This window comes from Thioclava sp. DLFJ5-1, assembly GCF_002020115.1.
Lineage (GTDB): Bacteria > Pseudomonadota > Alphaproteobacteria > Rhodobacterales > Rhodobacteraceae > Thioclava > Thioclava sediminum.
The window spans coordinates 1-55246 of sequence record NZ_MPZU01000006.1; the positions used below are offsets into that span (position 1 = coordinate 1).

Sequence of the window (55246 nt, forward strand, 5' to 3'; positions counted from 1 at the left end):
GGATGGAGCAGCCCGGTAGCTCGTCAGGCTCATAACCTGAAGGTCGTAGGTTCAAATCCTACTCCCGCAACCAAATCTTCTAAAGCATATCAAACGCCTAGCCTCGCTACACGCGAGGCTCTTTGCGTTTAAGATGGCCTTGCTGCAAACGCCGTGGAGGCAATGCGGAAGCTGATCTTGATCTTGTCCCGTTCCTTCAAGCGGAACACGACGAAGCCCCCTGAGAAAGGGTCGAGATCAAAATTCCCCGAAATGGAATTAACAAGCCCATCGATCCCTGTTCGGATGTCGACCGGTTGCGTTGCTAGGTAGATCTTGAACCTGCGAGCCTATTGGAAGGCTTGTGCGCCGCGGACCATTCCGGCACGCCGGTGATGTAGCGGAACGATGCACGATAGCCCCAACGGGCGTAGTCCGCCCGGATCTCGGGGCTGTCGAAACCGTCACAGCGGGGTGATGGTTTTGAAATGACGTCCGTGCCAGACCAGAGGCTTGCGGGACGCGGAGAGGTCGATATGCCGTGGACGCCCGACGAACAGCACGTGATCGGTCGTCTCGATCTCTCCGACGAGGGCGCAGTCCATTGCCGCCAAGGCACCGCGCAGGCGCGGGTGGCCGGAGGGCCAGGTATCCCATGCGCCGTGCTCGAACCGCTCCTCCGGCGCGACCTTGCCGGCAAAAGCCTCGGCCACCGCCTGCTGGTCCGCTTGCAGCATCGCGAAGGAAAACCCGCCCTGCGCGCGGATCAGCGATGCCAGGCGGGCGCCGGAGTCGATGGAGACCAGCAGCGACGGCGGATCGACCGCCAGCGAGAGCGCTGCGGTTACGGTGCGCCCTACGCGGTCGCTGTCCCGCGCGGCGCTCACAACGCAAACGGTTGCGGCCAGCGCAGACATCGCCTCGCGGAACGCAGCTTGCGTGTCCAGCCCGGCGTCGATCATCGCATAGGAAGCCTGTGAGAGTTCAGTGCTCATGACTATCCTTTTTGCCCCGGCTCGGGCGAGAAATGCGTTTGCAGCTTGTTCGGCGCGCCATCCATCTCGTCGGCATTCGCGGGCGGGGTGCCCATCGCGACAATGACAGGCCAGACCTCTGCATATTTGCGGTTGAAGTCGACCCAGCCTTCGCCGTCAGGATCGGTGTCGGGACGGATCGCGTCGGCGGGGCACTCGGGTTCGCAGACGCCGCAGTCAATGCATTCATCGGGGTGGATCACGAGAGCATTTTCGCCCTCATAGAAGCAATCGACCGGGCAGACCTCGACGCAATCCATGTATTTGCAGGCGATGCAGTTTTCGGTGACGACGTATGTCATGGGGAGCGGCTCATGAGCTTGGAAGAGGCCGTGCGCAGGTGGTGCGCACGGCGCTCGGTGCATCAGGCGAGGTTCGACGCCACGAACTCGTAATTTGCGAGATTGTCGAGGAAGTTCGTCACGTAGTCCGGCCGGCGGTTGCGGAAGTCGACGTAGTAGCTGTGTTCCCAGACATCGAGGCCCAGCAGTGCCGTGCCCTCGCCGGTGGCGAGCGGGTTCACCCCGTTCGGCGTCTTGGTCACGCTAAGGCTTCCGTCCGGCTTCTGGATCAACCAGGCCCAGCCCGAACCGAACTGCCCGGTTGCTGCGGCCTTGAACGCCGCTTTGAAGTCGTCGACAGAGCCGAAATCGGCGATCAGTCGCGACTCGAGTGCGCCAGGGATGCCACCACCCTGCGGCGAAAGGGCGTTCCAGAAATGAATGTGGTTCCAGTGCTGTCCCGCCTGGTTGAAGATGCCTTCGCGTGCGGGATCGCCGTAAGTGGCGACGACGATCTCCTCCAGAGTCTTGCCCTGAAGGTCGGCGGTCTCCTCGACGAAGCCGTTGAGCGCCGTCACATAGGCCTGATGGTGCTTGTCGTGGTGTAGTTCGAGCGTTTCCTGGCTCATGCCGCGGTCAGCCAGCGCGGAATGGGAAAAGTTCAGTGCGGGAAGTTCGAAAGCCATGTCAGGTCTCCTGCGGGGGTGGTTGCGCCGCAGCCTGCGGCGGGTTAATAAATCAAGTAAGTGCTTTGAAAAATATTGAGGCGAATATGTCAAGCGATAGCTTGGAAAAATACGCGATGGAAGATTCAGGCTGGTCGCTGCGCTCCGCCTCTGAGCGCATCCTGATGGCGTTGAAGATGCACGGGGCGCTGACCTCGGCGCAGGTCGGGGCCCGCCTCGGCACCACCGGAGAGGCCGCGCGGCAGCAGCTGCTGAAACTCGCCGAAGAGGGGCTGGTCGCCGATGAACGTCGCGCCTCCGGGCGGGGGCGACCTGCGGTCTTCTGGCATCTGAGCGAAAAGGGGCAGGCCCAGTTTCCGGACACGCATGCTGCGCTGACCGTTGAGATTCTGCGCAGCATTTCCGGCGTTCTGGGGGAGGAGGCGCTCGAGCGCATCATCGAGGCCCGAGAGGCGACGACGCAGGCGCTCTACGAGGCGGAAATGGAGGGGTGTGGCGATCTGGCCGCACGGGTCGAGAAGCTGGCCGAACTGCGCAATGCCGAAGGCTACATGGCCTCTGCCGAGCGTGATGGGGACGGCACCCTTCTCCTTGTCGAGAACCATTGTCCGATCTGCGCCGCGGCGACTTTCTGTCAGGGCTTCTGTCGGGCCGAACAGGCGGTGTTCAAGGCTGTTCTGGGCGAGGATGTCTCGGTCGAGCGGGTTGAACATATAGTCGAGGGCGGTCGCCGCTGCACCTATGTCATCCGCGACGCGGTGACATGAACGCAGGTCAGCTGACCGGTGCTCCGCGCGCTGACCGGGCCCCTGCGTGGACGCCCCCCGTCGCGCAGTCGCCGACACCGCTGAAGGCCGCCTTCGACTTGGGCCGCCGAAACACGCTGGGCTTGCGGTCGAAGGCCCGGTTCGGCGGGTTGCTGCGCACAGAAGCCGAGATCATCGCCGCCGCGCAATATGCCGGGCACCTTGGTCTGCCGTTTCACCTGCTGGGCGGCGGGAGCAACTGCGTGCTAACCGAGCAGATCGACGGCGTGGTCGGGATCAACGGATTGCTTGGTCGTAGCGTGACGCGCGCTTGCGATGGTGTGCGCGTCACGGCAAAGGCGGGTGAGAACTGGGATGCCCTGGTGCGCTGGACGGTGGAGCAGGGTATCGGCGGCCTCGAGAACCTTGCCGGGATACCGGGCACCGTTGGCGCGGCCCCAGTCCAGAACATCGGCGCCTATGGAGTGGAGCTGAAGGATCTGGTCGAGAGCGTCGACATTATCGACACGGAGACATGGACCGCGCGACACCTTTCGGCGCGCGACTGCGGCTTCGCCTATCGGCACAGCCGTTTCAAGGAGAGGCCGGGCGTTGAGCTCGTCACCGGGGTCACGCTTCGGCTGCCCACGGATTGGAAGCCGAATCTCGGCTATGCTGGTCTGACCGACCTGCCCGGCCCGCTCAGCCCGGACAGGATCATGAAAGCCGTTCTGGCCCAACGCGCGGCGAAGATCCCGGACTGGAGGGACATCGGCAATGTCGGGTCATTCTTTCACAACCCGATCGTCTCGGTCGCGACCGCGCGGCGCTTGGCGGACGTCCCGGGGCATCCGGTCCCGGGCGGCGTGAAGCTCTCGGCGGCGAGGCTTCTCGATCTCTGCGGCCTTAAGGGGGGCCGCAGGGGCGGTGCAGGTTTCTCTGAAGCGCACGCGCTGATCCTCGTGAACCTCGGCGGTGCGACGGTTGAGGACGTCATCGCGCTTGCCGATCACGCCCGAGAGACGGTCCGCGCACGCTTCGGTGTCTCTCTCGTGCAGGAACCGGCATTGATCGGACGCTGAGCTGGCATGCGTGCGTCACACGGCGAATGATCAGCCCTCTATCCCCGTCGACCGATGCGCTTGCCCTCCGGTGTCAGGCGCTTGCGCGGGGGACGAGCTTGCCCTTGAACGCGCGGTCGAAGTCGCGGTCTTCGCTGCTTTCGAGCACTTCGACCAGATATTCGGCCATCTCCGTCAGCGGCTGGCGATAGGTGGTCAATGCGTAATTCGGGCTCTGGCATTGCGGCACGTCGTCGAAGCCCGTCACCGCGATATCCTCGGGAATGCGCAGGCCGAGCTTGTGGCGGATCACGTCGATCGCGCCGATGGCGAGCGCGTCGTTCTCGCAGACGAGGATGTCGGGCATTTCGTCGCGCGGGCGATCGGTGAGAATCCGGGTCACGACCTGCTCGGCGAGGATCGGGTCATAGGCGGGCACTTCGGCGAATTCGGGGACGGTCCCGAAACGCCGCTCCCAGCAGCCCAGGAAGGTTTCCTTGCGCAGCAGATGCGCGGAGTAGGTGCGCGGACCCGCGAGGAAGAGCGGGCGGCGATAGCCCTGTTCCGCAACATAGGCGGCGATCTCCTGCATCGCGGCGGCGTCGTCCACCGCGATCGAAATCGTGTCGGGATGGCGCGAGGTGCGCGCGAAGATAATCAGCTTGTGGAAGCGTCGGGCGTGCAGAGCGGTCTCGAGAACCTCGTCGTCGAACTGGATCCCGATCAGGATCGCGGCATCGACGCGGCGCTGGCTGGCGTTGAGGATCGCATGGCCCGCATCGTCGCGGTCGAGCGTGTTCACCAGAAGCGTATCCCAGCCATGCTTGCGCAGGATGCGCGTCAGCCGCTCCATCATCACCAGCTTATGCGGGTTGGCGAAGTCATCGACCAGCAGCGCGACGAGGTTCGAGCGATCCGAGGCCAATGCGGCTGCGCGCAGATCGGGCACGTAGCCGAGCTTGCTCGCCGCCTCCATCACCTTGGTCCGGGTCTTGGGCGAAATCGACGCGTCCTTCTTGAAGGCCCGGTTGACCGTCCAGCGCGAGACACCGGCAGCTTCGGCGACATCATCGGCGGTGATGTTGTTTTCGAAATTCGGTCTGCGCACGTCGCTCATCGGGTTCTCCTCAAAAGCTGACCTATCAGCTTTCTTGCCAGCATACACACAGAAAAGAGCGGCAGCGGAGTCCCATTTGCACGCGCGTGCAAAAAATTCTTGCACGCGCGTGCAAAACGGATGATGTTAGCGCCAGTCATCGGTCGAATCGGATCGGTTCTGGGAGGAATGCATGTTGAAAGTCGGGTTGCTGGGCGCCGGCCGTATCGGTCAGGTGCATGCGGTAAATATTGCCGGACATCCGGGCAGCACGCTCGTCGCGGTCTCGGATGTGAACGCGGAGGCGGCGCAGGCGCTCGCCGCGAAATACGACGCGAAAGCGGCAAGTTCCGAGGAGATCATCGCCAATCCCGACATCGACGCTGTGCTGATCGCCAGCTCGACCGACACCCATTCGGATCTGATCGAGAAGGCGACGGCGGCAGGCAAGGCCGTGCTGTGCGAAAAGCCGGTCGATCTATCGCTTGAACGGGCGAAAGCCTGCCTCGCGGCGGTTTCAAAAACCGGCCAGCCCGTGATGATCGGTTTCAACCGTCGGTTTGACCCGAATTTCGGCGCGCTGCGCTCTGCCGCCCACGCCGGAGAGATCGGCAAAGCCGAGCTGCTCTCGGTCACGTCCTTCGATCCTGCGCCGCCGCCGGTCTCCTACATCAAGGTCTCGGGCGGTCTGTTCCGCGATATGATGATCCATGATTTCGACATGGCGAATTTCATCATGGACAGTGCGCCGGTCAGCGTTCGCGCGGTTGGCTCCTCCATCGTCGATCCGGCGATCGGGGAGGCGGGCGACGTGGATACGGCCGTGGTCACGCTGACCTATGCAGACGGGCGCATTGCCGTGATCAAGAACTCGCGCCGGGCTGTCTACGGCTACGATCAGCGCGTCGAATTGCTGGGCTCGGAGGGGCTGCTGACCGCGGCCAACATGCTGGAGAACACGGTCTCGAAATCGACCGTGGCCGGCGTCTCTTCGGCCAAGCCCACCTATTTCTTCCTCGAGCGTTACATGCCCGCCTACGCGGCGGAATGGGACGCCTTCGTCACCGCTCTGGCCGAGGGTCGCCCGATGCCGGTGACTCTCGAGGATGGCGTGGCCGCGCTCGCGATGGCCGAGGCCGCAACGAAATCCGCCAAGATGGGGGAAGCCGTCGATCTGGCGACGCTCTGAGGCGCTGCCTCGGAGTGGACGGAAATCGCAGGCGCGAGGAGGTGCCTGTGGTTCAAAGGCCGAAGGGATCGGCCGGGCCGCATCGGACGCGACATGGAGGAGCGCGGTGCGGTGACAAACAGAAAGTGAATCTGGGAGGATCACATGAAACAGTTTCTGCGTGCTGCAGTTGCGGCCACCGCCGTGGCTTTCGCTGCACCGGCATTCGCGACGGATATCGTCGTGGTCTCGCACGGTCAGGCCAACGACCCGTTCTGGTCGGTCGTGAAGAACGGCGTCGAACAGGCGGCGAAGGATACTGGCGTGAATGTCGAATACCGCTCGCCCGAGACCTTCGACATGGTCGCGATGAGCCAGCTGATCGACGCCGCCGTGAACCAGGAGCCCGACGGCTTGGTCGTCTCGGTTCCCGATGCGGACGCGCTTGGCCCGTCGATCAAGCGGGCCGTTGCCGCAGGCATCCCGGTGATCACGATGAATGCCGGATCGGATGTGTCGAAATCGCTCGGTGCGCTGCTGCATGTCGGTCAGGACGAATTCACCGCGGGTGAACGCGCGGGTGAGAAGCTCAAGGAGATGGGTGGCAAGAACGGGCTCTGCGTCAACCAGGAGGTCGGGAATGTCTCGCTCGACCAGCGTTGCGCCGGTTTCGCCAAGGGCTTCGGCGGTCAGGTGAAAGTGCTGCCGACCACGAATGATCCGGCGGATATCGAGGCCAAGGTGCGCGCAGCCCTGCAATCCGATACGTCGATCGACACCGTGTTGGCGCTGGGTGCGGCGACGGCGGGTGAACCTTCGGTCAAGGCGGTCAAGGCGCTGGGTGAAGGTGGCGGCAAAATCAACGTCGCGAGCTTCGATCTGTCTCCGGGTTTCCTGAAGGATGTCGAGAATGGTGACGCGGCCTTCGCGATCGACCAGCAGCAGTATCTCCAAGGCTATCTGCCGGTGTCGTTCCTCGCTCTCAACGCGAAATACGGCCTGATCCCGGCGTCGAACGTGGCTTCGGGGCCGAACCTGATCACCAAGGACAAGGCGGCTCAGGTGGTCGATCTGTCGGCCAAGGGCATTCGCTGATCCACATCGGATGAGTTGATACGGGGATGCGCGCGAGCCCTTCGACGCGCGCGCATCCCACCGGCGCCACCGCGGGCGGTCGCGGAAGAGAAAGCGCCACGAACCAGCATTCTCAGGGAGGGTATAATGCCTGCCGACTCCACGGTTACCGACGAGCGCGTCCGCGAGGAAACAGTTCTCGCGCGCTTGATGAAGCGACCCGAACTGGGCGCGATCGCCGGGCTCATTCTCGTGACGATCTTCTTTCTCTTCACCGCGAATGGCTCGATGTTCACCCTGTCCGGGATCATGAACTTCCTGACGCCCGCCGCGCAGCTCGGCATTCTCGCCATCGGCGCGTCGCTTCTGATGATCGGGGGAGAGTTCGACCTTTCGATCGGCTCGATGGTGGCCTTCGCGGGGATGATCTTCGGCGCGCTCGTGGTCAATCTGGGACTGCCGCTGATCGTGGCCATTCCCGGCACGCTGATCTTCGCTGGCATGATGGGCGTGGTGAACGGGCAGCTGGTGATCCGCACGGGCCTGCCCTCCTTCATCGTGACGCTGGCTTTCCTGTTCATCCTGCGTGGCCTGTCGCTCGTCGGGCTGAAATATCTCACCGGCGGCTCGACCCAGCTGCGCGGCGTGCGAGATGCGGTGGGCGATGACTGGCTGGCGCCGTTCTTCTCGGGCGACGCGTTCACGGGTCTCTTCGCGAAGCTCGCCGAGTGGGGCTGGATCGACACGTTCAAGTCGGGCGCGCCGAAAGTGCCGGGCGTGCCGGTCGAGATCCTGTGGTTCATCGGTATCGCGCTGTTTGCCACCTGGATCCTGCTGCGCACCCCTGCCGGCAACTGGATCTTCGCTGCGGGCGGCGACAAGAACGCGGCCTCCAATTCGGGCGTGCCGGTCAACCGGGTGAAGACGACGCTCTTCATCGTGACGGCCTGTTGCGCAGCGCTCGTCGCCATCATGACCGTAATCGACGCGGGCTCCACCGATGCGCGTCGCGGCTTCCAGAAAGAATTCGAGGCGATCATCGCCGCGGTGATCGGGGGCTCGCTGCTGACCGGCGGTTACGGCTCGGCGATCGGCGCCTTCTTCGGTTCGATCATCTTCGGCATGGTCGTGATCGGCCTGACCTACACCTCGATCGATCAGGACTGGTTCCAGGTCTTCCTGGGCGGGATGCTGCTGCTCGCCGTGATCTTCAACAACGTGATCCGCAAGCGCGTGACGGGGGAACGCTGATATGGAAATTGAGACCGCATTCCACCACGGCGCCGTCGCCGCCGACACAAAACCCATCCTCGAGATGCGCGGCATCAAGAAGCACTTCGGGAACGTGATCGCGCTGGCCGGTGTCAGCTTCGATATCCGCCCCGGCGAGTGTCACTGCCTTCTCGGCGATAACGGCGCGGGCAAATCGACCTTCATCAAGACGATGTCGGGCGTGCACAAGCCGACCGAGGGCGAGATCCTGTTCGAGGACAAGCCGATGAACTTCTCGAGCCCACGCGATGCGATGGAGGCCGGGATCGCCACGGTGTTTCAGGACCTCGCGATGATCCCCCTGATGAGCGTGACGCGCAATTTCTTCATGGGGCGCGAGCCCACGAAAGGGGCGGGCCCGTTCAAGCGCTTCGACGTGGCGCGGGCTAACGAAGTCTGCGTCGAGGAGATGCGCAACATGGGCATCAACCTCCGCGGTCCCGATCAGGCAGTGGGCACCCTCTCGGGGGGCGAGCGCCAGACCGTTGCCATCGCCCGCGCGGTCTATTTCGGCGCGAAAGTTCTGATCCTCGACGAGCCGACCTCGGCGCTTGGCGTGCGCCAGACCTCGAACGTGCTCGCCACCATCGACAAGGTGCGCAAGCAGGGCGTGGGTGTCGTGTTCATCAGCCACAACGTGCGCCATGCGATGGCGGTGGGCGACCGCTTCACCGTGCTCAATCGCGGCAAGACGCTGGGCACCGCAACCCGGGGCGAGATCACGCCGAACGAGTTGCAGGACCTGATGGCCGGTGGCCAGGAGATGGCGCAGCTTGAAGGCTCGCTCGGCGGCACGATCTGACAAGCGGCAGGGGCGCGACGTGCCCCTGCCACGGACTGCAATGACGACAGGAACTGAGGGTGACATGGCGCTTCCGATGCCCGCAACTCCGCTTGGCGTGGCCCTGATCGGGACCGGCTTCATGGGCAAATGTCACGCCATGGCGTGGCGCAACCTCGCGACCGTCTTCGGCGGCGCGCATCCCCGGTTGGAGATCCTCTGCGATACACCGGCCGACAAGGCCCGCGCCTTTGCCACGCAGTTCGGCTTCGCGCGTGGCAGCGATGACTGGCAGGCGACCTGTGCCGATCCGGCGGTCGATGTGGTCTCGATCACCGCGCCCAACGGGTTGCACCGCCCGATGGCCGACGCCGCCCTGCGTGCGGGCAAGCATGTCTGGCTGGAAAAGCCGATGGCGCTGACGCTGGAAGATGCGCGGGCGATGGCCGGGCTCGCAGCGGAGCATCCCGGGCAGGTCACGATCCTTGGTTACAACTACCTTCGGTCGCCCGCTTTCCAGATGGCGCGCAAGCTGATCTCGGACGGCACGATCGGCACGCCCCGCGCGTTCCGGGGCGTCTATGACGAAGACTATTCCGCCGACCCGCGCCTCCCGTGGTCATGGCGGACGACGCGCGAGGCTGGTGGTCTGGGCGCCTTGGGCGATCTGGGCTGCCACCTCGTGTCGCAGATGGTGGCGCTGATGGGCCCGGTGGAGGAACTGACCGCGATGACCCAGATCGCGATCCCCGAGCGCACCTCCCCCGAAGGGCCAAAGCCGGTCGAGAACGAGGACAGCGCGCTGGCCCTGATCCGGTTCGCGAGCGGCGCGCAGGGCTCCTTCGCCACGTCGCGGGTGGCGCGGGGGCGAAAGTGTCGTTTGCAATGGGAGATCCATGGATCGGACGGCACCTTGGTCTTCGATCAGGAGAACATGAACGAGCTGTGGCTGCATCGCGCCGGAGAAGCGGGGTTCACCCGGCATCTGACCGGCCCCGATCAGCCCGATTTCGCCGCCTTCTGCCCCGCGCCGGGGCATAATTTCGGCTTCAACGAACAGAAAGTGATCGAGGCGCGTGACCTCTGCGCAGCCATCGCGGGCGGGCCGAATGCCGGCCCCGATTTCGCCGCCGGTCTGGAGATCGAGACGGTGATCCACGCGATGGCACGCTCCAACGGCGCCCCGATCCGGATCGGAGACATGGCATGAAAAACCTCGACGTGATCACAATTGGGCGGGCAGGCGTTGATTTGTATGGCGCGCAGATTGGTGGGCGTCTGGAGGATATGGGCTCGTTCGAGAAGTATATCGGCGGGTCTCCGACGAACATCGCCTGCGGGACGGCGCGGCTGGGGCTGAAGTCGGGCCTCATTACGCGGGTCGGCGACGAGCATATGGGCCGCTTCATCCGCGAGCAGTTGCTGCGCGAGGGCGTCGATGTGACCGGCGTTGCGACCGATCCGGAGCGGCTGACCGCGCTGGTGATCCTTGGCATTCGTGATGAAGAGCAATTCCCGCTGATCTTCTACCGCGAGAACTGCGCGGATATGGCGCTGAGCGAGGAGAATATCGACGAGGCGCTGATCGCGCGGACGCGCTCGGTGCTCGCGACCGGCACGCACCTGTCGCATCCGCGCACGCGGGCCGCTGTCCTCAAGGCGCTGGAACTCGCGCGTAAGCATGGGGCGAAGACGGCGCTCGACATCGACTACCGCCCGAACCTCTGGGGCGTCGCGGGCCATGGCGAGGGTGAGAGCCGTTTCGTCGAAAGCGCCGAGGTCACCGAAAAGCTGATGGCCACGCTGCACCATTTCGACCTGATCGTAGGCACGGAAGAGGAGTTCCACATCGCGGGCGGATCGACCGATACGATCGAAGCGTTGCGCGCGGTGCGCAAAGTCTCCGATGCCACGCTCGTGTGCAAACGCGGGGCCGCCGGCGCGGTGGCCTTCGAGGGCGATATTCCGGACAGTCTCGATGACGGCCAGACCGGCCCGGGCTTCCCGATCGAAGTGTTCAACGTGCTGGGCGCGGGGGACGGGTTCTTCTCGGGTCTGATGAAGGGCTGGCTCGACGGCGAGAGCTGGCCGAAGGCGCTCGAATACGCCAATGCCTGCGGAGCCTTTGCGGTCTCGCGCCATGGCTGCACGCCGGCTTATCCCTCGCTGACCGAGCTGGAGTTCTTCCTCAAGCGCGGCGTGAAGCAGCCCGATCTGCGCAACGATGCGGAGCTGGAGCAGGTCCACTGGTCGACCAACCGCCATACGCGCTCTCTGCCCGATTGGCCCGATTATCGGGTGTTCGCTTTCGATCACCGGATGCAGCTCGAAGAGATGCCGGGCTACACGCTCAAGAAGGGTGGGGCCTTCAAGGAACTGTGCCTGTCGGCGGCGACCCAGGTGCAGGACGGGCGGCCGGGCTATGGCATCCTCTGCGATGACCGGATCGGGCGCGCGGCGCTGCATGCGGCCTCCGGGTCGGGCCTCTGGATCGGGCGACCCTGCGAATGGCCGGGTTCGCGCCCGCTGGACCTGGAGCCGGAACTGGGGCCCGATTGCGGCGGTCTGACCCAATGGGCGCGCGAGGAGGTGGTGAAGGTCCTTTGCTTCTGCCACCCCGATGACGATGCCGAGACGCGGGCCAATCAGGAGGCGACGGTGAAGCGCCTCTTTACCGCGGCGCGCAGGAACGGGCTGGAATTCCTGCTCGAGATCATTCCGTCCAAGGTGGGACCGGTCGATGCCGACACCACCGCGACCCTGATCCGGCAATTCTACAAGATCGGGGTCTATCCGGATTGGTGGAAGCTGGAACCGATGGCGGACGCGGCCGGATGGGCCAAGGCCGTGGCCGCCATCGAGGAATACGACCGCCACACCCGCGGGATCGTGGTGCTGGGTCTGGATGCGCCCGAGGCCGAGCTGGCGGCAAGCTTCGAGGTCGCGGCCAGCTTCGATCTGGTCAAGGGCTTCGCGGTCGGTCGGACGATCTTCGGTGACGTGGCGCGGGCCTGGATGCAGGCGGAGCTGACCGATGCCGAGGCCGTGGCCGAGATGGCGCGCCGCTACACGCGGCTGTGCGGGATCTGGGACGGAGCGCGGGCGAAGGCGGCGAAGGCTGCGTGAGGTTTGAAACGGGGAGGGGGCTCTGCCCCCGCTCCCTGACGGGAGCCCCCCGGGATATTTGGGCCAAGAGGAAGTGGCCCCAGAGAGGAAGAGAGAGATGAGCGAGACGATCCGGCTGACCGCCGCGCAGGCGATGGTAAAGTGGCTCTCGGTGCAGATGACCGAGGATGGCGAGCGGTTCATCGAAGGGATGTGGGCGATCTTCGGGCATGGCAACGTGGCCGGGATCGGCGAGGCGTTGCATGCCTACAAGGACGTCTTCCCGACCTGGCGCGGGCAGAACGAACAGACGATGGGTCATGCGGCGATCGCCTATGCCAAGGGCAAGAAGCGCACGCGGGCGCATGCGGTGTCGAGCTCGATCGGGCCGGGCTCGACCAACCTCGTGACGGCGGCCGCGCTGGCGCATGTGAACCGGCTGCCGGTGCTGATCGTGGCGGGCGACGTGTTTGCTACGCGCCGTCCCGATCCGGTGCTCCAGCAGGTCGAGGATTTCGACGATGGCACCGTCAGCGCGAATGACTGCTTCCGTCCGGTCTCGCGCTATTATGACCGGATCTCGCGCCCCGAGCATATCCTGTCCGCGCTGCCGCGGGCGCTGCGGGTGATGACCGACCCGGCCAATTGCGGTCCCGCCGTGCTGGCCTTCTGTCAGGACACGCAGGCCGAGGCTTATGATTACCCGGTCGAGTTCTTCGCGCCCCGCGTGTGGCGCATTCGCCGTCCCGCTCCCGATGCGGGGGAACTGGCGCGGGTCGCGGAGATGGTGAAGGCGGCCGAGAACCCGGTGATCATCGCCGGTGGCGGTGTGGTCTATAGCCAAGCCGAAGACACGCTGGCCGAGTTCGCGTCGAAGCATCAGATCCCGGTGGCGGAGACGCAGGCAGGCAAGTCGAGCCTCGCGCAGAGCCATCCGATGAGTTTTGGCGCGTCCGGCGTGGACGGTTCGGCTGCAGCCAACACCGCCTCGCAAAACGCCGATCTAGTGATCGGGGTCGGCACGCGGTTCCAGGACTTCACCACCGGCTCGCGGACGCTGTTCGGGGCAGGGGCGAAGCTCGTCTCGATCAATATCCACGGCTATGACGCGGCCAAGCACGGGGCTGAGAGCCTCGTGGCCGATGCCAAGGTCGCGCTCGAGCAGCTCAGCGCCGCACTTGGCGATTATCAGGCCGCGGCCCCCGATGCCGATGCCCGCGAGGACTGGCTGCGCGCGGTCGACGCCTATTGCGCGCGCCCCGAGGATCAGGCGGCACTGCCGACCGACGGACAGGTGATCGGCGCGGTGCAACGCGCCACCGGTGAGGACGCGGTCGCGATGTGTGCGGCGGGCACGATGCCCGGTGCGCTGAAGCTGCTGTGGAAGCCCTCTCAGGGGGGCTATCACATGGAATACGGCTATTCCTGCATGGGCTACGAGGTGGCGGGCGCGATGGGCCTCAAGCTCGCGCGGCCCGAGCGTGACGTGCTCTGCTTCATGGGTGACGGCTCTTACATGATGGCGAATTCGGAGCTTGCGACGGCGGTGTTGCGGCGGGTGCCCTTCACGGTGATCCTGACCGATAACCGCGGCTATGGCTGCATCAACCGGCTGCAGACGATGGGCTGTGGCGGCGAGCCTTTCAACAACATGTATGTCGATTGCAATGTCGAGGTGCAGCCGGAGATCGACTACGTCGCGCACGCAGCGGCGATGGGCGCGCATGCGGTGAAGGCGGCCAATACCGACCAGCTGGAAGCGGAAGTGAAAGCCGCGCGGGAGCGCGACATCCCGACGGTGATCGTGATCGACACCGTGGCCAAGGACTTCCCCGGAACCGGGCTGGAGACCACGGCGGGCGAACACGGCTTCTTCTGGGACGTGGCGGTGCCCGAGGTCTCGGACCGCCAGAAGCAGCGCGATCGCTTCGAAGAATACCTGACCCAGATCGCAAACGCGCGGCTGGTGAATTGAGGAGGAAAGAGATGATCCGTTTCGGCACGAACCCGATCGCCTGGGCGAATGATGACGACCAGAGCCTCGGCGCGCATATCCCGACCGAGCAGATCTTGCACGAAGCCGCCGAGATCGGTTTCGAGGGGATCGAGAACGGCCATCGCTGGCCGCAGGACGACGCGGAAGCGCTCAAGCAATTGTTGAGCGGCTATGGGCTGGATTTCGTTTCGGGATGGTATTCGCTGAACCTTCTGACGCAATCGGTGGAGGCGGAGAAGGCCGCGATCCAACCGCATCTCGACAAGCTCAAGCATAATGGATGCAAGGTCTGCATCGCCTGTGAGACGTCGAATTCGGTGCAGGGGCTAGATGTGCCTTTGTCCGAAAAAGCGGTGCTGAGCGCGGCCGAGATGGCCGAATTCTGCGCCAAGGTCGAGGAACTTGCGGCGTTCACGGCCGGGCAGGGCATCGATCTGGTCTATCACCACCACATGGGCACCGTCGTCGAGACGCCCTCCGAGATCGAGGCGTTCATGGCGGCGACGGGGCCTGCGACGAAGTTGCTTTTCGACGCGGGGCATTGCTATTTCGGCGGCGACGGGATCGACCCGGCTCCGATCCTGCGCAAATACGTCGACCGCGTACGCCATTTCCACGCCAAGAATGTTCGCCCCGAAGTTATGCGCAAAGTGCGCGAGGAAGGCATGTCCTTCATGGACGGGGTGCGCGGCGGCGTCTTCACGGTGCCCGGCGATAGTGAAGGCGGAATCGATTTCGCGCCGCTGCTCTCGATCCTCAAAGAGGCCCGCTATGACGGATGGATCGTGATCGAGGCCGAGCAGGATCCCGATCAGCGCAACCCGTTCGAGTATCAATCTCTGGGGCTCAAAACCCTCAAGTCAGCCGCCGTCGAGGCGGGGCTGATCGCCACTGAGCAGGCCTGAGCGCATGGCCCGCGATCGCTTCCTCGATTTCGACACGCCCTGGTTCCGTCCGCTGTGGAAGCGGCTGCTGGTGGTGGGTGTGGCCCTTGGCTGGGGCCTGTTCGAACTCGTCGCTGGAGATCCGGGCTTCGCGATCCTGTTCCTCGCGATGGGCGGGTATGCCGCCTATCGTCTTTTCGTGACCTTCAAGCCGAGAGAAGACAAATGACCGATCTGCTGCGCAAACCCTTTGGCACTCATGGTAAAGTCCACGAGATTACCCCGCAATCGGCGGGTTGGCGCTATGTCGGCTTCTCGCTCTACCGGCTGCGCGCGGGCGAGAATGCGGCAGAGGCGACGGGTGACCGCGAGGCGATCCTGGTGATGGTCGAGGGCAAGGCGCGGGTCATGGCCGCCGGGCAGGACTGGGGTGTCTTGGGCGAGCGGATGGATGTGTTCGAGAAGACGCCGCCGCATTGCCTCTATGTCCCGAACGATCAGGACTGGGAAGCCGTGGCAGAGACGGATTGCACGATCGCGGTCTGCCTCGCGCCGGGCAAGGGCGGGCATGAAGCGCGCCGTATCGGGCCCGACGGGATCAGCCTGACCGAGCGCGGCACCGGCACCAACACGCGCTACATCAACAATATCGCGATGGAGGCGGAGGATTACTGCGACAGCCTTCTGGTGACCGAGGTGTTCACGCCTGCGGGGCATTGGTCGTCCTATCCGAGCCACCGTCACGACGAGGATGACTTCCCGCGCATCACCTATCTCGAAGAGACCTATTACCACCGCCTGAACCCGGCACAGGGCTTCGGCATCCAGCGCGTCTATACCGAGGACGGCACGCTCGACGAGACGATGGCGGTCTCGGATGGCGATGTCGTGCTGGTGCCGCGCGGGCATCATCCCTGCGGGGCACCCTACGGGTTCGAGATGTATTACCTCAACGTCATGGCCGGGCCGCGCCGCAACTGGCGGTTTCAGGCCGATCCGGCGGTGCAGTGGATCATGGAGCGCGATGCCTGAGGGCATCCGGGTGGAGAAGATGATGGAACAACCGTTTCAACTGGCGGCCTGCGCCGAGATGCTCTGGCGCGACCGACCGATCGAATGGCGCGCAGCGCGGCTGACCGAGATGGGCTTCGGCGTGGGGTTGTGGAACTGGCCGGATCACGACCTCGACAAGCTCGAGGCGGCGGGCGCGGATTACACGATCATGAATGGCTATCTGGAGGGGCGGCTGAGTGACCCAGAGGGGGCGGAGATACTGCTGCGCTCGGCGCGTGAGACCGCGGCGGTTGGCAAGCGGCTTAGCGTGGACCGACTCAACCTGCACGGCACAGGTCTTGGCGACGGCGGTATCCCGATCCCGCAGCATGGCAGCTTCGCGCCGGGCAGCTTCCAGCGGGCCTGCGATACGCTGAACCGGATTTGCGATCTGGCCGAGGAAGAGGGGGTGGTCTTCACGCTCGAGAACCTCAACCCGATCGATCATCCGGGCTGCCCCTTCGGCTCTACCGCGGACGTGCTGGCGCTGGTCTCGACCGTCGATCGCCCGCAGCTGCGGATCAATCTCGACCTCTATCATACGCAGATCGGCGAAGGGGATCTGATCCGCTGGTGCAAGGCGAGCCTGCCCTGGATCGGCGAGGTTCAGGTGGCCGACAATCCGGGGCGCTTCGAGCCGGGCACGGGTGAGATCAACTATGCCGGTGTGGCGAAAGCGCTGCAGCAGATGGGCTATCGCGGTCCGGTCGCCATGGAGGCCTTCGCGCAGGGCGATGAGGAGGCGGCACTCGAGGCGTTCCGCACCGCCTTCACACTCTGAGACCCGTCGATATGCAAAGCGGTGTGCTGGTCGCGCTTCCGATCCGCATACTGTTCCGTTCCGCCACTGAAGTGGACCGTCGCGCCAGTGGCACGACGACACCAACGACAGCATTGTGCTTTGGGCTAACGTCCACCGGCCCCGGAATCCCTTGTCCCGATGGACCAGGGCAAGTCATGCCCTAACTGTCAAACCCGACCACTCAGGTGGGGCTGATCACCGGCCCGACCAAGTCGCTGGAACTGGGTCAGACCGAGACGCTGGAGAGCGGTCTCGTCTGGCTTCGGCATCGCGTGACCAAGGAAAGCTGAAATGCCCGTTACCCCCAAAGCTCCGCTCGCCATCGTGGCGCTTGCGACACTCCTGTCCCTCGTTGTTTTCACCCTGCCGCTGACCACGCTCGAGGCGATGACCGCCGCGCTCGGGCTCGGCCCCGCGCAGCAGGCTTGGATCATGTCGGGGATGCCATTGGGAGCCGCCTGCGGGCTTCTGATCGCCGGGGCCTTCGGCGATACGCTGGGGCGCAGGCGGACTTTCGTGGGCGGGCTGTGGCTCACCGCGCTCGCTTCCGTTGCCGCCGCGCTCGCACCGACCGGTCTGTTTCTGATCGTCGCGCGTGTCGTGCAGGGACTCGGAAGCGCCGGGATCATGGCCTGTGGTCTTGGGCTTCTGGGCCAGATCTACGAGGGCGAGCCACGCCGCCGTGCCGCCGCGATCTGGGCCGCGGGCCTTGGCGCGGGCGTGGCGCTGGGGCCGATCCTCGCCGCGGCGCTGCTGCCGATTGGCGGATGGCCCGCAGGGCATTGGGCGATCGCGCTTGCCGCGACCATCCTTGCGCTGAGCGCCTCGGCCCGCCTGCCCGAGAGCCCGCGCAGCCCGCATCGGGTCGACCTCACGGGCGGTTTGCTTCTGATGCTCGGCCTCGGCTGCCTGCTCTCGGCGCTCACCGAGTTGCGGTTGGGAGCTTTCGGCGTGGTGGGCTTGCTCGCATTGGGCGCACTGGCTTTTCTGGCCCTCTTTCTGCGCACCGAACGCCGGGCTCCGAACCCGATCCTGCGGCTCGATCTCTTTGCCCATGCGCCCTTCACCGGCGCGACTCTCGCGGCTTTCGCCTCGGGCGCGGGCGTGCTTGCGCTGATGTCTCTGGTGCCAACCGTGCTGGTGCGCGGCATGGGGCAGACGCCACTTATGGCCGCTTTCGTTCTCCTCGCATGGTCGGCGTTGACCGCGATCGCCGCGCTCAACGCGCATCGCTTGCCCGTGCGCTGGAGCTCGCGCCAGCGCGTGATCGGCGGGATCGTCGGCTGCGGGGTCGGACAGGCCCTGATGCTGCTTGCGACGCCTGCGGCGAGTTGGGCGATCCTCGTGCCGGGGCTGCTGATTGCCGGGGTCTCGAACGGTATCCTGAACGCCGCGCTGGGGCATGAGGCGGTGCAATCCGTCCCGCCCGAGCGCGCCGCGATGGGGTCGGCGGCCAACAATACCGCGCGCTACCTCGGCTCCGCCCTCGGGATCGCCTTGATCTCGATCCTGATTGCCGGACGCGATGGCGAGCGCTTCTTCGCGGGCTGGCACGAGGCCGTGGTGATGAGCACCTTGTTCAGCGGACTGGCGGTGTTCGCGATGCTCGGTCTCGCGCGCGAGCGCGGTTCCCTCGGTGCGCGATGAGCGCAGTCCTGTGTCAGGCGTCGCCGGACCGCTCGCTGAGGATCCAGGTGGCCGCACCCTGAACGTGCTGCGGCGTGCGGCTACTGCCGGGTCAGCCTCACCGTGAACCCACCGCCACTCATGCTGAATGTAGCAAGCTTGCGTGCGTCATAGGCGGCATGCACATCGAACGACTTGAAGTAAAACGGCCAGACATATCCGGGCCCCAAGACAACTCGATAGGATATGTCGCAGATCACGGTGTCGTCGTTTTGCTTCTTGGCTGTCGTTGCTATCTGCACCACGCGCCGACCATCATACATGGCCATCGGCGGAGGGCAGGTTTCACCGTTTGCCAGCTTTGCGAAGAATTCCGTCGGGGAGATCACACCGGCGGGGACTTTTCCGGCGTCCGTCATCTCGGTCATCTCAGAGCGCGGTGTAATCTTAACGGCCGTCACGGTGTCCGCCTCGCGGACAATCGCGATATCGCGCGTTTCGCTGCCACGACTTGTCCCCAGGTAATCGACCTCATTACCTTTGGCCTGCGTCACCGCCTCGAAGGTGCCGTCGTCCAAGCCGAACGGCGTGTTGTCGAGCGAGAGCAGCAGTTTCGCATTACTGCCTTGCCCCTCGAATTGCAGCATGCCCAGGGATCGGTGGCCCAGCGTGACTTTGTAGGTTTGCTTTTCGGCCGCTGCCGGTCCCGCCAGCAGGCCGGAAAAAGTCGCAACGAGAAGGAGAATGCGTGTCATGAAATATCCGTAGGCCAATGCTTTTTTGTCATACTTCCTCCCACATAGCTGTGCGATATCCAACTCCGTGAAGGAGGGCCGACAACTGGACAAAATTGCAAAGATCTTTCCGGAAACAGGGTATTTGCGCGGTTCGACTTCTGCTTGGCCATCGTGCCTGTAGGATTGCGCGCAATGTTGCGGGCTGTACGCTGAATTCGGTAGTAGATTCTGGCGAGTTTCAAGCAAAGCTTTGCGGTTCTTTTGTGCATAGGTTTGCGCAAATTCCGCGTAACTTTGCGTTTTAATTTAGTATCCGACGAAGCGAACTCTTTCCGAGTCGACCTTAGCTTTTCCAGTTTTGATGGAAAGAAAAACGAGCCCATATTCTTAGCAACTTTTTGAAACTGGGAAACTCGGCGGCTCCGACTCCGAGATCATTTTTCGCGCCAATTCCGAGAACGCCTGAAATCAAGATCGCTTGGTCAGCATTGCCGCGGAGGCACAGCTCACTGGAGATGCTGTCGGCCTCAAACCGACCATTTCGCCCTGTCGCAGCTACCTACTGCTTGGGCTACGATTCTGAAGGAGGCTCCTGCTGCCTTCCCTCCGAAGCATTGTATGTGCCCTCACTTGTGTTCTCAGTCGTGAAACGCTGGCTCACGGGGCGTTGGTTAGTGAAAGAGGCCAAATCCGATTCGCGAATTTGCCATTACCGAAAAGGAGCAGATCTGTCTGTAACTCTGTCGGGCACACTTCTGGCTCATCGTCGTCAAGGTTTGCCTTCGGAGGATTTCCCACGGGGTGGGTGCGGGCGTAGGTAGCAGCGCCCTCGAATGCTTCTCTTGGAATCGAGGGATGCTCTTCACAGAGATCATCCAAGGTATCGCCGTCGCTAAGCCTGCCAAGCACAGATCGGCAAGTGATCCGCGTGCCTTTGATCAACGGGTTTGGGCGATACTGCGCCGCAGACATGACACTCAGATGGGCAGTCTGCACCCCTCCGCTTAGAAGGTTGCTGAGGTCTTCCAGAGGCCGAAAGGGAATGGTGGCCAACACTCTATCTTGGCGCACAGCACCCTAAGAGACTCCCGGCGCGCGAAACAGGTGTGTCAGGGAGAGCGGATGCAATGCTTGCGAACCGCGTCCAGCGCCGCCTCAGTCGGGAGATAATCGCGGGCGGCCGGACACTCAGGTCCGGTTCAGCCGCACGAACAGCAGCCAGAACATCGCGCTGAGAAGTGGCAGCGTCACCAACAGAACGAGCGAGGACAGGGCGAAGATGATCGGCACCTGGCTTTGCTGGGCTGCCGCCTGCACCCAGTTCCAGACCGGCATGGTCTCTGACGTACCGCGCAGGAAGATCGTCCGCATGACCTCGTTGAAGGACATCAGGAAGCCGAAGAGGCCCGCACTGACGATGCCCGGCATCAGGATCGGAAACTCGATGTCCTTGAAGACGCGCCAGTCGCTGGCCCCGAGGTCGCGTCCCGCCTCGATCAGGGTATGGTCGAAGCGCAGGGTTACGACGAGAACGATCAGGAGTGCGAAGGGCAGGGCCCAGACATAGTGCCCCACGGCGATCGACCAGAAGCCCAGATCGAGTCCGAGCACGGACTGGCTGAAGATGAAGAGGGCCGCGCCCATCGACATCCCGGGCACGAAGAGCGGCAGGACGAAAACGAGGAGCATCGGGCCGGGGCTGGCCATGCGCGGTACTTCGCGCCCGATCACTGTGGCGGTGACTGCGCTGACCAATCCGACGATCAGCCCAATCACGATGCTGGCGACGAAGGGCATGTGCCAGTCGCTGCTCGCAAACAGTGCCTGATAGTGGCGTAGCGAGAAGGCGCCGGGGATGCCGGAGAGCGGGTCGCTCGAGATTGACAGCAGGACGAGCCAAAGCAGCGGAAAGTAGATCAGCGCGAGCATCGCGATGCCCATCCATTTACCGAGCCGCTTCCAATTCGGGTTGTAGCTGGTTTCGAGCGAAACGGGGCCTGTCGTGGCGGTCATGTCGGTCATTGGTCTTTCCTTGTGCCCGGGGTCATCGGCGCAGCGCGAGTTTCGCGCCGCCGAGGTGGCGCAGGATGAGGGCCATCACCGCGAGGATCAGCAGCAAGAGGCCTATCACGAAAGCGGAGAGGGCGGCGACGACGGGATAGCGCAGGGCGGTGTAGGCGCTCTCGATTGAGCTTGAGAGCAGGTTCACGAAGCCGCCGCCCAGCATTCCTGGCTCGACCCAAGCGGCAAGCGCCGGTCCGAGCGTGAACACGAAGCCCGCCATGACGCCGGGCAGGGAGAGGGGGAGAATCACCTTCCACAGCGTCTGTGCAGGGGTTGCTCCGAGATCGTTGGAGGCTTCGATCAGGGTGTCGTCGATCAAAATGATGGCCATGTAGATCGGCAGGACCATCGGGGGGAACAGGGCCGGGATCATCCCGAAATGCACCGAGAATTCCGAGTAGAGCAGCCATTCGAGCGGCGAATCCGTGATCCCGGTCGACATGAGGACGGTGTTGATCAGACCGTTCTGGCCAAGGATCGCGCGCCAGACGATCGTGCGCGACGACAGGTCGAGGAAGAACGGAATGGTCAGCAGCGCGAGGAACACTGCACGGGCCATCTGGCTGCGCGCTCCCTTGGCAAGCCAGAGCGCGAAGGGGAAGCCGATGGCGAGCTCAATCAGCGTCACGGTCAGAGCGATGCGCAGCGTGCGCAAGGTGACTTCCCAGCGTCCCGAGGCGAAGAGGCCTTTCCACGTCTCGAGGCTCGGCTCGTAAATCGTCTGGAAATATTCGGTCGAGAAGAAGCTGTAGACGAAGAGGATGACGAGCGGCACGATCACCAGCACAGTCCAGATCGCGCAGATCGCCCAGAGCGCCAGATGCGACGGGGGGATCTTGAAGGCGGACCGGCGGCCTTTGTTCTTAGGTCTGGTCTGCGTCATGGGCGCATCCATTTCGGCGTTCATAGTCATCTATCTTCCTGTGGTGTTCGGCCCCTGTCGAGGCCGGGAGGCGTCTCCCACGTGAGCGGGAGACGCGAAGGGATCAGGCGTTGAGGAACCGCTGCCACTGCTCCTCGATGTCCGACGCGTTCTGCGGCGTCGTGGTCGAGGTGAAGGGCTTTTCGAATTTGCGGTTCACCTTGGCTTCGGTGGCGCGCAGGGCTTCGATTTCCGCTTCGCTCCAACCGTTCTCTTCGGCATAGGCCACGCCGAGATCCATGTTCGGGCCGGCATAGCCACGATCGCGGGCCTGAAGCGCACGGTATTCGCCGCCGAGGAAGTAGTTCAGCATCTTGTAGATGTTGTCGACGTTGTCGCGTTTCATCGCGGGGGCTGCGACATAGGCGCCGTGACCCCATTTGAAGTAGCCCTCGACGGTGTAGGCGTAGCGGGTCGCGTCTTCCCCCAGCACGTTGTTGGCTTCGCGCACTGCCGGTTCCCAGCAGTTGATCACGTCGACTTCCTTGTTAGTCAGAAGCTGAATCTGCTCCTCGAAGGCGCCGTAGAGCGTGCGGAACTGGCCCGCTTTCTTGCGCTCGATGAGGAAGTCCGCAACCATCGCCGCTTCGTCGGCGGTCATATCCGAGACATTCTTAATGTCGGCTTTGCCGGTTTCCTTCAGGTAGAGCGCGGCGGAGGGCATCGAGTAGCTCCAGCCCTGCCCGTAGGCGACGCGGCCGCGGGTGGCTTCGTCTTCGAACATCAGCGACCACGAGAGTTCTTCCTCGCTTGCGGGATCGACGCCGATGGCCTCGGGCACATAGCCGAAGCTGTCGGCGTTGCCGATGACCGGAACGCCCCACTGCTTGCCCTCTTCGTCGGTGACCACAGGCGAGCGTTTCCAAGCATCCGACGTGCGCTCCCACAGGGTGAGTTCGGGGTGGTCCGTCTCGATCTTGGCATACATGCCGCGCGGGCCGAGAATGTCTTCGGTGCCGCTCTCGAAGATGTAGATGTCGGTGCTGTCACCGAGGTTCGACGCCATGATGTCGCGCATGAAAACACCGACATCGTTCGAGGTGCCGTTGAGTTCGCACTTGATGCCGAGGCTGGCTTCGAGCGGCGACCAATCCTTGAGCGCGGCGGTCGGAACGCCGTAAGCCCGCACGACGGGCATATCCTGTGCCATCGCACCACGGGGTGCGAGACCGGTAGCCGCGAGGGCTGCCGTGCCAGCAACCGCGCCCATGCCGCGAAGCATGTTGCGCCGGGTCAGTTCGATCTGATCGAACGTAGAGAACTTGTCCTTCATTTTTCCTTCTCCTGTTGGGGCTTCGCGCCGTCTCGAGCGGCTGCGTAAGCCAGTTTTCCCGAAGGTGGACCGATCGACGCGATCAGCCCTTGTGTTCGGGGAAAATCACGGCGTCCGAGAGCTTCCAGCCGACCCGCGAGATGGCGCCCTTCTCGTTGGGCGCACCGTGCCAGGACCGAAGACGCAGCGTGCCCGCTTTCGTCTCGACCATCATGTCGGTGTATTTCCCGCGATAGACGCGGTTGGACAGGGTGGCATCGAGCCCGTCCTCGTCGGCTGCGACCGGTCCGATCCGTTCGGCCCGGATGGCAAGGTTGATGGCGCCGCCCGGCTGAATGTCAGAGGTGGCGAGAGTGCCGCGCACGACTGCGCCGCCGACCAGTTCCACCTCGCCGATCTCGCCGTCCTTGCGCAGAAGCTTGCCGTCGAGAATGTTCTCATAGCCCATGAAATCCGCAGCGAACCGCGTCACCGGGCGGTCGAACAGGTCGAGCGGCGCGCCGCTTTGCTCGATCCGGCCGTGCTTCATCAGAACGACGCGGTCGCTCATGGTCAGCGCTTCTTCCTGAGAGTGCGTGATGTAAATGAAGGTCATGCCAAGTTTGCGCTGAAGCTCCATGAGTTCCAGCTGCATGTCCTGACGCAGGCGTTCGTCCAGAGCGCCGAGCGGTTCGTCGAGAAGCAGGATCGCGGGACGGGTGACTACCGCGCGCGCAAGTGCCACACGTTGGCGTTCCCCGCCCGAGAGTTGCCCGATGGAGCGGTCGGCCTTGGCTCCGAGCTGCACCATCTCCAGCGCGCGCTTCGCTTCGGCCGTCGAATCCTGAGCCGTCCGGCCGCGGATGCGCAAGCCATAGGCCACGTTCTCGATCACGTTCATATGCGGGAACAGCGCGTAGTTCTGGAACACCGTGGTGCAGTTGCGCTTGGCCGCGGGCAGCCCCACGACATCTTCGCCCCCGATGCGCAGACGGTCGACCGAATAGGGAGTTTCCAGCCCGGAGATCACGCGCAGCATCGTCGTCTTGCCCGAGCCGCTGGAGCCGAGGATCGTCAGGAATTCGCCCTTCGCCGCTGACAGCGACACATCGGACAGCGCGGTGACCCTGCCGTACTTGTGGACGACATTGCTGACCTCGAGCATGGGTTCGCTGTGCATATCCTTCATTTCATGTCCTCAAGTCAGTCGTTCAGTGAGAGTGATGGGGCGTGCGCAGCACGGCCGTCTCAAGTGTCAGAATGCGCAATGCGAGCGACAGCGCGAGGTCGAGCACGTCGCGCGAAAGCCGGGCCGGGTCCCGCACAGAGTCGGCAGGAAGGACGCCGTCGAGGGGCTCCAGTCCGGCGTTGCGTCGCAAGGCGCGTCCGGTCGCGCGCAGAGCCTCGCCAACAAGGGCCCGGGCGGCGCGATCGGTAGGGTCGGACGGACGTTCGGCCTCTAGGCGCGCGGCGATTTCGGTAAGGCCGACGCCTCCACCTGTCAGGGTGCCGCCAGTTCGCGCCGAGCGCACCGAAGCAAGCGCACGTGCCATCCGTGCGCGCAAATCGGGTTCGGTCCTGTGCGGACCGATGAAAAGCTCGACCCAGCGTCCCGAGAGGCGGGCGTGGCGCCGTTGAGCATGTTCGCGGTCGAGAGCGAGGTAGCGGTTGCGCTCGATCTCGTGGGCGATGTCTTGAAGCCGCAGCGCGATGGCCGCGGCGTCGCCGGCGGGGGCGGAGAAGGTCACGTGATCTCCGCTGCGCCGGAACGCCTCTGCCGCACCGAGATGCTCAGGCGTGAGCGTGTCGAGTGTCTGGCCGGTCTCGTCATCCACGAGGGTCGCGCCGGTCGCGATCGCGAGGTCCCGCAGGATTTCGGCGGCGCGCGGGCCCTTGTCGCGCGTCGTGATCGCGGCCACGCGCAGAACGCCGGCCTGCCGGTTGCGCTCTAGAAGTTGCTTGGCGGCGCCCTCGAGCCCCCGCGCCGCGATCAGCAGCGACTTGCCGCTCTGGGCGAAACCTTCGATCACGGGGGCGAGGCGTTTGAAATCGGTCAGGATGTCGTTGACCACCAAAACGTGGACCGCATCCATATGCGTCAGTACCCCCGACAGGAGCGGCTCCATATCGGCGGAGAAACCTTCGACATGATCGAGGCGCAGCCCGGGCTCCGGCTGGTCGCTCAGCTCGACATGACCCTCGGCCCCTGCGAGTTCGAGCGCGCGATCCAGGGCATCGGTCGCGTCGGGGGGAAGGGCTGCAGCGGCGAGGATACCTTCGTTATCATCGGCGTCTTCCGTGGCGGCCTCGAAATGGCGCGCAATCTCGGGGCGCAGCGCATCGACAGAGCGGATAAGGTGCGAAGGATGCACACCCGCGGCGACGGACCGACGTCCGGTCGCCAGCGCGGCGCCGGTCATCACGGCCATGCGCGAGGTTCCGTCGCCCAGATCGCGGTCCGCCGACACCAGCGCTTCCCGCAGAAGCACCTCGCTCGTCCCGTCCGCGCAGAAATGACGGGCGATTTCCGTGCCGGTGGTGGCGCGTCGCACGCGCGTGCCAAGGGTATAGAGCGCCGCGCGCCCGTCGGGGCCGAGCTTGGCCGCAATCGCGCGCAGAACCGGCGCAAGATCGTCTGCCAGCTCCGCCTGAAGCGGGTTGCCCGATATGATGCGCACGGCGGTCATGCGGTGGTCAGCCTCGCCTCATCCATAAGAACCTGATGAACCGCCTTCGCGACGGCGATCGCGTTCGGGGTGTCGGAATGGACGCAGATGCTTTCGGCGACGACCGACACGTCCTTGCCGCTCACGGCGGTGGTCATGCCTTCGAGCACGGCGCGGCGAACCTTCTCGGCGACGGCCTCAGGCGGGACGCTCTCATGCTCGCGCGAAATGATCTGGCGTCCGTCGTCACCATAGTCGAGGTCAGCATAGAACTCGCAGCTGAAAGGGATTCCGCGGCGGGTGAAAACCTCCGACATACAGCAGTCGGAATAGGCGATCACCGGCAGGCCGAGCGCTTCGGCCGCATCCGCAACGCCTTCCGCCACGTGCATCTCGTTCTGAGCCATGCCGAAGAGCGCGCCGTGCGGCTTGATGTGCGAGAGCGTGAGCCCTTCGGCCACGGCCAGCGCTTGCAGCGCGCCCGTCTGGTACATGATGAGCGCGTAGATCTCGTCGCGGCGCATCTGCATCCGCCGCCGCCCGAAGCCCTCACGGTCGGGCAGGCCGGGGTGGGAGCCGACATTGATGCCCGCGGCCTTCGCTTTGCGCAGGGTGTCGCGCATGACCACCGGGTCGGAGGCATGGAAGCCGCAGGCGATGTTGGCGTGGGTGACGAAGGGCATGCAGGCCGCGTCGTCGCCGAACGCGTAAATCCCGAAGGACTCGCCCATATCGCAATTGATCGTCACCATCTTCGCCTCCAAATGATATATCATGTATCCTATAACGACGATATCACCACCTTGTGTCAAGTTAATCTTTCCCGAGGGGAAGCAGGTCGGGGCCGAAAACGTATGGCGCCTCTTTGCGTCGCAAACGAAAATCGCGTGACGAGAGCGAATCTGGGCGGGTGGCAGTTTTTTTGGGCAGGGCAGGGATGTCGGCAGCGAGGCGGGTGGGGCGCGGTTTGGTCGCCGGATGCTGCCGGGGCATTTTGCGCAGGGCCTGCTGCGCAAAAAAAGAAGGGCGGCACGATGCCGCCCCGGTGGGTGTCTACTTGGGTTCTGGCCGTGGTCGCGCTCAGGCCCCCTCGGTCAGCGGCATCAGCGGAAGCAATGCTTTCGCGGCAATGTCGATATCCTGCCGCATGAACCGACCCGCTGCTTCCGCGTCGCGCCGCTCGATCGCTGCGAGGATATTGCGGTGTTCGTCATTGGCGTGGTGTTTGAAGTGCTCATCGTCGAAAAGGCCGGTAAAAACCGGGCCAACCTTTAGCCATAAGTCATTGATAAGCTGAAGAAGTTCCGGATTGTTAGCGCGGCGGTAGACGGTGAAGTGGAATTCGCGGTTGAGGGTCAGATAGCCTGCGGAATCATGGCGTTTCGCGACCTCTTCCACTCGCGCGGTCAGCTCCGAGAGCTGTGCGATTTCGTCCTCGGTGAACTTGTCGACGGCCAGTTCCGCCGCCATTCCTTCAAGCGCGGCGCGGATTGGCATGAGCTCGCGAAAGCGTCTTTGCGTCATGCGGGGCACCACGATCGACCGATTCGGCAGCACTGTCAGAAGGCGCTCGGCGACGAGCCGTTGAAGCGCTTCGCGGATCGGGGTGGCGGAGATCCCGTAATTCGCCGCGAGCGTGCGGATAACCAGCGGCTCCATCGGGATAAAAAGGCCCTCCTGCATCCCGTCCCGGATCGCGTGATACGCCTGGTCGCTCAATGACTGGTGCTCAATCTTCTTCACTCGAATGCCTTTCGCTGCGCGTGGTCCGCTTCCCAACTTGGTATCTCACTTTGTGTCGACGGGTAAAGGCCGTTGACGCTAATTGATATATCATATACTCCAACTGAGGAAGATCCAGCGGCAAAGTCGCGCGGATGCGTCGAAAAATAGCCGAGAGGAGAACAGGTCGAATGCTTCACGAAGCTCTGCGATTCTATCCCGGAGGAGATCGCGCGATCGAGGTCGAGCTGGGTGACGGGATGGATTTCACCATCAACTTCATCGTTCATCGACTTGTCGCTGCCGTACGAGAGGCGCGGATCGCGGGTCTTGTCGATCTGATCCCCGAGCTGGCCTCGTTCCAGGTGAACTACGATCCCGACCGTATCTCCTACGAAGACCTGTGCCACGAGATCGAAGCGCTTTATGCGGAGATGGGGCGCGGGGTGACGGGAACGCTCGCAAGCCGGCTGATTACCATTCCTGTGCTCTATTTCGATGAGAAGACGGAAGCCTGCGTCGAAGACTACCGCAAGGACTATCCCGAGAAGACGCCCGATCCCGAGTTGATCTGCGAGTTGAACGGGTTGCCGGATCGTGCCGCGCTGCGCCGCCGTCACGCCTCGACCGAATACTGGGTTGCGGCGCTCGGCTTCTGGCCCGGTCTGTGCTCGCTGCTCGCCCTCAATCCCACTGCGCGGATCATCGCGCCGAAATACAATCCGCCGCGCACCCATACCCCGAAAGGGGCGGTCGGTCTTGGTGGTGCGTTGACCTGTATCTATCCGGACGCGACGCCGGGCGGCTATCAGCTTATCGGCCATACGCCGGCGCCGACCTATGATGGGGCGCAGCGGCTTCCCGACTTCGCGGACAGTCTCGCGCTGTTCCGGGCTGGCGACCGGGTTCGGTTCAAGCCCGTCGAACGCGATGAATACAGCGAGATCGAAGCGCGCGTCGCCGAGGGTTCCTTCCGCCACGATATCGTCGATTACCAGGTCTTCTCGGTCGACCGCTATCTCGACTGGGCCAAGGCGCAAGAGGAGGCCGCCAAATGAGCCGCACCATCACCACGGTGAAGCCGGGTCTTCAGACCTGTGTGCAGGAGCTTCCGGGGCGCGAGGGCTTTCTGGAACAGGGATTCCCGCTCTCGGGTCCCTTCGACGCCTGGTCGTTCAGACAGGCCAATATCCTTGTCGGCAATGACCGCGACACCGCTGCGCTGGAGTGCCAGTTCATGGGGCCGACCCTGACTTTCGATGCCGACATGCTGATCGCCGTCACCGGCGCGGACATGTCGCCCGCGCTCGACGGCGCGCCGATCCCGATGTACGCGACCGTCGCGGTCTCGGCGGGCCAGACGCTGACCTTGGGCTTCGCCAAGACCGGCGCGCGGGCCTATCTCGCCATCTCTGGCGGGATCGCGACCGAGCCGGTTCTGGGTTCGCGCGCCGTGTTCCATCAGGCGGGCGTCGGCGGTCATGCCCTCATCGCCGGTCAGACGCTGCCGGTCGGCGTCTCGGAGACGAGCGCCCTCTACGTTCTGCCCGAATCCGCGCGCCCGGTGATCGGCATCGACCGCGTTTGGGAGGTCGAGGCGCTGTGCGGGCCGAATGACGACTGGCTCGACGAGGCGACGATCGAGATGTTCTTTTCGACCGACTGGCAGATTCAGACAAAGAGCAGTCGCACAGGTATTCGCCTGACCGGCCCGGAATTCGGGTTTTCCGACAAGGCATTGAACAAATCCCCGGATCACGGGCAGGACCCGTCGAACATCATCGACCACGGCTATCCGATGGGGGCTGTGAACCTTGCCGGTCAGACGCCGATCATCCTCGTTAATGACGCGCCGAGCACCGGCGGCTTCATCAACCCCTTCACCATCGCGAGCGCCGCATTCTGGAAGTTGGCGCAGGCCAAGCCGAACGAGACCCTGCGTTTTCGCCGCGTGGACCGCGACGGCGCAGCGGCGCTGCGGGCCGAAATCGATGCAAAAACCAAACCTGAGATTCTGGAAAATGCCTGAAGCGATGATGACAGACGGCTCTGCGGTCGACCAAGACTCCCTTCTGGCTGGGCTGTTGGCCAGCGCACCGCCGCGGTTGACGCCGGATCAGGCCCAGACGCTTTTGCACGATCACTGGGGGATCGACGGTTCCGCACATGAAATCGCCTGCGAGCGGGACCAGAATTTCCGCATCGTGACCGGGACTGGGCAGGACTACATTCTGAAGATCTCGAATGCGGTCGAGGACCCGCTCAACACGGAGTTCCAGACCGCGGCGCTGCGCTGGGTTGCCCGGGTCGATCCCGAGCTTCCACTTCCGCGCGCGGTGGCTGCGCTCGACGGTGCGTTCACGCAGCGGCTAAAGCTGCCGTCGGGGCGCACCAGCGTGGTGCGGGTTCTGTCCTGGCTTGACGGCACGCCGCTGCATCACGTGCCGATGACGGCGCAGATGCAATCCGGGATCGGCGCGATGACGGCGCGGCTGGGCCGGGCGCTCGAAGGGTTCGACCATCCGGGTGCGCGCCATGAACTGCTGTGGGACATCCAGCATCTCCCGCGCCTGCGCCCGTTGACCGAGAGCCTCGGCGAGGACGCGGTGGCGGATGCGGTGCGGCGCGAGCTCGATCATTTCGAGGCGCAGGTTGCCCCTGCGCTCGGCGGTCTGCGCCGTCAGGTGATCCATAACGACATGAACCACCACAACATCCTCGTGGATGCGAGCGAGCAGGACCGGATCACCGGCATTCTCGATTTCGGCGACATGGTGAACACTTATCTCGCCATCGATGTGGCCGTCGCCGCCTCCTATCTGGCGAGCGAAGACGATCCGCGCGGGGCCATCGCGCGTCTCGTGGCCTCCTATCACGCCGTCCTGCCGCTCGAGCGCGAGGAGGTGGAGCTGCTACGCGATCTGACGGTGGCCCGGCTCGTGGCCTCGATCACGATCACGAACTGGCGTGCGGCGCGCTACCCCGAGAACGCCGCTTACATCCTGCGCAACAACGGGCCAGCCCGCACGGCCATGGCCCGTTTCGCGACCCTTCCCACCCAGGACGTGACCCGGGCTTTGCTCAGCGCGTGCGATATGGAGTGAACGCATGAATATTGACACCGGCATGGTGAACGCCTTCCAAGAAGGCGCCACGGATCTCGACCCTGAAACGCGCGAGATGATCGAGCGGCGCAAGGCGCTGCTTGGTCCGGCGTATCGTCTCTTCTACGACAAGCCGTTGCATCTCGTGCGCGGCGAGGGGGCCTGGCTCTTCGATCAAGAAGATAACGCTTATCTCGATGCCTATAACAACGTGACCTCCATCGGCCATTGTCATCCCAAGGTGGTCGAGGCGATCGCGACGCAGGCCGGCATCCTCGCGACCAACACCCGCTATATCCACGGCAGCATCCTCGATTATGCCGAACGGCTTCTGAACACGCTGCCGGACGAGATCGGGCACATGATGTTCACCTGCACCGGGTCCGATGCCAACGACCTCGCCGTGCGCATCGCGCAGGCCTATACCGGGGGGCTCGGGATCGTCGTGACGGAGACGGCTTATCACGGCATCACCCAGTCGGTTTCCGAGTTTTCCCCCTCGCTCGGCGCGAATGTCGATCTCGGTCCGCATGTGCGTACCGTGCCCGCGCCGGATGCCTATCGTCAGGGCGAGGACATGCCGGCGAATTTCGCCGCCGCCGTCGAGGCCGCCTTCGCCGATCTGAAGCGGCACGGCATCAAGCCCGCACTCTTCATCTGCGACGGTATCTTCGCCAGCGACGGGGTCTTCGACGGGCCGCGCGGTTTCCTCAAGGGGGCGGTCGACGCGGCGCATGCGGCTGGTGCTGTCTACATCGCCGACGAAGTGCAGTCGGGCTTCGGACGAACCGGAGACGCGCTCTGGGGCTTCCAGCGTCATGACGTGGTCCCCGACCTCGTCACCATGGGCAAGCCGATGGGCAATGGCTACCCGGTCGCGGGCGTTGCCGTGCGTCCGGAGCTGGTCGAGGAATTCGGGCGCAAGGCGCGGTATTTCAACACTTTCGGGGGCAACGCGGTCGCGATCGCCGCCGCGACCGCCGTGCTCGACGTGATCGAAGGCGAGGGGCTGACCGAGAACGCGCGCGAGATCGGTGCCTATCTTCAGGACGGGATCCGCGCTCGGGCGGAGGCCCATCCTTGCATCGGAGACGTCCGGGGCGCGGGGCTGTTCCTCGGGGTCGAGATCGTGTCTGACCGCGCCGCCAAGACGCCGGATGCGGCCGCGACGTCGGCCATCGTCAACGGTCTGCGGGAGGAACGTGTGCTGATCTCGGCCTGCTCGAAGACGCATAACGTTCTCAAAATACGCCCGCCGCTCGTCTTCACCCGAGAGAATGCCGACCAGTTGCTGGCCGCCTTCGACCGGGTTCTCGCCCGCATCAAGTAACACGAGACCAACAGGAGGCCCGATATGGCCATCACGCAAATCGAAGCTGCACTTCCGGGGCTCGTCTTTCACCGCCCGTCGCCTGAAGCCGAGCCGTTCAAGGCGCCCGGCGATGCCGTGGCTGTGGGGGATACTCTCGCGCTCGTGGAGGTCATGAAGTCCTACATTCCGATCGAGGCCGAGGTGGCGGGAACCTTCAAGGGTTACGCAGCGCCCGACGGCGAGAGCATCGAGCCGGGCGATGCGCTGTGCGAGATCGAGGTGTCCGAATGACGTCGCAGGGTTCCGGCATTAAGAAGCTTCTGATCGCGAACCGCGGCGAGATCGCCGTGCGCATCATCCGAGCAGCGCGAGATCTGGGTATTCGCACCGTACAGGTCGTGTCGGAAGCCGACCGCGATATGCTGGCCGCGCGGATGGCGGACGAAGTGATGGTGATCGGGCCGGCGCCGGCGACGAAATCCTATCTCGACATCGACGCGGTCCTGAAAGCGGTGTCGGAGAGCGGTGCGGATGCGGTGCATCCCGGTTACGGCTTCCTCTCCGAGAGCGCCGAGTTCGCCCGCCGCGTAAGCGAGTTGGGCGTGACCTTCTGCGGCCCCGACGCGGCCACGATCGAGCGGATGGGTGACAAGGTAAACGCGCGCACGGCCGCCATCGAGGCAGGCGTGCCGGTGGTCCCGGGCAGCGACGGACGTGTCGACGGTCTCGACGCGGCGGTCGAGGTGGCTGAACGGATCGGCTACCCGGTGATGATCAAGGCTGCCGCTGGCGGTGGCGGGCGCGGTATCCGTATCGCCAATACCCGAGAAGAGCTGATCGCCGCACTCCCCACGGCGATGAACGAGGCACGGGCCGGGTTCGGCGATGACGGGATCTATATCGAGGCCTTCATTCGCAACGCGCGTCATATCGAAGTGCAGATTCTCGGCGACGGCACCCGTGCGGTCCATTTGTTCGAGCGGGAATGCTCACTCCAACGCCGCCGTCAGAAGGTCTGGGAAGAAGCGCCCGCCGTGGCCCTTCCGGACGCGATGCGCGCCGATCTTTGCGCCGCTGCGGTGCGCCTGGCCGAGGGCGTTTCCTATCGCGGGGCAGGGACGCTGGAATATCTCTACGACATGGACCGAGAGGCGTTCTATTTCATCGAGATGAATACGCGCATCCAGGTCGAGCACCCGATCACCGAGATGATCACCGGCGTCGATCTCCTGCGCGAGATGCTTCTGATCATGGGCGGCGAGCCGCTGTCGCTCAAGCAAGAGGATATCACCGCGCGGGGGCATGCGATTGAAGTTCGCATCAACGCCGAGAATCCTGACAAGAATTTCTTCCCCGCCCCCGGTGTTCTCGAAACTTTAAAGGTTCCGGGCGGGCCGGGCGTGCGCTTCGACACCGGCGTCTGCGAGGGCGACACGATCCCTCCTTATTACGATTCACTCCTTGGAAAGCTCATCGTCTGGGACCGTACTCGCGACGCCGCCTTGGCGAAGCTGGCAGGCGCGCTCGGCGAACTTCAGATCGGTCCGAAACCGACCACAGCGAGTCTTCATGCCGCCTTGTTGATGGCGCCGGACATCATCTCCGGCTCGGTGTCGACGCTTTGGCTCGAAGACTGGCTGGCGACGCGGGCTGAAGACATTCGCAAGTCCGCCTGACGACCGGGCGGATCGCGGTTCCCGAGGAAGGAACCCTCCGATCGCTCGCGGTGATCGGGGCGCTCTCTTGAGGGTCATTCGCCCGTGCATCCGGCCTTGCACGCGGCGACCTGAAAGCCATCGCCACAAGCCGTATCGTCGGCTTTGAAGATGAGGCGATAATCGGCGCTGCTGAAGCTGCGGGCGCGCGTATCAATGTGTCTCACGTTTCGGAAGTGTCGGACATGGCGCGCACGCCAAGCACTTCAACGCGTTTTGGGAGCAGGCCCTGAGCTCGCCCAGGGTTGATACACAAAACCGCCAATCGACGCGCTATGCCATTTCCGGCGAATTTGATCTGAACGGAAAGCTTCGCATAGCAGACATTGCGGTAAAGCGCAGCGATTGACGGCTATCCGCCCATCGCCGTCAGAGCGTCGCAGTTGGCCCTTCGCTGTCATTCATGTCCCGCGAGACCGATGTCCGCATTCAATTTTTTCTTTAACGATAGCCAGAAATCGCTTCACCCGAACATCGAATCCGGGATCAGCGTCGCGATTTGCGGGAAGATGATGATCAGCAGCAGCGCGAGGATCATCGCGAAGAGGAAGGGCAGCACGCCTTTGAAGACGGTGGTCATCGGCACATCCTGCGCGACCCCTTTCACGACGAAGACATTGAGCCCGACCGGCGGGGTGATCATCCCCATCTCGATCACGATCACCGCGACGACGCCGAACCAGATCGGGTCGAAGCCCAGCTCCTGGATCACCGGGAAGACGATCGGGATCGTGACCACCAGCATCGACAGCCCGTCGAGGAACATGCCCAGCACCACATAGGCCGCGATGATCATGACGAGCGTGCCATAGGGCCCGAGACCGAACCCCACCATCGCATTGCCCAGCGTTTCCGGAATATGCGTGACAGCGAGGAAGGGGTTCAGCACATTCGCCCCGATCACGATCATATAGAGCATCGCCGAGGTCTTCAGCGTCTCCAGCACGGCGGATTTGAAGCCCGTCCAGTCGATCGCGCGCATCGCAATCGCCAGCAGCAGCACGAGGCCCGCGCCGATGGCCGAGGCTTCGACCGGCGTGAAGACGCCTGCGTAGATGCCGCCGATCGAGACCGCGATGATCCCCATCAGCGGGCCTGCGCGCCCCAGAAGACGGAATTTCTCGCCCGCGGATACCGGTTCGCCGCGCGGCCCGGCCTTGGGGTTCAGCGTCGCGATCAGCCAGATCGTCCCCATGAACAGCCCCATCAGCAGGAGCCCCGGCAGGATGCCCGCCATGAACAGCCGCCCGATCGATTCCTCGGTTAGGATCGCGTAGAGGACAAAGCCCGTCGAGGGCGGGATCAGGAAGCCCAGAGTGCCGCCTGCCGCGATGGCGCCGGTGGACAGCGCATCGCCGTAACCCAGACGCTTCATCTCGGGCAGAGCGACCTTGCCGATGGTGACGGCCGTCGCGACCGACGAGCCCGACACCGCGGAGAACACCGCGCAGCCCAGCACCGAGGAGGAGGCGAGCCCGCCCTTGAACCGTCCGACCCATGCGAAGGCCGCGTCGTATAGCGCGCGCGAGAACCCTGCGACCGAGGCGATATTGCCCAGCAGGATGAACATCGGCACGACGATCAGGTTGTAATTGGACACCGTCGAATAGCTCTCGGTCAGCATCACGGCGCCTGCTGCGCGGGTCCCTTCCAGAATCCACAGCCCGAAATAGCCCACCAGCAGCATGGCAAAGGCGACGGGCGTGCGCAGGATCATCAGCGCGAAGAGCGCGCCGATCCCGGTCAAACCGGCTTCCAGAGGCGTCATGGACGGCCCTTTCCGATAGCGATGATGAGGAATTGCACGGCAAGCACGATCACGCAGAGAGACATGCCGGCGGCGATGAAGGCGTAGAACGGCCAGAGCGGAATGCCGAGCATGTTGGTGGTGTCACCGAATTCGCGCGCATCGAGCATCTTCAGCCACGCCCGCTGCACCAGCACGCTCAGCACCCAGGCCGACAGCGCGCGCGACATCAGGTCACCGAGAAAGCGGCCCCAGCGGCCGATCACCCCGTCGAGAACGTCGACACGGACATGGCCCTCATAGGAGGTGCAATAGGGCAGAGCGAGCATCACCACGCCCACCGAGGCCAGCTGCACCACCTCGTTGATCCCGAGGATCGGCATGGCGAGCGCATAGCGCGTGAAGACCCCGACAAAGACCAACCCCAGCACCAGCATCAGGAACATCCCCGACAGCGTCGCCAGCAGGAGGTTGGCCCGGTTGAACCATATCAACCAGGCCGGGAGCTTCGTATGTTCGGAAGCGGCGCTCACTTGTCCGCCTTCAGCGTATAGACGATTTTCTGTGCGTCGCCGCCGGTCTTTTCGACGACGTCGGAGACGATACCGGCCGAGAGCTCGTCAAAGGCTTTTGCCTCATCCGTACTCAGCTCGATCACTTCCTTGCCCTCGGTATTCTTGAAGCCCTCGATGCCCTTCTGCGCAACGGCGAGCTGGCTTTGCTGACCGTGCATCGCGGTATCCTTGCCGGCGGCGTCGATCGCGGCCTTGTCTTCGTCGGAGAGCGAGGCGTAGGCGTCACGGTTCATCAGGATGAAGAAGGGCGAGTTCGTCGTCTTCATGCCCATCGTGATGTAATTGGCGACTTCGCCCAGCTTGAAAGCATTGATGCCGGTGCCGTCGATCATCGCGCCGTCGATCACGCCGGTCTGCATCGCGTTGTAGATTTCCGAGACCGGCATCGAAACCGGCGTGCCACCCCAGGCTTCGACCAGCAGGCCGGTGTTGCGCGAGGGCACGCGGATCTTCATCCCCTTGAGGTCGTCGGGGCTGCGCACGGCCTTGTCGCGGGTGAACAGCAGGTTCTCCGCGCTCGACCACAGGGCCACCAGATGGGTGCGACGATATTCGGAGCTGAAGAGATCGAGATGCTTGTCGAGATCCGCAGTGCCGGTCTGCTCGTCCAGAACGCCCGGAAGCTCGGCCAGCAGCGTGAGCGGGAATTGCGAGGCGGTATAGCCCGGCAGGGACACCGCGAATTCCGCGACGCCATCGACGACACGGCTATATTGCTCGACCGGACCCGCGCCCAGCTCGCCGCCATTGTAGAGCTTCACCGTGACGTCGCCATCGGTCTTGGCCGCAACCTCATCCGCGAAGGGCTGGAAGGTCGAACCGACATAGGGATGCCCCGCTGGCATGAAGTTGGCGAATTTCATTTCCTCGGCCGATGCGCTGCCTGCAACGAGTGCTGTACCCAGAGCCAAAGCTGCGACTTTGCTGCGAATGGTCATAATTTCCCCCCGGTGGATGGACGTGGCGAGGCTCTCCTCCACCCGTCACGTTTCATGCCTCTTCCATCGCGCGAGCGGGCCGGAATGACCAATAGAAACGATCCGATCAGGCATAAGCTGATGCTATAGCTGCCTTAGGTGGAGCGCACCGCCATCAGCATCTGTGCCTGCGCGGGTGTGGGCTCCCAGCCGTCGCGAAGCGTCAGCCCGATGGGGCGGCGGGTGCCGCTGAAGTCGTCGGTAAGGACCTCGACGAGCCCGCGTTCGATCTCGCCCTCGGCTTGCGCGCGCGAGACGCAAGCGAGGTGGCGGCCGTCCTGCACCATCTCGCGCATCAAGATCACCGAGCCGGTCTCAATCAGCCCGCGCGGAAGGTTCACCCCGGCATCGGAAAAGACGGCTTCGAACTGTGCGCGGGTCGGCGTGCCTTCGCGGGTCACGAGCCAGGGCCAATTGGCGAGTTCGTCCGCCGCGGGAAGCGGTTGGCCGAGAAGAGGATGATCGCGTCCCGCCAGGACGACCAGCGTGTCGTCGAAGAGCTTTTCCTGCACGACATCCCCGATCGGGGCCGGATCGCGCAGCGCGCCGATCAGGAAGTCGATCTCGCCGCGGCGCAGACCGCCGAGCAGCTCGTTATAGCTCCCTTCGAGCACCTTCACCGCCATGTTCGGGCGCGTCTTCCGGAAGGCCACGATGGCCTTCGGCAGGACATGACTGCGCGAAAGCGGCATGGCCCCGATCACGATTTGGCCGACCTCGCGTCCGCTCAGATCGCCGAGTTCCGCGCGGGCCTGCTCCAGTTCGACAAAGGCCAGCCGCGCGATGCGCGCAAGATTGGCGCAGCCGCGCGTCGGCACGATCCCGAAGGGGCTGCGCTGAAACAGCGCGCGTCCCGCTTCCTTCTCGAGCTGGGTGATCGCGCGATGGACGGTGGGTTGGGAGACGCCCAAGCGTCGCGCGGCGAGCGAGAAGTTCTGCGCCTCCGCCGCCGCGATGAGCGCCTGCAATTGCGCGCGGGTCGCGGTGAGCTTCAGACGCGGCGCGAACTCGGTCAGTTGCGTATCGAGCGCGTCGAGCGCGCGCACTGTTCTGTGGCGCAGCACCTCGCCCGCTTCGGTCGCGAACAGCCCCTGCGTCGTGCGGGTGAAGAGCGCGGTGCCCGCTTCTGCCTCGAGCTTGGCGATGGCCTGCGTGACGGCGGGCTGCGAGACATGACAGAGCTCCGCCGCGCGGGTGATCGAGCCGCCTGCCGCAACCGCGAGGAACACCCGAAGGTGGCGAAGGTTGGCGTCGATCATAGCCGCTCCAAGATTTCCCGCGCATGTGTGTCGAGGTCACCGTCGCGCCCTTTCAGCCCCATCCCGCCGATCCGATCATGCCATTCGGATACCGCCGCGGTCAGGTCTGAGGGAAGGCCCAGCCCGTCGAGTGTGCGCACCACTTCGCGCATCTCCGCTGCGCGGCGAATGCCATGCTCCATCATCCGCTCGAGGTTATAGGCAGCGCGGCTGTCCCAGCTCATTTCCGGGTTGGACGCCATGAGCGACCCAAGCACTTCGTCCGCGACACCCGCCTTACGTGCAGCGAGAAAGCACTCCGCCGTCAGCGCCTCCAACCCCTTGATCATCACCGAGCGGATCATCTTGATCGACGACGCGGATCCGACCTGATCGTCGATCCGGCGTGCTTCCATGTCCAGCCTGCCGAGCCAGGAAATCGCTTCCGTGGCACCCGGGCCAGAAAGCAAGAGCGGCGTGCGATGCAGCTTCGGATGAACAGGCGACATGACCGCGACATCGACATAGAGGCCGCCGGCCTCGGCAATCACCTCCGCCGCCGCGCGCTTGCTTTCGGGCGCGCAGGAATTGCAGTCGAGCCAAAGCGCCCCATTCGGCAGGTGGGGGGCGCATTCCCGCGCCGCCGTCACCGCCTGATCCGCCGTCACGAGGCAAAACACCGTTTTCGCATGGGCCAACGCCTCCGCCCGGTTCGCCGCCGGATGCAGTCCGAGCGCCGTGGCGGCCTCCCGGATCGGTGCGGCGGTCTCGGGCGTATCGAGCTTGAGGTCATAGCAGGTTGCACGCGCGCAGGTTTTGCGCCCCCAACCCGTGGCGAATGCGCGCCCCGCCTCGCCGAAGCCGATCACCACGATTTCCTGCATCGAATTTTCCTTCATGCGCGAAGCCCTCCCTGCTTGGGGGATATCTCGCGCAAACGGGTCCGAATTCAAAGTCAGTATAGCCTTAGCTTATACCCGGGCAAGGCTTTCCAATTTGCGATTTTCGCGCTGGCGCTCCTTATCTCGGGCCAACGCATTTCTCGAGAGGTTCCCATGTCGGAGAAGAAAACCGCCCTCGTCATTTCCGCCCATGCCGCCGATTTCGTCTGGCGTTGCGGCGGTGCAATCGCGCTGCATGCCGAGATGGGCTACGAGGTGACGGTCGCCTGCCTCTCCTTTGGCGAACGCGGCGAAAGCGCGCGGCTCTGGAAGGAAGGTAAATCGCTTCAGGAGGTCAAGGACATCCGTTACGCGGAGGCGGATGCTGCAGCCAAGGCGCTTGGTGTGCATGAGCTGGTGAGTTTCGATCTGGGCGACTATCCCCTGCATCTGAGCCAGGACGACAAGATGAAGCTGGTGGACGTGATCCGGAAGGTTCAGCCGCGTTTCATGCTGAGTCATTCGCAATACGACCCCTATAACACCGACCACATGTATACGACGCAGATTGCGCTCGAGGCGCGGATGATCGCGCAGGCCTGGGGGCACAATCCGGGCGAGAAGGTGCTCGGCGCGCCGCAGCTTTACCTGTTTGAGCCGCACCAGACCGAGCAGATGGGCTGGAAGCCCGACACCTTCCTCGACATCACCTCGGTCTGGGACAGGAAGCGCGCCGCGATGGAATGCATGAACGGGCAGGTCCATTTGTGGGACTATTACACCCGCGTCGCCCAGCAACGTGCAAACCACTTCAAGAGAAATTCCGGCGGCATGTCAGGCGGACGTGACTGTAAATATGCCGAAGGCTTCCAGTCGATCTTCCCGCGCCCGGTCGACGAGTTGTGAGGTTTTTGCCCCGGCCCGGGCGCACGGGCCGAGACGGTGTCAATGCCACGCGCTGCCAATGCCTTGCCGGGCAGGCGTGAGAGGAGGAAGACGATGAGCCAACTCCAGGAACCCTGTTACGATATCGCCCATCTGGGCCATGTCGAGATGCTGACCGACAAGTTCGAAGAGAGCCTCGATTTCTTCACCCGGGTTTACGGGCTGACCGTCTCGGGACAGGACGAGGCCTCGGCCTATCTCCGCGCCTGGGACGACTACGAATTCGCGACGCTGAAGCTCACCCGGTCGGACACGACCGGCGTCGGCCATATCGGCTATCGTGCCAGTTCGCAGGCCGCGCTGGAGCGCCGGGTTGCCGCGATCGAAGCCTCGGAGTTCAAGGTGATCGGCTGGAACGACGGCGATCTGAGCCACGGGCGCGCTTTTCGCTTTGAAGATCCGTTCGGTCATGTGTTCGAGATTTATTTCGACACGGTGAAATACCAGCATGGCGAAGCTGACAAGCCCGCGCTGAAGAACAACGCTTCGCGCTTCCACCATACTGGCGCGGCGCCGCGCAGGCTCGATCACCTGAACCTGCTTTCCGAGGACGTGACCGAATTCCGGCGCTTTATGGAAACCTGTCTCGGCTCGCGCGTGACCGAGATGATCAAGCTCGACAACGGGCGACTGGGCGGCTGCTGGTTCACCGTGAACAACAAGGGTTACGACCTCGCCTGCACCGAGGAGCATGGCGGAGGACGGGGCCGGTTCCACCATGTCACCTATGCTGCCGATCAGCGCGAGGACATCCTGCGCGCCGCCGACATCTTCCTCGAGAACGGCGTCCATATCGAGACCGGACCGCATAAGCACGCGATCCAGAACACGTTCTTCCTCTATGTCTGGGAGCCCGCCGGGAACCGTGTCGAGATCGCCAATGCCGGCGCGCGGCTGATCCTCGATCCCGACTGGGAGCCGGTCGTCTGGACCGAAGCCGACCGCAAGAAGGGGCAGGCCTGGGGCCTCAAGACGATCGAGACCTTCCACACCCACGGCACTCCGCCGATCAAGAAATAAGTCATCGCAAGGAGGCATCTCATGCCCGTCGTCGTTCAAAATATCCAACGCGCCGATCAGACCGTCATCGATGGGCTCGCTGCGGCGGGCGTCGCGACCGTTCACGAAGCGCAGGGACGCATTGGTTGTTTTCAAAGCTACATGCGCCCGATCTATTCCGGCGCGCGCATCGCGGGATCCGCAGTGACGATCTCGGCGGCGCCGGGCGACAACTGGATGATCCATGTCGCGATCGAGCAGCTGCAGGAGGGCGATGTGCTTGTGATGGCGCCGACCTCGCCTTGCGATAATGGCTATTTCGGCGATCTGCTCGCGACCTCCGCAATGGCGCGGGGCTGCCGGGGGCTGATCACAGAAACCGGCGTGCGCGACGTGCGCGATCTGACCGAGATGGGTTTCCCCGTCTGGTCGAAAGCCATTTCGGCGCAGGGCACCGTGAAAGAGACCCTCGGGTCGGTCAACGTGCCGATCGCGATCGCGGGCCAGATCGTTTCTCCGGGCGATATCGTCGTCGCCGATGACGACGGCGTCTGCGTGGTCAAGCGCGAGGATGCCGATGCAGCGTTGGCCGCGGCGCAGAAACGCGAAGCGGCCGAAGAGGCCAAGCGCAAACGTCTTGCTGCGGGCGAACTCGGGCTCGACATCTACGACATGCGCCCGCGGCTCGAGGCGAAGGGTCTGAAATACATCTGAGCGGGGCAGGGGGCGCCGCCCCCTCTTCGCGTTCCGCGAATTCACCCCCGGGATATTTGGACCAAGTCGAAGGGAGACCGATATGAGCGACGAGGGGATTCCCTGCCTGTGGATGCGGGGCGGCACGTCGAAAGGCGCGTATTTCCTCGCCGCCGATCTTCCAGCTGATCCATCGGCCCGCGACGATATTTTGCTGCGGATCATGGGCTCACCCGATCCGAACCAGATCGACGGGATCGGCGGGGCCGATCCGCTGACCTCGAAGGTCGCGGTGCTATCCCGGTCCACGCGCGACGATGCCGATGTCGATTACCTTTTCCTGCAGGTCTTTGTCGATCGTGCGTTGGTGTCGGATGCTCAGGCCTGCGGCAACATCCTCGCCGGGGTCGGGCCGGCGGCGATCGAGCGCGGATTGGTTGCGGCGACAGAGGACGAGACGCAGGTGCGCATCCACATGGTGAACACCGGAGAAGTGGCGGTCGCGACGATCCAGACGCCGGTCGGTCGCGTGCGCTACGAAGGTGATGCGGCGATCGACGGCGTGCCCGGCACGGCCGCTCCAGTGCCGCTGATGTTCGAAGGGCTCGCGGGCTCGATGTGCGGTGCGCTGCTGCCGACGGGGCGCACATGTGACACGGTGCGGGGCATCGACTGCACGCTGATTGATAACGGAATGCCCGTCGTGGTGATGCGCGCCTCCGATTTCGGTCTGACGGGCGAGGAAAGCCGCGACGAGATCGAGGCGCTGGATGAGGTCAAAGCGCGGATCGAGGCGATCCGCCGAGAAGTTGGCCCGATGATGAACCTTGGTGATGTCACCGAGAAATCCGTGCCGAAGATGACGCTGGTTTCTGCTCCCAGAACAGGCGGCGCGATTTTGACCCGCAGCCTCATCCCGCATCGCGTCCACGCGACGATCGGGGTTTTCGCGGCCGTGTCGGTCGCGACCGCTTGCACGTTGGAGGGCTCGCCCGCGGCGGAACTCGCAATATTGCCTGCCGGTGGCAGCTTCAGAATCGAACACCCTACAGGCGCGGCAGAGGTTTTGATTGCACAGGATGAGACCGGACGCGTTACCAATGCAGGCACATTGCGCACGGCGCGCAAGTTGATGGACGGTCGGGTCTTTCCGAGGTTTTAGCCGCACAAACTTTTACGCGCATAAGTGCGCCGAAATCTTGGTTTGGTCTGAATGATCTCTGAACAGTGCCCGAGTTTCATGCACCGACGCCAAAACCCCGGTGCATGTTCTTAGCTTGAGTCTAAGCTCTCTCTGCCGTCGCACGGTTCGCCAACGCGAAGGCCAAAGGGGTGGTGACTTGCGTGAAGATGAAGGCGATTGGCCACGCGATGAGCGCCTGCCGCGGCCAGTTCGCGAGCCATTCCGCAGTCGGCCCAATGGCGATGAGGGACATGGTGCCAGACATCAGGAAAGCCATCATGAAGGTGATCAGTAATTGCGCAAGAACGAGAGTCTTTCGTTTCATTTCCGTCTTTTCCAAGTTGTGGTCGGACGGGGCAGACGCAACTCCCCCGACACCGACCAATGATAGGTCGATGCCGCGGGTTCGCAGACTGGTGCGACTGGATCTCTGTTTGACAGAGGGCCGGAATAACCACACCGGCCTCGAAATCTTCTCGGCTCATGTGAGATACTACTGCAGATCACGCCCCGCAAGCCCAGCGAGAGTTCTTCTCGAAGCGATCATTACTCTTTATGAAACTGATCCAAGACTTTGCTGCGTTCTGGAATACGCCGACAGACTCTCGGCCAGCGCGCAACGCGTATCGGCTGGCCGCTCTTATAGTTTGATTATCAGCTGACAGCCCGAACCGGACGGCAGTGCCAAGCGCAACGAATGTCGGCTTCCCGTCATAGAAACTGATGGGACGTGTCAGCCTTCACGGTCATCCTCGAGGCTTTCGAAACGCGCGCACTCTAAACCAGAGCGACGCCTGCGAAATATTCATGCAGATGCAGTAGCGCCATGTAAGCCACGAGGCCAAGACCAGCCCGCCCGAGATCGGCCAGCGTGAGCCCTGCAAGGGCGGGAGCCGCTTTCGTCCGGCGCAGCGTTTGGGTCCAGACCTCCGGACCCATCTCCCGGCGGCGCTTGCGGTCGATCAGTCGCATGCCAAGCAGCGCGAAACCTCCGAGCGCCCCGAACAGCAGCACATGCGCCAGATCGCCGTTCGGCAGAAGGTGCAACCCCGCCCAGCTCGCGAGGCCCAGCAGCATCGGGTGGCGCGTGAGGCGCACGATGCCGGGGCGGTCGGGGTCGAACTCCTTGCGGCGGCTGCCGCCGAAGGAGAACGGGTTGGCATGGCCGAGCGCCACCGCGCACCACATGCAGACCAGCGCCATCCCAGCCTTTGTTGCCTCCATCGCCCAAAGGGTGGTGGGCCACAGGTAAATCGGATCGGGCCATGCGGCGGCGCGGATCAGGATCAGCAGCATCGCCGTCGACAGGAGCGAATAGCCAAGCGTGAAACCGGACCCGCCGAGCGCCGCCACCAGTCGCGCCTTCACCGACGGACGCGTCGGGATCGAATGGGTCGCGAGGAAGGCCGCGAACACTCCGCCATAAGCCAGCCACATCATTGCGCCCTCCGTCTGGGTTGCCACAGCACCGGAGCATAGAGGATCGCGAAGCCGAGGAAAGCGCCGCACCAAGCCACGCCGGAGACCGAATAAAGCGCGCTTAGGCCAAGCCAGCCCGCGAGGAGCCGTGCGATCATCGCCACGAAGAGGGCGGCATACACCGCGACGGTTCCGGCCCCGGCCTCCAGCGGGCGACCGGTATGGCCGAGCGAGGCACGGCTCATCACCGCCAGCGTCATCCCACCAAGCGCGCCTGCCGTCCAGAGATGCAGGGCGGTGGCCGGAGTGAGGGCGGCGGGGAACAGGATCGCGAACCCAAGCGTCAGCGCCCCGAGCGGCAGGCAGACATAGGCCAGATGCAGCACGAACAGGATCGGCGCGCGCAGCGTCAGCCCGCCTTTCCAGCGCCAGAGCCGCACGAGATGCAGCAGCCCGGTCGCGAGCAGTAGCGCCGCGGTCAGCTGCGCCTCGGGCAAGGTGACCCAAGCCAGCAGCGCCGCACCCGCAGCGACCATGGCGATCTTGTCGAAGCGTTGCATCGGCGGGGCAGGGCGCGCGGGGTGGTTCTCCTTGACCAGCCAGTTGCGCGTGAAGGAGGGGATGATCCGCCCCCCGATCAGCGCGACCATCATCAGCACCGCGGCAAGGCCGAGCCGCATCCCAAGCCCGTCGGCGGCATAGCCACCGCGGGCGGCTTCGATCAGGAACAGAAGGTCCGCGAGGGTGAAGACGCTCAGCAATCCCAGCACTGGCAAATTGCGCCAGTTCTCCCCTGCCACGATCTCACGCAGCACGACGCCTCCAAGCGCGAGCGGGAAGGCGAGATCGAAGCTCGCGACCAGTGCGAAAGGCAGATGCGCCGAGACCAGCAACCCCAGCCGCCCGAGCGCCCAGAGCGTGAAGAGGCCAAGGAGCGGCCAACCCACGACCGGCAGTCGTCCGGTCCAGTTCGGCACCGCCGTCAGCAGAAAGCCCGCGATCGCCGCGCCGAGATAGCCGAAGAGGAAGGCATGGGCGTGCCAGCTGACCGCGTCGAGCCGCGTCGGCAACTCGATCAGCCCAGTCAGTGCCGGCACCCAAAGCGCCATCGCCAGCGCGGCCCAGACAGCGCCGAAAAAGAAGAACGGGCGAAAGCCGCCCGACAGCAGCGCCGGGCCCTGCCAGCGGCGCATCTGTTCTGCGGAAGATAGGGCCATGATCGGCTCCTTTCAGCTTTCGGCGGCGTCCATCAGCCGCCGGATGTGACATGCGAAAGCGTAGGTCGCAGGCGCGGCAACCACCGCACCCAGACCCAGCGAGACGACCGGGGTCGCGACAGGCAGCCCGACCCACGACCCGATCAGCGAGGCGAAGAACACGTTGACCGCGAAGGCGCCCCAGCCGAACGGGTAGAGCATCAGCGCAATCCGGGCGGGGGACCAGCGCGCGCTCATCGCCGGGCGACCACCCGCGCCACCACCGCCAGTGCCGCGACGAGCGCGAGCGCCGCCAGCGCGAACCAGAACTCGGCTGTGGCCGATTGCGCCTGCGGGATCGGGCGCTCGAAGCTGGCCGCCTGTGCAGCGGCTGGGGCGAGGGCGAGAAGAAGGGTCAGTTTGCGCATGTCAGGTCTCCTGTGTGAGCGAGCGGTAGATATCGGGCAGGGCGCGCAGCAGCCGTTCGGGCCGGGGCAGCAGGGTGAAGCCGCCGCGCCCGAAAATGCGCGCGAACCAGTCCTGCCCGTCCTCGTCGATGATGACGCCGTGCAGGCTCTGGCCTGCGCGACGGGCCTCGCGTACGGCCATATGGCTGTCCTCGATGCCGTGCTGGCCCTCGTAGTGATCCAGATCGTTGGGCTTGCCGTCGGTCAGCACGATCAGCAGTTTGCGGCTCGCGCTCTCCTGCGCGAGCTGTGCCGAGACGTGGCGGATCGCGGTGCCGAGCCGCGTGTAATGGCCCGGGCGCAGCGCCGCGATATTGGCGTGGATCGGCGGCGCCATCGGGGCCTCGAAGCCTTTCACCCGCGTCAGGAACACCCGGTCGCGGCGGAGCGACGAGAAGCCCCACATCGCGAAACGGTCGTTCGCCGCGTCCAGCCCCTCGGCCAGCGCGGACATCGCCTCGCGCGCGATGTCGAGCACGCAGCTTTCGCCGATCGCGGCTTCGGTGGAGCGCGAGGTGTCGATCAGAAAGGCCACGGCGAGGTCGCGTTCCACCTTGCGCAGGCTTTGCCAGATCCGGTCGCTGCCCCGCCCGGTCGCGGCGAGATCGGCGCGGCTGGCGATGACGGCGTCGAGATCCGGCTCGGTCCCGTCGATCTGGCGCGGGCGCAGGATGCGGCGCGGTTGCAGCGCCTCGAACTGGCGGCGCACGGCGCGGATATAGCGCGGATCGGCGCGGAAGGTTTGCGTGGCTTCGGGCCGCGCGGGCGCATCGAGCACCCGGCAGTGACCCTCCATGTAGGCGCGGCTGCGGTGGTTCCATTCGGGGTAGACATGCGCGCCCGCCAGCGCCTCGTGCTCCGCCTCGGCGGGCGACAGGTCGAGATGCAGCCGCAGCCGCGTCGCAGCTTTGCGGTCGTGGCGGGTCAGGGTGATCTGGTCCTGATCCTCGGCGGCCTTGGCGGCGTTGTCCTCGTCATCGTCGTCGACCGAGCGATTGACGTTGAGTGCCTCGACCCAGGACAGGATCGACTCGAAACGGTGGATGATGAAGCTGTCGCGGCGGCGCGCCTGATCGAGATCGCGGCGCTCGCCATGCTTGCGCTGCGTGCTGGCCATCGCGGTCGGGGCGGAGGCGGGGGCATCGGCCTCTTCCGAGGCGGCGCTGCGGCCCGCGGTGTTGGGGGCAAATTGCAGCCAGATCGGCACCGGTGCGAGCGGCATGTAACCGCGTGCGCCCTCCGCCGTCTCGGGCAGCGGGGCGCGGGTGCCGTCGGCGGAGAGCTGGTCGCAAAGCGCCGCTTCCAGCGCGGCCTCGGCCGCCGGGCGCGACAATCTGCGGCGACGTGCAAGGGTGAGCGCCGCCATCTCGCGGTAGGGCGCGCGCAGTCCGATGCAGCGGCGATAGGCCAGATCGCAGGCCCGCGCATTGGCGCGGATTTGCGCGCAATCCATCGCCGGCCCGTCGGTCTCTGGAAGCTCGGGCATCGCGTCGCGGCTGAGCGCCGCCAGCGCGGTCAGCCAGAAATAAGCGGCACGGTTGAGATCAGATCGGGGGAAGACGTCCATCACCGGCGGCAGGCGCAGCCGCGCGCCGTCGAAGCGGGCGACGCGCTCGGTCTCGCGCCCGGCGCCAAGGCGGCGCCGGACGGGTTGGCGGTGACGGACCGGGGTGGCCGGGGCCTCGACGATCTCGACATCCGCACCGCCGCCAAGCGCGCGCAGCAGCAGCGCGAGCGAGGGGCGCAGCGCGGCCAGTGAGACCGCGGCGTCGGGATGGCGATCGTCCTGACCGATATCCTTGGCCAGATCGTGCCAGATCTCGCCTACGGTTTCCTCGGGCTCCATCAGGTCCATCAGTCTCATGGCGTGCTCCTCAGCCGTAGATCGTGGCGATCAGGTCGCGCAGCGCCTGCTGCACGTCCGGCTCGTCGCTGAGCGCCTGGACCACGGCGGTCTCCAGCGCTTCCTCGATCGCGATGCCCGCGCCGATCAGCCTCGCGGCATAGACCAGAAGTCGGGTCGAGACGCCTTCCTCGAGATCCATGCCCGAGAGCTTGCGGATATGCCCGGCGAGGCGCACCAGTGGCACCACATGCGCGACCGGCAGGCCGGTCTCGGCGGCGATCACGCGGGTCTCCGCCTCGGGTTCGGGGAAGTCGAAGGCGATCGACAGAAACCGCTGCCGCGTCGAGGGTTTGAGCCGCTTGAGCACACTCTGATAGCCCGGGTTGTAGGAGGCCACGAGCATGAAGCCTTCGGGGGCCACCAGCTCCTCGCCGGTGCGGTCGATGATCAGACGGCGGCGCGAGTCGGTGAGCGGGTGCAGCACCACGGTCACGTCCTTGCGCGCCTCCACCACCTCGTCGAGATAGCAGATCGCCCCTTCGCGCACCGCTCGGGTGAGTGGCCCGTCGACCCATTCGGTCTCGCCGCCCTTCAGAAGGTAGCGCCCGATCAGGTCCGCCGCCGACAGGTCGTCATGGCAGGCGACGGTGTAGACCGGCTTGTTCAGCCGCGCCGCCATATGCTCGACGAAGCGGGTTTTGCCGCAGCCGGTCGGCCCCTTCAGAAGAAGGGGCAAACCGTTGTCATGGGCGCGCTCGAACAGGGCGCATTCGCGGCCGGTCGGGTGGTAGTAGGGGATGCGGTCGTTGGTCATGTCGAGGGACATCGTCATTCTCCTGCCACGGGGGTTGCGGGACCGGGTGCGATGACTTCACGCCGACGCACCACGACGAGGGAGTAGATGAACAGAAGCGCCCCGAGCACGACCGCCGCCCCCGCGCCGAAGCGCATCAGGTAGAAGATCGACAGGCTGTCCTGCACATCCATGTAGTAGTCGCCCACGACCCGCTGCATGTGGGTCTGGATCGTGCCCGCGAAGGTCAGCACGAAGGTCATGATGGCCATGCCCCCGGTCATCAGCCAGAACGCCCCCATATTGAGCACCTGGTTGTAAGGATCGCGCCCACGCAGCATCGGCATCGCATAGGTGAAGACCGCGAGGTTGAGCGCCACATAGGCCCCGTAGAAGGCGAGGTGGCCGTGCGCGGCGGTGATCTGCGTGCCGTGGCTGTAGAAGTTCACCCCATGCAGCGTGTGCAGGAAGCCCCAGACGCCCGCGCCGAAGAAGGCCACGGTCGATGAGCCCAGCGACCACAGGAGTGCTGCCTTGTTGGGGTGGTTCTTGCGGCCTTTCCAGACCATCACGAAGGCGAAGGACATCATCAGAAAGAACGGGATCACCTCGAAGGTCGAGAAGATCGAGCCCACCCACTGCCAGTAGCCCGGCGTGCCGATCCAGTAGAAGTGGTGCCCGGTGCCGAGGATGCCGGAGAACAGCGCGGTGGCGACGATGACATAGAGCCATTTCTCGACCACCTCGCGGTCGACGCCGGTCAGCTTGAGCATCAGGAAGCCGAGGATCGCGGCCATCACCAGCTCCCAGGTCGCCTCGACCCAAAGGTGGACAACCATCCACCAATACATCTTGTCGAGCGACAGGTTGTCGGGGTTAATGAAGGCGAAGATCCACAGCAGGCACAGCAGCCAAAGGCCCATCAGCAGCACATTGGTGATCGCGGTCTTGCGACCCGCCAGCACCGTCAGCGAGATGTTGATCAGGAAGATCACGGCGGCGACGAGAATGCCGAACTTCACCCAAAGGGGCTGTTCGAGGAATTCGCGCCCGCCATGGATGCCGACGAGATAGGAGCCGACCGCGCCCAGCGTCCCGATCATCAGGATCGCGAGTTGCAGATAGGCGAGCTTGACCGAGAATATCTCGCGCTCGCTTTCCTCGGGCACGAGGAAATAGGCCGCGCCGAAGAAGCCCAGCAGCAGCCAGACGATCAGCGCATTGGTGTGGATCATCCGGATCACGTTGAAGGGCAGGATCTCGGAGAGCGTGTTCGGCGAGACGTAGATCCAGCCGGCCAGAAGCCCGCCCAGAACCTGCACGCCGAACAGCAGCATCGCGCAGTAGAAATAGGCTTTCGCCACGGATTGAGATTGGTATTTCATCGGGGTGTCTCCTCAGCCCGCATCATTGGGCGGCCAGCCCTGCGTGTCGGTGTGATCGGCCCAGCGGAGGAATTCCGCGAGCGCGCGCATGTCCTCTTCGCTGATCTCGAAATGCGGCATCTGGCGGCGGCCCTCGATGCCGGAGGGCTGCGCCGCGATCCAGGCGTCGAGCGTCTCGTAGGCGCCCTGCGGATCGTCGGCGACGCCCCAGCGGGTCATCACGTTGCCGACCTCGGGCGCGAAATAGGCGCCCTCGCCATGCAGGGTGTGGCAGTTGATGCAGGAATTGCGTTCCCACACGCCCTTGCCGCGCGCGACCTGTTCGGTCAGCGGCGCGGAGGCGGTCGAGTGGTTCACGATATAAAAGTGGCTCTGCGCGGTCAGTGCGATGAACACCAGCACGAAGAAAATGGATCCTCCGTAAAAGATGTTTCGCGCCCGCGACTTGGTCAAGATTTCAGCCATTGGGGCCTCCCTTGGGGGTCAGTCGATGGCCCGAGGGATAGCGGCGTTCGCAGTTGGGAAGTTTGCGCCAGCACAACGTTTGACTGGATTGCCGGGATTAGCTTGGTCGGCAGAGAGGTCCCGCCATGTCAAAAGCCAGCTGGAAGAACCCCGATGCCACGCTCGACGCGCTGATGCGCGATTGGCCTGCCACGATCGAGGTATTCATGCGTCACAAGATGCTCTGTGTGGGCTGTCTCGTGAACCCGTTCCACACGATCGACGATGCCTGCACCGAATATCGGCTCGATCTCGACGACTTCATCGCCGAGCTGGACGCGGCTATTGCGGCGTCTATCGAGACGGCGGAGCCTCGCCCCGGCAAATCAGCACCAGACGGTGCGGATCGGTGACGGTGATCCGCTTGCGGCGGCTGGCGACCACTCCCTGCTTTTCCCAAGCGCTCAATAGCCGCGAGACCGTGTGCAGCGTCGTCGCGGTCATTTCCGAGAGATCCTGCCGGGTGATCGGGAAGTCGATCTCGATCCCGGTCTCGACCTTGCGCCCGGTCTGATTGATCAGGCGCAGGAGCGCATTCGCCACCCGCTGCTCGACCTGCTGGGTCGCCATCTCGACGATGCGGTTGTTCATGTCGGGCTATACCCGCGTCCAGCAGGAGCTTGTCGCACCGCCCTTCGCGCCCAAACATGAGCAAGTCGCGACCGGTGGCCCGAAGATCGTCGAGATCCGGATGGAGACCCGCGAGGTCCTGCTGACGGTGGACGAGGACACCGGCGCCAGCATCTGGGCGCTGACCTATAACGGCTCGGTTCCCGGCCCGCTGATCATCGTGCACCAAGACGACTATGTCGAATTGACCCTGAGCAACCCTGCCGCCTCGCAGATGGAGCACAATATCGACTTCCATGCCTCTTCGGGCGCTCTGGGCGGCGGTGGCCTGACCCATGTCTATCCCGGCGAGGAAACGGTGCTGCGCTTCAAGGCGACGCGGCCGGGCGTGTTCACCTATCACTGTGCGCCGGGCGGGGCGATGATCCCCTATCACGTCACCCACGGCATGAACGGCACGCTGATGGTGCTGCCGCGTGACGGGCTCAAGGATGCCGAGGGCAACCCGCTGCGCTACGACACGATCGCCTATATCGGCGAGCAGGACTTCTACCTGCCGATGGACGAGAACGGTGATTACAAGACCTACGAAGTCGCCGGCGAGGACTTCGCCGACAGCGTCGAGGCGATGCGGACGCTCACGCCGACCCACTCTGTCTTCAACGGTTCGGTCGGCGCGCTCACGGGCGAGAACGCCTTCAAGGCCAAGGTCGGCGACACGGTTCTGATGATCCACAATCAGGCCAACCGCGACAGCCGTCCGCACCTGATCGGCGGTCATGGCGACCATGTCTGGGAGAACGGCAAGTTCGCCAATCCCCCGCAGAAGGATCAGGAGACCTGGTTCATCCGCGGCGGCAGCGCGGGGGCCGCGATGTATACCTTCCTGCAGCCGGGCGTCTACGCCTATGTCAACCACAACCTGATCGAGGCCGCCCTGCTGGGTGCCACGGCCCACTTCGTCGTGGACGGCGCTTGGGACAACGCTCTGATGGAGCAGGTGACGCCGCCCCATGTGGTGGAAACCTGAGCCAAGGAGACCGGAGATGATCGCCAAGCTCGCTTTCCTCGCGCCCCGTCGTTCCCTTCGGAAGGTGCTTGCGGCGGGCGCGGCGATCATCGCCCTCGGGGCCGCGTGGGGTTTCCTGCGCGGTCCCGATCTCGACTACGTGCCGCAGATGGCCGAGCGGGTGGTGACGCTGCCCGACGGCCATGCGATCTACGTTCAGAAATACGAAGTGACGGTTGCCGAGTGGAACCGGTGCCACGCGGACGGCGCCTGCGAGCTTGCCTTACGCGCTCCGCCCGGCAGCGAGACGGCGACGACGCCGGCCACCGGGCTGAGCCATGTCGATGTCGAGCAGTATCTGGGCTGGATCAATCGCAAGGCGCGCCACGACTTCCGGCTGCCGACGATTGCCGAATGGCAGTTCATGGCCAAGGACGTGCTACCGGAAAAGGAAGATCCGATCTTCACCGATCCCGATCTGACATGGGCTTCGACCTACCTCACGAGCGGCCTCGCGCCGCGAAAGCTCTCGCCACGGGGCAGTTTCTCCACCAGCGCCGAGGGGATCGTCGATCTCGACGGCTCGGTCTGGGAATGGACGCAGGACTGCTATGGCGGGGAGGGTGGCGGCGCAGTCGATCCGAAGAAATGCGCGGCCTTCTTCGCAGGCGGCGAGCATGTCGCAGCGATCCCGTTCCTCGTCCGCGACCCCGCGCGGGGCGGCTGCGCCGTCGGAAGCCCGCCCGCGCATCTCGGCCTGCGTTTGGTCAGTGAAACCCGGATATGATGAGAACCGGCGACAGTTCTGCGGAGCCTGGCCGTATGGCCGTTCCCAATTGGCCAAAGTCGACACACTCTCTCCAGTCAACCTCGCATGCCTGGACCCTGGGCTCTCGCGCAGCGAACGACCGCTCCCCGCCCTTTGTCGGGCCGAGATCAATAACTGCCGATCGAATCTCTTACAGAGTAAGCGCCAAACAGAGTGTCCTCCCAGGGTGAAGCCAACCTGTTGCTCAGGAACCGAAACTGGGCCTGAAACCCTTCAAAAGAGACTGATCAGAAGCCGAGAATCTCTTGTGCCCGCCTTGTAGGCCGAAACGCCAGAAACGAAGCCTAATGGGCGTTTCGCGAAAACTTATGGGCAGCGCGAAGCGTTATGCGCTGCCCTAAAACCCGATGTAGGGTGGCGCGAAGCGTGTCGCGTCCAATCTCGATATATCGGATTTTTTCGAACTGTTTCCGCCCATAGTATTTCGCGGAAACTGCCTAAAGGTTTTCGCTTCTGGCCCACAAGTTTTCGCGTGAATTTCACGATTTCCAAGGTTTGGAAAACACCTGCTTGTCAACTGGATTCAAACCACAAATTTCTTCTTTTGGAAAGTGAAAATCAGCCAATATTCCGTGCGTTTGCCTTCAGTAGATGGGTCGCCGTCGCTGCCGCCCCAAAACGCGGTTGGCTGGCGATATCCTTGCGTTGACGGGCGTGCTCGGAGCCTCTATGCACCTGGTCATGGAACACATGATCGCCACCGCAAACTTCTGGTGGCCGGCCAGCTGATAGGCGGCCGGACGCTTCATGCTACCCGGGCCGCCGCGAAGGCGGCCTTTTCTTGTTTCCAGCTTCCTTTGCGGCGTCCCTCCCATCTTGAGAGGACACCATGACCCAACCCATACTCCTGACCGGTGATCGCACGACCGGCCCCCTGCATCTCGGCCATTATGCCGGGTCTTTGCGCTCGCGGCTGGACCTGCAGGACAGCCTTGAGACCTATCTGCTTCTGGCTGATGCGCAGGCGCTGACGGACAATGCGCATGATCCGGCGAAGGTGCGCCGTAACGTGATTGAGGTGGCACTCGACTATCTCGCCGTCGGGATCGACCCCACGAAGAGCACGATCTGCCTGCAATCGCATCTGCCGGCACTGGCCGAGCTGTCGATGCTCTATTTGAACTTCGTGAGCGTTGCGCGGCTGGAGCGCAATCCGACGATCAAGACAGAGATCGCGGCGCGCGGGTTCGGCCGCGACATTCCCGCGGGCTTTCTATGCTATCCCGCAGCGCAGGCAGCGGACATCACGGCCTTCAAGGCCACCGTCGTTCCGGTCGGAGAAGATCAGGCGCCGCTCATCGAGCAGACCAATGAGATCGTGCGTCGGATCAACGCCGTCGCGGGGCGCGATGTCTTGCCCGAGGCGCGGGCGATCATCCCGCGCGCCGGGCGTCTCCCTGGCGTTGATGGGAGGGCCAAGATGTCGAAGTCGGGTGGCAATGCGATCCCGCTCTCGGCGACACCCGATCAGATCTCGGCAGCGGTGCGCGCGATGTTTACCGATCCGGCACATCTGCGTGTCGAAGATCCCGGTCGTGTCGAGGGAAATGTCGTCTTCACCTATCTCGACGCCTTCGATCCGGATACCCAGACCCTCGAGGAGCTCAAGGCGCGGTATCGGCATGGCGGGCTGGGCGATGGGCAGATCAAGAAACGGCTCGACGAGATCCTTCAGGCCCTTGTCGCACCGATCCGAAACCGGCGCGCGGAGTTTGCCCAAGAACCGGATTTCGTGCTCGACGTGATCCGGGCGGGCACGGAGCGCGCGCGAGTGGTGACAGAAGCGACGAAAAAGGAGGTGGTCGAGGGTCTCGGCCTGTTTGCTCTATGACAACTATCGATCATTTCACGC

General features: G+C 64.1%; 55 protein-coding genes and 1 pseudogene (1 of these 56 cut by a window edge). 29 read left to right on the forward strand and 27 right to left on the reverse strand.

The window, feature by feature from the left end; translation table 11 throughout:
* Positions 1 to 443: 443 nt before the first annotated feature.
* From BMI86_RS17060 to BMI86_RS17070, 3 genes are all read right to left on the reverse strand, one after another.
* Positions 444 to 974 carry a flavin reductase family protein gene (locus tag BMI86_RS17060; RefSeq protein ID WP_078542400.1) on the reverse strand — a complete coding sequence of 177 codons (531 nt, stop codon included), beginning with the start codon at positions 972 to 974 and terminating at the stop codon, positions 444 to 446.
* A 2-nt stretch (positions 975 to 976) separates the two neighbouring features.
* Positions 977 to 1315, reverse strand: a complete 339-nt coding sequence (gene fdxA, locus BMI86_RS17065) for a ferredoxin FdxA (protein ID WP_078542401.1) — start codon at positions 1313 to 1315, stop codon at positions 977 to 979.
* Between the two features lie 62 nt (positions 1316 to 1377).
* Positions 1378 to 1980, reverse strand: coding sequence for a superoxide dismutase (locus BMI86_RS17070; protein WP_078542402.1), 603 nt, complete (start codon positions 1978 to 1980; stop codon positions 1378 to 1380).
* Between the two features lie 86 nt (positions 1981 to 2066).
* Between BMI86_RS17070 and BMI86_RS17075 the strand changes: the two genes are divergently transcribed.
* The gene (locus BMI86_RS17075; protein ID WP_246831755.1) at positions 2067 to 2747 is read left to right on the forward strand and encodes a metalloregulator ArsR/SmtB family transcription factor; all 681 of its coding nucleotides are present in this window, start codon (positions 2067 to 2069) and stop codon (positions 2745 to 2747) included.
* Positions 2744 to 3808 carry a UDP-N-acetylmuramate dehydrogenase gene (murB, locus tag BMI86_RS17080; RefSeq protein ID WP_078542404.1) on the forward strand — a complete coding sequence of 355 codons (1065 nt, stop codon included), beginning with the start codon at positions 2744 to 2746 and terminating at the stop codon, positions 3806 to 3808. Before BMI86_RS17075 ends, murB begins: the two co-directional genes overlap by 4 nt.
* Before the next feature lie 73 nt (positions 3809 to 3881).
* Here the strand turns inward: murB and BMI86_RS17085 are convergent, their stop codons facing one another.
* Entirely contained in the window at positions 3882 to 4904 is a 1023-nt protein-coding gene (locus BMI86_RS17085; RefSeq protein WP_078542405.1) for a LacI family DNA-binding transcriptional regulator, read from the reverse strand.
* Positions 4905 to 5076: 172 nt separating this feature from the next.
* On the opposite strand from BMI86_RS17085, the gene iolG reads away from it, so the two are divergent.
* The 12 genes from iolG to BMI86_RS17145 all read left to right on the forward strand — a co-directional run bounded on the left by iolG (position 5077) and on the right by BMI86_RS17145 (position 18665).
* Positions 5077 to 6072, forward strand: coding sequence for an inositol 2-dehydrogenase (iolG, locus tag BMI86_RS17090; protein ID WP_078542406.1), 996 nt, complete (start codon positions 5077 to 5079; stop codon positions 6070 to 6072).
* A gap of 144 nt (positions 6073 to 6216) precedes the next feature.
* Positions 6217 to 7146 (forward strand): sugar ABC transporter substrate-binding protein, encoded by a 930-nt coding sequence (locus BMI86_RS17095; protein ID WP_078523447.1) that lies wholly within the window; start codon positions 6217 to 6219, stop codon positions 7144 to 7146.
* Positions 7147 to 7272: 126 nt separating this feature from the next.
* Positions 7273 to 8376, forward strand: coding sequence for an ABC transporter permease (locus BMI86_RS17100; protein ID WP_078542407.1), 1104 nt, complete (start codon positions 7273 to 7275; stop codon positions 8374 to 8376).
* Position 8377: 1 nt separating this feature from the next.
* Positions 8378 to 9199, forward strand: a complete 822-nt coding sequence (locus BMI86_RS17105) for an ATP-binding cassette domain-containing protein (protein WP_078542408.1) — start codon at positions 8378 to 8380, stop codon at positions 9197 to 9199.
* Between the two features lie 40 nt (positions 9200 to 9239).
* Entirely contained in the window at positions 9240 to 10388 is a 1149-nt protein-coding gene (locus BMI86_RS17110; RefSeq protein WP_246831756.1) for a Gfo/Idh/MocA family oxidoreductase, read from the forward strand.
* Positions 10385 to 12304 carry a 5-dehydro-2-deoxygluconokinase gene (iolC, locus tag BMI86_RS17115; protein WP_078542410.1) on the forward strand — a complete coding sequence of 640 codons (1920 nt, stop codon included), beginning with the start codon at positions 10385 to 10387 and terminating at the stop codon, positions 12302 to 12304. The genes BMI86_RS17110 and iolC overlap by 4 nt, the downstream gene beginning before the upstream one ends.
* Before the next feature lie 97 nt (positions 12305 to 12401).
* Positions 12402 to 14258: a 3D-(3,5/4)-trihydroxycyclohexane-1,2-dione acylhydrolase (decyclizing) gene (iolD, locus tag BMI86_RS17120; RefSeq protein WP_078542411.1), complete on the forward strand. Its 1857-nt coding sequence runs from the start codon at positions 12402 to 12404 to the stop codon at positions 14256 to 14258.
* An 11-nt stretch (positions 14259 to 14269) separates the two neighbouring features.
* Positions 14270 to 15184 (forward strand): myo-inosose-2 dehydratase, encoded by a 915-nt coding sequence (iolE, locus tag BMI86_RS17125; RefSeq protein WP_078542412.1) that lies wholly within the window; start codon positions 14270 to 14272, stop codon positions 15182 to 15184.
* A 4-nt stretch (positions 15185 to 15188) separates the two neighbouring features.
* Complete coding sequence (locus BMI86_RS17130; protein ID WP_078542413.1) at positions 15189 to 15392, forward strand: hypothetical protein; 204 nt, start codon at positions 15189 to 15191, stop codon at positions 15390 to 15392.
* Positions 15389 to 16195, forward strand: a complete 807-nt coding sequence (gene iolB, locus BMI86_RS17135; protein ID WP_078542414.1) for a 5-deoxy-glucuronate isomerase — start codon at positions 15389 to 15391, stop codon at positions 16193 to 16195. The genes BMI86_RS17130 and iolB overlap by 4 nt, the downstream gene beginning before the upstream one ends.
* Positions 16196 to 16217: 22 nt before the next feature.
* Positions 16218 to 16997, forward strand: a complete 780-nt coding sequence (locus BMI86_RS17140; RefSeq protein ID WP_078542602.1) for a TIM barrel protein — start codon at positions 16218 to 16220, stop codon at positions 16995 to 16997.
* 312 nt (positions 16998 to 17309) lie between these two features.
* Positions 17310 to 18665 carry an MFS transporter gene (locus BMI86_RS17145; protein WP_078542415.1) on the forward strand — a complete coding sequence of 452 codons (1356 nt, stop codon included), beginning with the start codon at positions 17310 to 17312 and terminating at the stop codon, positions 18663 to 18665.
* A gap of 80 nt (positions 18666 to 18745) precedes the next feature.
* Here the strand turns inward: BMI86_RS17145 and BMI86_RS17150 are convergent, their stop codons facing one another.
* From BMI86_RS17150 to BMI86_RS17190, 8 genes are all read right to left on the reverse strand, one after another.
* On the reverse strand, positions 18746 to 19399 hold the full coding sequence (locus tag BMI86_RS17150) for a hypothetical protein (protein WP_143594849.1): 654 nt from the start codon (positions 19397 to 19399) through the stop codon (positions 18746 to 18748).
* A gap of 1170 nt (positions 19400 to 20569) precedes the next feature.
* Positions 20570 to 21403 (reverse strand): ABC transporter permease subunit, encoded by an 834-nt coding sequence (locus tag BMI86_RS17160; protein WP_078542418.1) that lies wholly within the window; start codon positions 21401 to 21403, stop codon positions 20570 to 20572.
* A gap of 22 nt (positions 21404 to 21425) precedes the next feature.
* On the reverse strand, positions 21426 to 22358 hold the full coding sequence (locus tag BMI86_RS17165; RefSeq protein ID WP_078542419.1) for an ABC transporter permease: 933 nt from the start codon (positions 22356 to 22358) through the stop codon (positions 21426 to 21428).
* 73 nt (positions 22359 to 22431) lie between these two features.
* A complete protein-coding gene (locus BMI86_RS17170; RefSeq protein ID WP_078542420.1) occupies positions 22432 to 23640 on the reverse strand; it encodes a hypothetical protein in 1209 nt (402 codons plus the stop codon).
* An 82-nt stretch (positions 23641 to 23722) separates the two neighbouring features.
* A complete protein-coding gene (locus BMI86_RS17175; protein ID WP_168173882.1) occupies positions 23723 to 24799 on the reverse strand; it encodes an ABC transporter ATP-binding protein in 1077 nt (358 codons plus the stop codon).
* A gap of 31 nt (positions 24800 to 24830) precedes the next feature.
* On the reverse strand, positions 24831 to 26306 hold the full coding sequence (locus tag BMI86_RS17180; RefSeq protein ID WP_078542422.1) for a TCP-1/cpn60 chaperonin family protein: 1476 nt from the start codon (positions 26304 to 26306) through the stop codon (positions 24831 to 24833).
* The gene (gene pxpA, locus BMI86_RS17185) at positions 26303 to 27061 is read right to left on the reverse strand and encodes a 5-oxoprolinase subunit PxpA (protein ID WP_246831757.1); all 759 of its coding nucleotides are present in this window, start codon (positions 27059 to 27061) and stop codon (positions 26303 to 26305) included. Before pxpA ends, BMI86_RS17180 begins: the two co-directional genes overlap by 4 nt.
* Positions 27062 to 27365: 304 nt before the next feature.
* Positions 27366 to 28028, reverse strand: coding sequence for a GntR family transcriptional regulator (locus BMI86_RS17190; protein WP_143594851.1), 663 nt, complete (start codon positions 28026 to 28028; stop codon positions 27366 to 27368).
* Positions 28029 to 28198: 170 nt separating this feature from the next.
* Between BMI86_RS17190 and BMI86_RS17195 the strand changes: the two genes are divergently transcribed.
* From BMI86_RS17195 to BMI86_RS17220, 6 genes are read left to right on the forward strand one after another with little or no spacing between them, the layout of a single operon-like run.
* Positions 28199 to 29065 carry an allophanate hydrolase subunit 1 gene (locus BMI86_RS17195; RefSeq protein WP_168173883.1) on the forward strand — a complete coding sequence of 289 codons (867 nt, stop codon included), beginning with the start codon at positions 28199 to 28201 and terminating at the stop codon, positions 29063 to 29065.
* The gene (locus BMI86_RS17200; protein WP_078542426.1) at positions 29062 to 30036 is read left to right on the forward strand and encodes a biotin-dependent carboxyltransferase family protein; all 975 of its coding nucleotides are present in this window, start codon (positions 29062 to 29064) and stop codon (positions 30034 to 30036) included. Before BMI86_RS17195 ends, BMI86_RS17200 begins: the two co-directional genes overlap by 4 nt.
* Positions 30029 to 31111 carry a phosphotransferase gene (locus tag BMI86_RS17205; RefSeq protein ID WP_168173884.1) on the forward strand — a complete coding sequence of 361 codons (1083 nt, stop codon included), beginning with the start codon at positions 30029 to 30031 and terminating at the stop codon, positions 31109 to 31111. Before BMI86_RS17200 ends, BMI86_RS17205 begins: the two co-directional genes overlap by 8 nt.
* Before the next feature lie 4 nt (positions 31112 to 31115).
* On the forward strand, positions 31116 to 32441 hold the full coding sequence (locus BMI86_RS17210; RefSeq protein ID WP_078542428.1) for an aminotransferase class III-fold pyridoxal phosphate-dependent enzyme: 1326 nt from the start codon (positions 31116 to 31118) through the stop codon (positions 32439 to 32441).
* A gap of 24 nt (positions 32442 to 32465) precedes the next feature.
* A complete protein-coding gene (locus tag BMI86_RS17215) occupies positions 32466 to 32714 on the forward strand; it encodes a biotin/lipoyl-containing protein (RefSeq protein ID WP_246831758.1) in 249 nt (82 codons plus the stop codon).
* Entirely contained in the window at positions 32711 to 34099 is a 1389-nt protein-coding gene (locus tag BMI86_RS17220) for an acetyl-CoA carboxylase biotin carboxylase subunit (protein ID WP_078542429.1), read from the forward strand. The genes BMI86_RS17215 and BMI86_RS17220 overlap by 4 nt, the downstream gene beginning before the upstream one ends.
* 502 nt (positions 34100 to 34601) lie before the next feature.
* Here BMI86_RS17220 and BMI86_RS17225 read toward each other — a convergent pair.
* From BMI86_RS17225 to BMI86_RS17245, 5 genes are all read right to left on the reverse strand, one after another.
* On the reverse strand, positions 34602 to 35906 hold the full coding sequence (locus BMI86_RS17225) for a TRAP transporter large permease (RefSeq protein ID WP_078542430.1): 1305 nt from the start codon (positions 35904 to 35906) through the stop codon (positions 34602 to 34604).
* Positions 35903 to 36379 carry a TRAP transporter small permease gene (locus BMI86_RS17230; protein WP_246831759.1) on the reverse strand — a complete coding sequence of 159 codons (477 nt, stop codon included), beginning with the start codon at positions 36377 to 36379 and terminating at the stop codon, positions 35903 to 35905. Before BMI86_RS17230 ends, BMI86_RS17225 begins: the two co-directional genes overlap by 4 nt.
* 35 nt (positions 36380 to 36414) lie before the next feature.
* Positions 36415 to 37398 carry a TRAP transporter substrate-binding protein gene (locus tag BMI86_RS17235; protein WP_078542431.1) on the reverse strand — a complete coding sequence of 328 codons (984 nt, stop codon included), beginning with the start codon at positions 37396 to 37398 and terminating at the stop codon, positions 36415 to 36417.
* Between the two features lie 134 nt (positions 37399 to 37532).
* Positions 37533 to 38696 carry a LysR family transcriptional regulator gene (locus BMI86_RS17240; protein WP_078542432.1) on the reverse strand — a complete coding sequence of 388 codons (1164 nt, stop codon included), beginning with the start codon at positions 38694 to 38696 and terminating at the stop codon, positions 37533 to 37535.
* Entirely contained in the window at positions 38693 to 39574 is an 882-nt protein-coding gene (locus BMI86_RS17245) for a DUF1932 domain-containing protein (protein WP_143594852.1), read from the reverse strand. The genes BMI86_RS17240 and BMI86_RS17245 overlap by 4 nt, the downstream gene beginning before the upstream one ends.
* A gap of 156 nt (positions 39575 to 39730) precedes the next feature.
* Between BMI86_RS17245 and BMI86_RS17250 the strand changes: the two genes are divergently transcribed.
* The 4 genes from BMI86_RS17250 to BMI86_RS17265 all read left to right on the forward strand — a co-directional run bounded on the left by BMI86_RS17250 (position 39731) and on the right by BMI86_RS17265 (position 43355).
* Complete coding sequence (locus BMI86_RS17250; protein WP_078542433.1) at positions 39731 to 40462, forward strand: PIG-L deacetylase family protein; 732 nt, start codon at positions 39731 to 39733, stop codon at positions 40460 to 40462.
* A gap of 93 nt (positions 40463 to 40555) precedes the next feature.
* The gene (locus BMI86_RS17255; protein WP_078542434.1) at positions 40556 to 41521 is read left to right on the forward strand and encodes a VOC family protein; all 966 of its coding nucleotides are present in this window, start codon (positions 40556 to 40558) and stop codon (positions 41519 to 41521) included.
* A gap of 21 nt (positions 41522 to 41542) precedes the next feature.
* Entirely contained in the window at positions 41543 to 42214 is a 672-nt protein-coding gene (locus tag BMI86_RS17260; protein WP_078542435.1) for a 4-carboxy-4-hydroxy-2-oxoadipate aldolase/oxaloacetate decarboxylase, read from the forward strand.
* 82 nt (positions 42215 to 42296) lie between these two features.
* Complete coding sequence (locus tag BMI86_RS17265) at positions 42297 to 43355, forward strand: 4-oxalomesaconate tautomerase (RefSeq protein WP_078542436.1); 1059 nt, start codon at positions 42297 to 42299, stop codon at positions 43353 to 43355.
* Positions 43356 to 43476: 121 nt separating this feature from the next.
* On the opposite strand, the gene BMI86_RS17270 is transcribed toward BMI86_RS17265, so the two are convergent.
* The 9 genes from BMI86_RS17270 to BMI86_RS17310 form a co-directional block, all read right to left on the reverse strand.
* Positions 43477 to 43701 (reverse strand): DUF2798 domain-containing protein, encoded by a 225-nt coding sequence (locus BMI86_RS17270; protein WP_078542437.1) that lies wholly within the window; start codon positions 43699 to 43701, stop codon positions 43477 to 43479.
* Between the two features lie 452 nt (positions 43702 to 44153).
* Positions 44154 to 44816: an NnrU family protein gene (locus tag BMI86_RS17275; RefSeq protein ID WP_078542438.1), complete on the reverse strand. Its 663-nt coding sequence runs from the start codon at positions 44814 to 44816 to the stop codon at positions 44154 to 44156.
* Positions 44813 to 46012 (reverse strand): NnrS family protein, encoded by a 1200-nt coding sequence (locus BMI86_RS17280; protein WP_078542439.1) that lies wholly within the window; start codon positions 46010 to 46012, stop codon positions 44813 to 44815. The genes BMI86_RS17275 and BMI86_RS17280 overlap by 4 nt, the downstream gene beginning before the upstream one ends.
* 12 nt (positions 46013 to 46024) lie before the next feature.
* Complete coding sequence (locus BMI86_RS17285) at positions 46025 to 46249, reverse strand: NnrT protein (RefSeq protein ID WP_078542440.1); 225 nt, start codon at positions 46247 to 46249, stop codon at positions 46025 to 46027.
* Positions 46246 to 46419: a protein NnrT gene (locus BMI86_RS17290; protein ID WP_078542441.1), complete on the reverse strand. Its 174-nt coding sequence runs from the start codon at positions 46417 to 46419 to the stop codon at positions 46246 to 46248. The genes BMI86_RS17285 and BMI86_RS17290 overlap by 4 nt, the downstream gene beginning before the upstream one ends.
* Before the next feature lies 1 nt (position 46420).
* Positions 46421 to 48322, reverse strand: coding sequence for a VWA domain-containing protein (locus tag BMI86_RS17295; RefSeq protein WP_078542442.1), 1902 nt, complete (start codon positions 48320 to 48322; stop codon positions 46421 to 46423).
* A gap of 10 nt (positions 48323 to 48332) precedes the next feature.
* The gene (locus BMI86_RS17300) at positions 48333 to 49130 is read right to left on the reverse strand and encodes a CbbQ/NirQ/NorQ/GpvN family protein (RefSeq protein WP_078542443.1); all 798 of its coding nucleotides are present in this window, start codon (positions 49128 to 49130) and stop codon (positions 48333 to 48335) included.
* 2 nt (positions 49131 to 49132) lie between these two features.
* Positions 49133 to 50482 carry a cbb3-type cytochrome c oxidase subunit I gene (locus BMI86_RS17305; protein ID WP_078542444.1) on the reverse strand — a complete coding sequence of 450 codons (1350 nt, stop codon included), beginning with the start codon at positions 50480 to 50482 and terminating at the stop codon, positions 49133 to 49135.
* A 12-nt stretch (positions 50483 to 50494) separates the two neighbouring features.
* Positions 50495 to 50947, reverse strand: coding sequence for a cytochrome c (locus BMI86_RS17310; protein WP_078542445.1), 453 nt, complete (start codon positions 50945 to 50947; stop codon positions 50495 to 50497).
* Between the two features lie 125 nt (positions 50948 to 51072).
* On the opposite strand from BMI86_RS17310, the gene BMI86_RS17315 reads away from it, so the two are divergent.
* Complete coding sequence (locus tag BMI86_RS17315; RefSeq protein ID WP_078542446.1) at positions 51073 to 51339, forward strand: DUF1858 domain-containing protein; 267 nt, start codon at positions 51073 to 51075, stop codon at positions 51337 to 51339.
* Here the strand turns inward: BMI86_RS17315 and BMI86_RS17320 are convergent.
* Positions 51281 to 51580, reverse strand: a pseudogene (locus BMI86_RS17320) (Crp/Fnr family transcriptional regulator); the annotation flags it as partial. The gene BMI86_RS17315 and the pseudogene BMI86_RS17320 overlap by 59 nt on opposite strands.
* On the opposite strand from BMI86_RS17320, the gene nirK reads away from it, so the two are divergent.
* The 4 genes from nirK to BMI86_RS17340 form a co-directional block, all read left to right on the forward strand.
* Positions 51555 to 52586, forward strand: coding sequence for a copper-containing nitrite reductase (nirK, locus tag BMI86_RS17325; RefSeq protein WP_246831762.1), 1032 nt, complete (start codon positions 51555 to 51557; stop codon positions 52584 to 52586). The pseudogene BMI86_RS17320 and the gene nirK sit on opposite strands and share 26 nt — an antisense overlap.
* 16 nt (positions 52587 to 52602) lie before the next feature.
* Complete coding sequence (locus tag BMI86_RS17330; protein ID WP_078542448.1) at positions 52603 to 53352, forward strand: SUMF1/EgtB/PvdO family nonheme iron enzyme; 750 nt, start codon at positions 52603 to 52605, stop codon at positions 53350 to 53352.
* Positions 53353 to 54223: 871 nt separating this feature from the next.
* Positions 54224 to 55225: a tryptophan--tRNA ligase gene (trpS, locus tag BMI86_RS17335; RefSeq protein ID WP_078542449.1), complete on the forward strand. Its 1002-nt coding sequence runs from the start codon at positions 54224 to 54226 to the stop codon at positions 55223 to 55225.
* Positions 55222 to 55246 carry the 5' end (the start) of a hypothetical protein gene (locus BMI86_RS17340; RefSeq protein ID WP_078542450.1) on the forward strand. Its footprint extends 527 nt past the window's final position, so 25 of the gene's 552 nt are visible here — the first part of the coding sequence; the start codon lies at positions 55222 to 55224; the stop codon falls past the right edge of the window. The genes trpS and BMI86_RS17340 overlap by 4 nt, the downstream gene beginning before the upstream one ends.

What these genes read in the sequence shown, in the direction of transcription:
- BMI86_RS17240 (WP_078542432.1), bottom strand. Translation starts at nt 38,696, where the DNA reads ATGATCGACGCCAACCTTCGCCACCTTCGGGTGTTCCTCGCGGTTGCG.
- BMI86_RS17085 (WP_078542405.1), bottom strand. Translation starts at nt 4,904, where the DNA reads ATGAGCGACGTGCGCAGACCGAATTTCGAAAACAACATCACCGCCGAT.
- BMI86_RS17295 (WP_078542442.1), bottom strand. Translation starts at nt 48,322, where the DNA reads ATGAGACTGATGGACCTGATGGAGCCCGAGGAAACCGTAGGCGAGATC.
- BMI86_RS17140 (WP_078542602.1), top strand. Translation starts at nt 16,218, where the DNA reads ATGGAACAACCGTTTCAACTGGCGGCCTGCGCCGAGATGCTCTGGCGC.
- BMI86_RS17210 (WP_078542428.1), top strand. Translation starts at nt 31,116, where the DNA reads ATGAATATTGACACCGGCATGGTGAACGCCTTCCAAGAAGGCGCCACG.
- BMI86_RS17205 (WP_168173884.1), top strand. Translation starts at nt 30,029, where the DNA reads ATGCCTGAAGCGATGATGACAGACGGCTCTGCGGTCGACCAAGACTCC.
- BMI86_RS17310 (WP_078542445.1), bottom strand. Translation starts at nt 50,947, where the DNA reads ATGGCTGAAATCTTGACCAAGTCGCGGGCGCGAAACATCTTTTACGGA.
- BMI86_RS17160 (WP_078542418.1), bottom strand. Translation starts at nt 21,403, where the DNA reads ATGACCGACATGACCGCCACGACAGGCCCCGTTTCGCTCGAAACCAGC.
- BMI86_RS17225 (WP_078542430.1), bottom strand. Translation starts at nt 35,906, where the DNA reads ATGACGCCTCTGGAAGCCGGTTTGACCGGGATCGGCGCGCTCTTCGCG.
- iolE (WP_078542412.1), top strand. Translation starts at nt 14,270, where the DNA reads ATGATCCGTTTCGGCACGAACCCGATCGCCTGGGCGAATGATGACGAC.
- BMI86_RS17300 (WP_078542443.1), bottom strand. Translation starts at nt 49,130, where the DNA reads ATGTCCCTCGACATGACCAACGACCGCATCCCCTACTACCACCCGACC.
- BMI86_RS17290 (WP_078542441.1), bottom strand. Translation starts at nt 46,419, where the DNA reads ATGCGCAAACTGACCCTTCTTCTCGCCCTCGCCCCAGCCGCTGCACAG.
- BMI86_RS17200 (WP_078542426.1), top strand. Translation starts at nt 29,062, where the DNA reads ATGAGCCGCACCATCACCACGGTGAAGCCGGGTCTTCAGACCTGTGTG.
- BMI86_RS17265 (WP_078542436.1), top strand. Translation starts at nt 42,297, where the DNA reads ATGAGCGACGAGGGGATTCCCTGCCTGTGGATGCGGGGCGGCACGTCG.
- BMI86_RS17105 (WP_078542408.1), top strand. Translation starts at nt 8,378, where the DNA reads ATGGAAATTGAGACCGCATTCCACCACGGCGCCGTCGCCGCCGACACA.
- BMI86_RS17260 (WP_078542435.1), top strand. Translation starts at nt 41,543, where the DNA reads ATGCCCGTCGTCGTTCAAAATATCCAACGCGCCGATCAGACCGTCATC.
- BMI86_RS17060 (WP_078542400.1), bottom strand. Translation starts at nt 974, where the DNA reads ATGAGCACTGAACTCTCACAGGCTTCCTATGCGATGATCGACGCCGGG.
- BMI86_RS17255 (WP_078542434.1), top strand. Translation starts at nt 40,556, where the DNA reads ATGAGCCAACTCCAGGAACCCTGTTACGATATCGCCCATCTGGGCCAT.
- BMI86_RS17180 (WP_078542422.1), bottom strand. Translation starts at nt 26,306, where the DNA reads ATGACCGCCGTGCGCATCATATCGGGCAACCCGCTTCAGGCGGAGCTG.
- BMI86_RS17100 (WP_078542407.1), top strand. Translation starts at nt 7,273, where the DNA reads ATGCCTGCCGACTCCACGGTTACCGACGAGCGCGTCCGCGAGGAAACA.
- BMI86_RS17250 (WP_078542433.1), top strand. Translation starts at nt 39,731, where the DNA reads ATGTCGGAGAAGAAAACCGCCCTCGTCATTTCCGCCCATGCCGCCGAT.
- pxpA (WP_246831757.1), bottom strand. Translation starts at nt 27,061, where the DNA reads ATGATATATCATTTGGAGGCGAAGATGGTGACGATCAATTGCGATATG.
- BMI86_RS17275 (WP_078542438.1), bottom strand. Translation starts at nt 44,816, where the DNA reads ATGATGTGGCTGGCTTATGGCGGAGTGTTCGCGGCCTTCCTCGCGACC.
- BMI86_RS17305 (WP_078542444.1), bottom strand. Translation starts at nt 50,482, where the DNA reads ATGAAATACCAATCTCAATCCGTGGCGAAAGCCTATTTCTACTGCGCG.
- BMI86_RS17245 (WP_143594852.1), bottom strand. Translation starts at nt 39,574, where the DNA reads ATGAAGGAAAATTCGATGCAGGAAATCGTGGTGATCGGCTTCGGCGAG.
- BMI86_RS17075 (WP_246831755.1), top strand. Translation starts at nt 2,067, where the DNA reads ATGTCAAGCGATAGCTTGGAAAAATACGCGATGGAAGATTCAGGCTGG.
- BMI86_RS17150 (WP_143594849.1), bottom strand. Translation starts at nt 19,399, where the DNA reads ATGACACGCATTCTCCTTCTCGTTGCGACTTTTTCCGGCCTGCTGGCG.
- trpS (WP_078542449.1), top strand. Translation starts at nt 54,224, where the DNA reads ATGACCCAACCCATACTCCTGACCGGTGATCGCACGACCGGCCCCCTG.
- BMI86_RS17235 (WP_078542431.1), bottom strand. Translation starts at nt 37,398, where the DNA reads ATGACCATTCGCAGCAAAGTCGCAGCTTTGGCTCTGGGTACAGCACTC.
- BMI86_RS17130 (WP_078542413.1), top strand. Translation starts at nt 15,189, where the DNA reads ATGGCCCGCGATCGCTTCCTCGATTTCGACACGCCCTGGTTCCGTCCG.
- BMI86_RS17215 (WP_246831758.1), top strand. Translation starts at nt 32,466, where the DNA reads ATGGCCATCACGCAAATCGAAGCTGCACTTCCGGGGCTCGTCTTTCAC.
- BMI86_RS17165 (WP_078542419.1), bottom strand. Translation starts at nt 22,358, where the DNA reads ATGACTATGAACGCCGAAATGGATGCGCCCATGACGCAGACCAGACCT.
- BMI86_RS17195 (WP_168173883.1), top strand. Translation starts at nt 28,199, where the DNA reads ATGCTTCACGAAGCTCTGCGATTCTATCCCGGAGGAGATCGCGCGATC.
- BMI86_RS17095 (WP_078523447.1), top strand. Translation starts at nt 6,217, where the DNA reads ATGAAACAGTTTCTGCGTGCTGCAGTTGCGGCCACCGCCGTGGCTTTC.
- iolD (WP_078542411.1), top strand. Translation starts at nt 12,402, where the DNA reads ATGAGCGAGACGATCCGGCTGACCGCCGCGCAGGCGATGGTAAAGTGG.
- BMI86_RS17220 (WP_078542429.1), top strand. Translation starts at nt 32,711, where the DNA reads ATGACGTCGCAGGGTTCCGGCATTAAGAAGCTTCTGATCGCGAACCGC.
- BMI86_RS17315 (WP_078542446.1), top strand. Translation starts at nt 51,073, where the DNA reads ATGTCAAAAGCCAGCTGGAAGAACCCCGATGCCACGCTCGACGCGCTG.
- BMI86_RS17175 (WP_168173882.1), bottom strand. Translation starts at nt 24,799, where the DNA reads ATGCACAGCGAACCCATGCTCGAGGTCAGCAATGTCGTCCACAAGTAC.
- BMI86_RS17110 (WP_246831756.1), top strand. Translation starts at nt 9,240, where the DNA reads ATGACGACAGGAACTGAGGGTGACATGGCGCTTCCGATGCCCGCAACT.
- BMI86_RS17330 (WP_078542448.1), top strand. Translation starts at nt 52,603, where the DNA reads ATGATCGCCAAGCTCGCTTTCCTCGCGCCCCGTCGTTCCCTTCGGAAG.
- fdxA (WP_078542401.1), bottom strand. Translation starts at nt 1,315, where the DNA reads ATGACATACGTCGTCACCGAAAACTGCATCGCCTGCAAATACATGGAT.
- murB (WP_078542404.1), top strand. Translation starts at nt 2,744, where the DNA reads ATGAACGCAGGTCAGCTGACCGGTGCTCCGCGCGCTGACCGGGCCCCT.
- BMI86_RS17270 (WP_078542437.1), bottom strand. Translation starts at nt 43,701, where the DNA reads ATGAAACGAAAGACTCTCGTTCTTGCGCAATTACTGATCACCTTCATG.
- BMI86_RS17145 (WP_078542415.1), top strand. Translation starts at nt 17,310, where the DNA reads ATGCCCGTTACCCCCAAAGCTCCGCTCGCCATCGTGGCGCTTGCGACA.
- iolC (WP_078542410.1), top strand. Translation starts at nt 10,385, where the DNA reads ATGAAAAACCTCGACGTGATCACAATTGGGCGGGCAGGCGTTGATTTG.
- BMI86_RS17280 (WP_078542439.1), bottom strand. Translation starts at nt 46,012, where the DNA reads ATGGCCCTATCTTCCGCAGAACAGATGCGCCGCTGGCAGGGCCCGGCG.
- BMI86_RS17170 (WP_078542420.1), bottom strand. Translation starts at nt 23,640, where the DNA reads ATGAAGGACAAGTTCTCTACGTTCGATCAGATCGAACTGACCCGGCGC.
- BMI86_RS17070 (WP_078542402.1), bottom strand. Translation starts at nt 1,980, where the DNA reads ATGGCTTTCGAACTTCCCGCACTGAACTTTTCCCATTCCGCGCTGGCT.
- iolG (WP_078542406.1), top strand. Translation starts at nt 5,077, where the DNA reads ATGTTGAAAGTCGGGTTGCTGGGCGCCGGCCGTATCGGTCAGGTGCAT.
- iolB (WP_078542414.1), top strand. Translation starts at nt 15,389, where the DNA reads ATGACCGATCTGCTGCGCAAACCCTTTGGCACTCATGGTAAAGTCCAC.
- BMI86_RS17285 (WP_078542440.1), bottom strand. Translation starts at nt 46,249, where the DNA reads ATGAGCGCGCGCTGGTCCCCCGCCCGGATTGCGCTGATGCTCTACCCG.